Below are 56,214 nucleotides of genomic sequence, written 5' to 3' on the forward strand. Positions count from 1 at the left end.
CTGGCCGAAGCGCACGCACCGCGTGCAGTGGATGCAGCGCGACATCTCTTCCATCGAGATCAGCGGGCCCACGTTCTTGTGGAACACCACGCGCTTTTCTTCCGAGTAGCGCGACGACGACTTGCCGTAGCCGACCGCCAGATCCTGCAGCTGGCATTCGCCGCCCTGATCGCAGATCGGGCAGTCGAGCGGGTGATTGATGAGGAGGAATTCCATCACCGACTGCTGCGCCTTCACGGCCTTGTCGGACTGCGTGCGCACGATCATGCCGGCCGACACGGGCGTCGCGCAGGCGGGCACGGCCTTCGGCATCTTCTCGACTTCGACGAGACACATCCGGCAGTTGGCCGCAACCGACAGTTTCTTGTGATAGCAGAAGTGAGGAATGTACGTATCCGCCTTGTGCGCAGCCTGGATCACCATGCTGCCTTCGGGCACCTCGACCTTCTTGCCGTCTATTTCAAGTTCAACCATGATGGTGAATGGTCCTTAACCTATTTCCGCCCGTTCGCGCCTTCGCCCGACCGTGCGCTCAAATTCCGCAACCGAATGTTTCGCCTCAGGCTGCCGCAGCCGAAGCCACATGCGGCGCGTGACCGCCGACCATGCAGTGCTTGTGCTCGACGTGGTACGCGAATTCGTCCCAGTAATGCTTGAGCATCCCGCGCACCGGCATCGCCGCCGCATCGCCGAGCGCGCAGATCGTGCGGCCCATGATGTTCTCGGCAACCGAGTTCAGCAGGTCCAGATCTTCCTGGCGCCCTTCGCCGTGCTCGATACGATTCACGACGCGATACAGCCAGCCGGTGCCCTCACGGCACGGCGTGCACTGGCCGCACGATTCCTCGTAGTAGAAGTACGACAGGCGCAGCAGCGAACGCACCATGCAGCGCGTCTCGTCCATCACGATCACCGCGCCGGAGCCGAGCATCGAGCCCGCCTTCGCGATCGAGTCGTAATCGAGATCGGTCTGCATCATGATGTCGCCCGGGATCACCGGCGCCGACGAACCGCCCGGAATCACGGCCTTGATCTTGCGACCGCCGCGCATCCCGCCGGCGAGCTCCATCAGCGTCGCGAACGGCGTGCCGAGCGGCACTTCGTAGTTGCCCGGACGCTCGACGTCGCCCGATACCGAGAAGATCTTCGTGCCGCCGTTGTTCGGCTTGCCGATCTCGAGGTAATTCTGCGGCCCGATGGACAGCAGGAACGGCACCGCGGCGAACGTCTCGGTGTTGTTGATCGTGGTCGGCTTGCCGTACACGCCGAAGCTCGCCGGGAACGGCGGCTTGAAGCGCGGCTGGCCCTTCTTGCCTTCGAGCGACTCGAGCAGCGCCGTTTCCTCGCCGCAGATGTACGCGCCGTAACCGTGGTGCGCGTGCAGCTGGAACGAGAATTCCGAGCCCATGATGTTGTCGCCGAGGAAACCCGCGGCACGCGCTTCATCGAGCGCGGCCTCGAAGCGTCGATACACTTCGAAGATTTCGCCGTGGATGTAGTTGTAGCCGACGGTGATGCCCATCGCATACGCGCCGATGGCCATGCCTTCGATCAGCGCATGCGGGTTCCAGCGCAGGATGTCGCGATCCTTGAACGTGCCCGGCTCGCCTTCGTCCGAGTTGCAGACGAGGTACTTCTGCCCCGGGAACTGGCGCGGCATGAAGCTCCACTTCAGGCCGGTCGGGAAGCCCGCACCGCCACGGCCACGCAGGCCCGACGCCTTCACGTCGGCGATCACCTGCTCCGGCGGAATCTTTTCTTCGAGAATGCGGCGCAGCTGCTTGTAGCCGCCGCGCGCAACGTAATCTTCGAGATGCCAGTTCTCGCCGTTCAGACCAGCGAGGATCAGCGGTTTGATGTGACGGTCGTGAAGGGACGTCATTTCGAAAGCTCCTCAAGCAGCTGGTCGATCTTCTCGCGGCTCATGAAGCTGCACATTCTGTGATTGTTCACCAGCAGCACCGGCGCATCGCCGCACGAGCCCATGCATTCGCCTTCCTTCAGCGTGAACTTGCCGTCGGGCGTGGTCTCGCCGAAGCCGATGCCCAGCTTCTGTTTCAGGTAGTCGGCCGTCGCCTCGGCGCCGCCGTGCGGACCAAGCTGGCACGGAAGGTTCGTGCAGAGCGTGATCTTGTGCTTGCCGACCGGGTTGAGCTCGTACATCGTGTAGAACGTCGCGACTTCCTGCACGGCGACTGCCGGCATGCCGAGATAGTCCGCGACGAACTGCATCAGTTCGGGCGACAGCCAGCCGTGCTCTTCCTGAGCAACGGCCAACGCCGACATCACGGCGGACTGTTTCTGATCGGCGGGATACTTCGTCAACGCTCGATCGATTTCCTTCAGGCCTTCAGCTGAGATCATTTTCAGACACGACTCTTTCAATTCCTACCGAACGAACAACCTGCCGCACTGCTGTGCATGGACGGCAGACCTGGCGCTCACTGTTGACAGCTTGCGAAGCCGCGCCGGCTCAGCGCGCATCGCGTGTGACTTACTGCTCGCCGCCCGCACGCGCGGGCGGCGCAACCATTAGCGATCGATTTCGCCGAACACGATGTCCTGCGTACCGATGATCGTGACGGCGTCGGCAATCATGTGGCCGCGCGCCATTTCGTCGAGCGACGCGAGATGCGCGAAGCCCGGGGCGCGAATCTTGAGGCGATACGGCTTGTTGGCACCGTCCGACACGAGGTAGATGCCGAATTCGCCCTTCGGATGCTCGACTGCTGCATACGCCTCGCCTTCCGGCACGTGAAAACCTTCGGTGAAGAGCTTGAAGTGGTGAATCAAGTCTTCCATGTTGGTCTTCATGCCGACGCGCGACGGCGGCGCAACCTTGTGATTGTCCGTCATCACCGGGCCCGGATTCTTGCGGAGCCACTCAATACACTGTTTCGCGATGCGGATCGATTGGCGCATTTCTTCGACGCGCACCAGATAGCGGTCGTAGCAATCGCCGTTCACGCCGACCGGCACGTCGAAATCCATGCGGTCGTACACTTCGTACGGCTGCTTCTTGCGCAGATCCCACGCGATACCCGAACCGCGCAGCATCGGGCCCGTCAGGCCCATCTGCAACGCGCGCTCCGGGCTGACGACACCGATCCCGACCAGACGCTGTTTCCAGATCCGGTTGTCGGTCAGCAGCGTTTCGTATTCGTCGACGCACTTCGGGAAGCGCGTGAAGAAGTCGTCGATGAAGTCGAGCACCGAGCCGCTGCGCGCTTCGTTCATCTTCGCGAGCGCCTTCTCGTTGCGAATCTTCGACGCCTTGTATTGCGGCATTGCGTCAGGCAGGTCGCGATAGACGCCGCCCGGACGGTAGTACGCCGCGTGCATCCGTGCGCCGGACACCGCTTCGTACACGTCCATCAGGTCTTCGCGCTCGCGGAATGCGTACAGGAACACCGCCATCGCGCCGACGTCGAGTGCGTGTGCGCCGATCCACATCAGGTGGTTCAGCACGCGCGTGATTTCGTCGAACAGCACGCGGATGTACTGCGCGCGCTCCGGCACGTCGATGCCGAGCAGACGCTCGATCGCGAGCACGTAGCCGTGCTCGTTGACCATCATCGACACGTAGTCGAGACGGTCCATGTACGGCACGGACTGGATGAAGGTCTTGCTTTCCGCGAGCTTTTCGGTCGCGCGGTGCAGCAGGCCGATGTGCGGATCGGCGCGCTGGATGACTTCGCCGTCGAGCTCGAGCACCAGGCGCAGCACGCCGTGCGCTGCCGGGTGCTGCGGGCCGAAGTTGAGGGTGTAGTTCTTGATTTCTGCCATGACGCCCCCTTAATGTTTCAGACCGCCATAGCGATCCTCGCGGATCACGCGCGGCGTGATTTCGCGCGGCTCGATCGTCACCGGCTGGTACACGACCCGCTTCTCTTCCGGGTCGTAACGCATTTCGACATAGCCCGACACCGGGAAGTCCTTGCGGAACGGATGGCCGATGAAGCCGTAGTCGGTGAGGATGCGGCGCAGGTCGGGGTGTCCCTCGAACACGAGGCCGTACAGGTCGAACGCCTCGCGCTCGTACCAGTTTGCGGAGGTCCAGATGTCGACGAGCGACGCGACGATCGGCAGATCGTCGTCCGGCGCGAACACGCGCAGGCGCAGGCGCCAGTTGTTCGTGACCGACAGCAGCTGCGACACGGCCGCGAAACGCGGGCCGTCGTACGCACCGTCGCCGTAAGTCTGGTAGTCGACGCCGCAGAGGTCGATCAGCTGCTCGAAACGGAGCTTCGGATCGTCGCGCAGCGTCTTTGCGACTTCGAGGTAATCGCTCGCCTTCACGACGAGCGTCAGTTCACCGATCGCTTCGGTGAGGCTCACCACGCGCGCGCCGAGCGCGGCTTCGAGGTTTGCCTTCAGGATCTCGATTTTGCTTGCCATATTGAGGGGACGCTCGGGGCTTTATTGACGGGCGATGGTGTTGGTGCGGCGGATCTTCGCCTGAAGCTGGATCACGCCGTAGACCAGCGCCTCGGCCGTGGGCGGGCAGCCCGGCACGTAGACGTCGACCGGCACGATCCGGTCGCAGCCGCGGACCACCGAGTACGAGTAGTGGTAGTAGCCACCGCCGTTCGCGCACGACCCCATCGAGATCACCCAGCGCGGCTCGGCCATCTGGTCGTACACGCGGCGCAGTGCGGGCGCCATCTTGTTGCACAGCGTGCCGGCGACGATCATCACGTCCGACTGACGCGGGCTCGGACGGAACACGACCCCGAACCGGTCCAGATCGTAACGGGCCGCGCCCGCATGCATCATCTCGACGGCGCAACATGCGAGCCCGAACGTCATCGGCCACAGCGAGCCGGTACGCGTCCAGTTGATCAGCTTGTCAGCCGTCGTGGTGACAAACCCTTCCTTCAAGACCCCTTCGATACTCATTTGCTTTCCACTCCAGACGAGCGACCCAGCGTGGCCGCCCATGCAAACCGGCGATTAACCCCATCACTCCCAGTCGAGACCGCCTTTCTTCCAGATATAGGCAAAGCCCAGCAGGAATTCGAGCAGAAAAATCATCATTGCGATGAAACCGGGCCAGCCGATGTCCCGCAGCGCGACGCCCCACGGAAACAGGAACGCGGTTTCGAGATCGAAGATGATGAACAGGATGGCGACGAGGTAGTACCGGACGTCGAATTTCATCCGGGCGTCTTCAAAGGCTTCGAAGCCGCACTCGTATGGTGCGTTCTTCTCGACGTCCGGCTTGTTGGGACCAAGGAGCTTGCCGATGCTGACCAGCGCTATACCTAAACCAGTGCCCACGAGGAGGAACAACAAGACGGGGTAATAGGCTGCGAGGTTCAAGGCAATCCTCTATCGGTTGGTTCTGAGCGTCCGGAGAATACCACTTCCGGCGGAAGGAATCATTTCGGAGTGCGTGCGATCACAAGACAATCGCAAGACATACCCCACAAATGAAAAATGCCAGCCACTAGAAGCGGCTGGCATTGAGTAACTTTGGTGCCGACGGCGAGACTCGAACTCGCACAGCTTTCGCCACTACCCCCTCAAGATAGCGTGTCTACCAATTTCACCACGTCGGCACTGCATGCAACTCGGGTTGTGCTGCTTGTTCCCGCGAATCGCTTCAAGAATTAAATTCTAACCCGAGTTCCAGATTTGTTCAACGCACAACCGCAAAAAATTTGGCTTTTTATTTCGGGACATCCTGGCCCGGCGCGCTCGCGGCCGAAGCCGCTGCAGCGGACGCGGCGACGGCCGGTGCCGACGCCGCGGGCGCCGATGCCGGTGCGGTCGCGGCCGCGCCGAGCACGCCTGCCGACGGCGTCGACTTGTACGAGCCGAGGTACGTCAGCGCGAGCGTCGCGACAAAGAAGATCGTGGCCAGCACGCCCGTCGTGCGCGACAGAAAGTTCGCCGAGCCCGTCGCACCGAACAGGCTGCCCGACGCGCCGCTACCGAATGCGGCGCCCATGTCGGCACCCTTGCCGTGCTGCAGCAGCACGAGCCCAATCACACCGAGTGCAGACAGCACCTGCACGACAATAATCAGCGTCTTGAATAACAGCATCACACCCACCCGATTGGATCAGGCGACCGGACCAACCGGCCGCCATCATGTTTCAATTCGACCCCGGACCGCTCAACGTGCGGCTCGGCAGATCGCCAGGAAATCTTGCGCCTTCAGCGACGCGCCGCCGATCAGGCCGCCATCGATGTCCGGCTGCGCGAACAGCTCTTCCGCGTTGTCCGGCTTCACGCTGCCGCCGTACAGCACCGACACGTGCGCCGCACCCTTCGCCGCGAGACGCGCACGCAGAAACGCGTGCACATCCTGCGCCTGCGCCGACGTCGCGCTCTTGCCGGTACCGATCGCCCAGACCGGCTCGTACGCGACGACGATGCGAGCCGCCTCGTCAGCCGTCAGCACGGCCAGCACGGCGTCGAGCTGCGCACCGACCACCTGCTCGGTCGCGCCCGCTTCACGCTCGTCGAGCGTTTCGCCGACGCACACGACGGGCGTGAGGCCCGCCGCGAGCGCGCGCTGCGTCTTCGCCGCGACGGTCTCGTTGCGCTCGCCGTGATACGCGCGACGCTCCGAGTGACCGACGATCGCATAATGCGCACCGAACTCCGCCACCATCGCCGCAGCGACTTCGCCGGTGAACGCGCCCTGCTCGTGCGCGGACACGTCCTGCGCGCCGAACACGACACGGCCAGCGCCGAGCTGCGCCTGAACCTGCGCGAGGTACGGGAACGGCACACACACGCCGATCGACGTTTCAGCCGCCACCGCGCCCGCGCCCTGCACCACTTCATTCAGCAACGCCTGGTTGCCGGCCAGCCGGCCGTGCATCTTCCAGTTGCCGATCACTCGCTTTGTTCGTTGTTTCGACATCGTGTCTGTCTCGTCACTATCGTGTCATTAACGTACCGGAAACCGGCCGTCAGGCTGGATCTGGCGAAGCAAACCCGCGATTTTACTGCGCGCGGCTTGAACCGGTCAAACCGCGTATGTCAAGTCCGGCCGCCGAAGGCTTCAGGCGGTCGTACCCCAATCGAGCACGATCTTGCCGATATGCTCACCGCTCTCCATCAGCGCATGCGCCTGCGCGGCCTCGCCGGCCGGCAGCACACGGTAGATAACGGGCTTGATGCGGCCGTCCGCGAGCAGCGGCCAGACACGCGCCTTCAGTTGTGCGGCGATGCGCGCCTTGAACTCGACCGGACGCGGCCGCAGCGTCGAACCCGTCACCGTCAGCCGGCGACGCAGGATCTCGTTCAGGTTGACCTCGGCCTTCGCGCCGCCGAGCAGCGCGATCAGCACGAGGCGACCGCCGTCCGCGAGCGCGGACAGCTCGCGCGGCACGTACGAACCGGCCACCATGTCGAGAATCACGTCGACGCCGCGATCGTGCGTCAGCGACTTCACGACTTCGACGAAGTCTTCGGTCTTGTAGTTGATCGCGCGTTCCGCCCCCAGCGCTTCGCATGCACGACATTTCTCGGCGTTGCCGGCCGTCGCGAACACGCGAAAGCCGAGCGCGTGCGCGATCTGGATCGCCGTCACGCCGATCCCGCTCGAGCCGCCCTGCACGAGCAGCGTTTCCTGCTCGCCGCCCTCGCCCGCGCCCAGCAACGCACGGTCGAACACATTGCTCCACACGGTGAAGAACGTTTCGGGCAACGACGCGGCTTCGATGTCGGTCAGCCCGTCAGGCACCGGCAGGCATTGCGGCAACGGCGCGACCGCATATTCCGCGTAGCCGCCGCCCGCGAGCAGCGCGCAGACGCGATCACCGAGCTTCAGGCCGAACGGGTTCAGCGCGGCATCCGACAGGTCGCCGCCGACGATCTCGCCCGCGACCTCGAGGCCCGGCAGATCGGAGGCGCCCGGCGGCGGCGCGTATGCGCCCTTGCGCTGGAAGACGTCCGGCCGATTCACGCCGGAAGCCGCCACCTTGATCAGCACTTCGCCGCGCTTCGGTTCGGGGCGCGGACGCTCCGCGAGCTTCAGCACGTCGGGGGCGCCGAATTCGGTGATTTCGATGGCTTTCATGGGTGGTCGCTCCAGGATCGGAATCGGGGGCGCATCCGTGCGCGGCACGGGCGCGTCGCCGGCGCTGCTGCGCCGCGCAACGATGCTACAGAAAAAACGGCCGGCGCGCTTTCGCACGGCCGGCCGTTCTCACGCCTTTGCGCTTACTGCTGCGGCGGCGTATCCGACTGCGACGCCGCTGCTTCGTTCAGCAGCGCCTTCGCCGACAGACGCACGCGACCCTTCTCGTCCGTCTGGATCACCTTGACCTTAACCTGTTGGCCTTCCTTCAGGTAGTCATTGATGTCCTTCACGCGCTCGTTGACGATTTCCGAGATGTGCAGCAGGCCATCCTTGCCCGGCAGCAGGTTCACGATCGCGCCGAAATCGAGCAGCTTGAGCACCGTGCCTTCGTACACCTGGCCGACTTCGATCTCGACCGTGATGTTCTCGATGCGCTTCTTCGCTTCGGCCATGCCTTCGCTGCTCGTGCTCGCGATCGTCACGACGCCGTCATCCGAGATGTCGATGGTCGTGCCCGTTTCTTCCGTCAGCGCGCGGATCACCGAGCCACCCTTGCCGATCACGTCGCGGATCTTTTCCGGGTTGATCTTGATCGTGATCATGCGCGGCGCGAATTCCGACAGTTGCGTGTTCGCACCCGAGACCGCCGACGTCATCTTGCCGAGGATGTGCATGCGGCCTTCCTTCGCCTGCGCGAGCGCGACCTGCATGATTTCCTTCGTGATGCCCTGGATCTTGATGTCCATCTGCAGCGCCGTCACGCCTTGCTCCGTGCCGGCCACCTTGAAGTCCATGTCGCCGAGGTGATCTTCGTCGCCGAGGATGTCGGTCAGCACCGCGAACTTGTTGCCTTCGAGGATCAGGCCCATCGCGATGCCCGCGACGTGCGCCTTCATCGGCACGCCGGCGTCCATCAGCGCGAGGCAGCCGCCGCACACCGACGCCATCGACGACGAGCCGTTCGACTCGGTGATTTCCGACACGACGCGGATCGAGTAGCCGAATTCGTCGGCGCTCGGCAGGCACTTGACCAGCGCGCGCTTCGCGAGACGGCCGTGGCCGATTTCGCGGCGCTTCGGCGAGCCGACGCGGCCCGTTTCGCCGGTCGCGAACGGGGGCATGTTGTAGTGAAGCATGAAGCGCTCGCGGTATTCGCCTTCGAGCGCGTCGATGATCTGCTCGTCACCCTTCGTGCCGAGCGTCGCGACGACGAGCGCCTGCGTTTCGCCACGCGTGAACAGCGCCGAACCGTGGGTGCGCGGCAGCACGCCGGTGCGGATCTCGATCGGACGCACGGTGCGCGTGTCGCGACCGTCGATGCGCGGCTCGCCGTTCAGGATCTGCGAACGGACGATCTTCGCTTCGATGTCGAACAGGACGTTGCCGACGGTGGCCTTGTCGGCCGCGACCGTACCGGCCGCCAGTGCGTCTTCCTCGAGCTTCGCCGAGGTCGCCGCGTAGACTTCCTTCAGCTTCGTCGAACGCGCTTGCTTGTCGCGCAGTTGGTAAGCGGCGAGCAGGTCGCCGTGCGCCAGCTCCGTCACGCGCGCGATCAGCGCCTCGTTCTTCGGTGCCGGCTGCCAGTCCCACTCGGGCTTGCCGCCTTCGCGCACGAGTTCGTGGATAGCGTCGATCGCCGTCTGCATCTGCTCGTGGCCGAACACGACCGCGCCCAGCATCACGTCTTCCGGCAGTTGGTCGGCTTCCGATTCGACCATCAGCACCGCGCGCTCCGTACCGGCGACGACGAGGTCGAGGCTCGAGGCCTTGAGCTGGTCACGCGTCGGGTTCAGCACGTATGCGTTGTCGATGTACGCAACGCGCGCGGCACCGACCGGACCGTTGAACGGCAGGCCCGACACCGCGAGCGCGGCCGACGCGCCGATCAGCGCGGGGATGTCCGCCGGGATTTCCGGGTTCACGGACAGCACGTGGATCACGACCTGCACTTCGTTGTAGAAGCCTTCCGGGAACAGCGGACGCAGCGGACGGTCGATCAGGCGCGACGTCAGCGTCTCGTGTTCCGACGGACGGCCTTCGCGACGGAAGAAGCCGCCCGGGATCTTGCCGGCCGAGTAGGTCTTTTCGAGGTAGTCGACGGTCAGCGGGAAGAAATCCTGGCCCGGCTTCGCCGACTTCGCGCCGACGACGGTTGCCAGCACGACGGTGTCTTCCACGTCGACGATCACGGCACCGCTCGCCTGGCGGGCGACTTCACCGGTTTCGAGGCGCACCTTGTGCTGGCCCCACTGGAATTCCTTCACGACCTTGTTGAACATGGACATGGTTGCTCCTTTGAACTCGTTCATTTCATTCGCCGTGCGGGCCATCCCGCGCGGCGGCGTCCCGACCGAATCACCCGGAGCAAGGTGTGTTTTTTATGCCATTCCAGCGCGACGCTCACCGAGCGACGCGCTGGAATGACACAAATCCCGACCCCGGTATCAGCCGTTCCGGCAGTCCGGCAAGCGCGTGCCGGACAACCTGCGGTGCGCGTGACGCTACGCACCGTGCAAAAACAAAATGCCTGCATCAGCGGACTGACACAGGCATCTTGCTGGCGGCAATCGCCTCGATTACTTACGCAGACCCAGCTTCTCGATCAGCGCGCGGTAACGGTCGGCATCCTTGCCCTTGAGGTAGTCGAGCAGCTTGCGGCGGCGGCTCACCATGCGCAGCAGGCCGCGACGGCTGTGGTGATCCTTCGCGTGGGTCTTGAAGTGACCCGTCAGTTCGACGATACGTGCGGTCAGCAGCGCGACCTGGACTTCGGGCGAACCCGTGTCGTTGGTACCGCGGGCGAACTGAGCAACGACTTCCGACTTCTTGATATCTGCAACAGACATGTGATTTCCTTTTTCCTACTTGCTAACTGAACAGGCGGACACGGAAGAATGGCCGTGCCGTGACTTACAACCGGCGGGCATTGTAACACAACTGCACGCCGTTCCATCGCCTCCTGTCACGGGCGCGTCATCGAGCAGGTCGACGGTATCGGCGTACGCTGGGCGGGCACCGCGAGGACTGTCCGGAAGCCGTAGCCCGAGCCCTCGTTGTCGAAGCGCACGCCCGGCGTGCCGGCCTTGTCCATTTCCATCACGTAAAGGGGCTGGATCAACTGGTGATCCTGCGCGCGCATCGTCGACGCATGGAAGCCGTCGTCGAACGACAGCCCCTCCAGCGCGCGCGCCACCGCGACCGGGTCGGCCGAGCCGGCCCGATTCATCGCCGCCGCGAGCATTTCGATCATCAGGCTCATGCGCCGCACCGGATAGTCGTCCTGCGCCGCGGGGAAACGGGCCCGGAACGCGCGGTAGAACGCGTCCGACTTCGCGCCGCCGGCGTTCGGATGCCAGTCCGCGACGGCGATCACCCGGCCGACGCCGGCGTCGCCGAGCGCGGCCGGCGCGCCGAGGCTGTTGCCGTAGAACGTATAGAACTTCGCGTTCAGCCCCTGCTCGCGCGCCGCCTTCACGAGCAGCGTGAGATCGTTGCCCCAGTTCCCGGTCACGACGGCGTCCGCGCCGCTCGCGCGGATCTTCGCGATGTACGGCGAGAAATCCTTGATGCGACCGATCGGGTGGAATTCGTCGCCGGCGATCGTCACATCCGGGCGCCGTTCGGCCAGCGCCTGCCGCGCGAGCGTGCTGACGTCGTGGCCGAAGCTGTAGTCCTGGTTCAGCAGGTAGACCTTGCGCAGCGCGCGGTCGCGCGCCATCACGTCCGCCAGCGCAGCCATGCGCATCCCCGCGTGCGCATCGAAACGGAAATGCCAGAAGCTGCAGCGCGCGCCGGTCAACGCCGGATCGTCGGCCGAATAGTTGACGAACAGCATCCGGCTGTCCGGATTGCGCGCGTTCAGCTTGTCGAGCGCCGCGACGAGCGCGGCCGCGACCGCCGAGCTGTTGCCCTGCGCGACGAAGCCGATGTGCCGGTCCGCCGCCGCGCGCAACTGCACGAGCGCCTCTTCCGGGCTGCCCTTGCTGTCGAGCACGACGAGCTCGAGCGGATGCGCGCCATCGCGCAGCTTCACGCCGCCTGCCGCGTTGACCTGCTCGACGCCGAAGCGCAGGTTGCGCTCGACCGCCGCGCCCGCGTTCGCGAACGGGCCCGACATTCCTTCGATCAGCGCGATCCGCACCGGCTCGCCTGCCGCGAACGCGGACGACGCCAGCATCCACCCCGCGCTCAATGCGAGCGCGCACCGTTTCCACTGCCGCATCGGCTACCTGCCCTTCAATCTGTCCGAGAAGCGCGGATCATAGGCCGCGGGCGCTGCCGGCCGCAAGCGCGGTGCGACACCGAGCCCCCGACGGCACACCGCCCCCGATCCGCACCGATTTTTTCGGCACGATGCGCCGGCGCGCGCCGTCCGTGATACAACTGAACGGTCAGAGAGCTCTGGAGAATCCGATGCGCATTCGCATTCCCGTACGCCTGCCGGTACTGGTCGCCTGCGCGGCGGCACTGCTCGCCGGCTGCGCGCAACCGTGGCAGCAATACCAGGCCGGCCAGGACGAGTCGGCGATCGTGGCGCGCATGGGCCCGCCGCGCGAAATCTACGACCTGCCGGGCGGCGGCAAGCGCCTGATGTGGCCGACCCAGCCGATGGGCGAGATCACCGTCGCGGCCGATGTCGATGCGGCCCACCGCATCGTCAACGTGCGCCAGGTGTTGCAGCCGAGCGAGTTCTATCGCGCGGAAATCGGCAAGTGGACCAAGACCGACGTGCTCGTGAATTTCGGCCGTCCGGTCGAGACGTCCTACTTCCCGCTGATGAAACGCGAGGTGTGGACCTACCGCTATCTCGAAGACAACGTCTGGTACATGATGTACAGCTTCTACTTCGATCCGCAGGGCATCCTGCGCACGACGCAGAAAACACCGGATCCGCTTCACGATCCCGATCGCCGCAATCTGTTCTGACCGATTACGCATTTACCTGCAAATTTCGCAATGGCCATTCACGCATTATTGCGTGAATGGCCATTTCCTTTTTTCCGCCGTATTCGATTAACTCCCAAATCGCGCGGCAATCCTTTCCGATTGACGGCGTTCGGCAAGCAATCCCGCGCAACGCCGCTCCACGCGGCCGCCAGCGGCAAACAGGCATATGCGATGCATCTCATGCGTCGCAGTGGTGCATTCAATGCACCTTGCCCGATCCAGTTGAAACAATTTGTATCAATGGCACCCGGCGTTAGGGCATACCCCTAATATCAGTCGAAATTGAACCTTTCAGTTCAGAAAGGATCCTATTGCTCCACTTCGTCCCGTATTTGTTTGCCATTTGTTTTCCTTTATCGGAAAGGAGTCCTTATGAACCGCCCCAAGAGCATGCTGGTTGCCAACATCGCCTGGGCCCGCGAGACGCGCGAACACACGCCGGGCTTCTTCGACGCGCTTGCGCGCGGCCAGAACCCGCGCGTGCTGTGGATCGGCTGCGCCGACAGCCGGGTGCCGGCCGAAACCATCACGCACAGCGTGCCCGGCGAGCTGTTCGTCCATCGCAACATCGCCAACCTGTTCCATCCCGACGATGACAATTCCGCCAGCGTGCTCGAGTACGCCGTGCGCGTGCTCGAAGTCGACCACGTGATCGTGTGCGGCCACTACGGGTGCGGCGGCGTGCGCGCGTCGCTGCTGCCGCCGCCCGCCGACCTGCCGCACGTCGCGCGCCGCATCGCGCCGCTTTGCGCGCTCGCGCGACGCCATCGCGACGCGCTCGACGGACTCAACGACACGGCCGCCGCCGACCGCCTGGCCGAGTTGAACGTGCTCGAACAGGTGCGGCTGCTGCGCGCGTCGCCGATCGTGCAAGGTCGGAAGCGGCCGCCGCTCGTGCACGGCTGGATCTTCTCGCTCGCCGATGGCCTCCTGAAGGAACTCGACTCCGGCTATGCGGCACCACCGGCCGAAGCCGAACCGGAGCATGCCGCCACGGCCGCCGCAGCCGCCTGACCCGTGCCCTTCCCCAACGCTACGAAATCGCCCCAACCATGAAACTGAACGAGCGCCTGTCCACCCTGCCGCGCGACATCGTCGCCGGCATCGTCGTTTTCCTCGTCGCGCTGCCGCTATGTCTCGGCATCGCCAATGCGTCCGGTGTCGAACCGTTCGCCGGGCTCGTGTCCGGCATCGTCGGCGGCATCGTCGTCGCGCTGCTGAGCGGCTCGTCGCTGTCGGTCAGCGGGCCTGCCGCCGGCCTCGTCGTGATCGTCGTCGAAGGGATCGCGCAACTCGGCAGCTTCTCCGCGTTCCTGCTCGCGGTGTTGCTGTCCGGCGTGCTGCAGTTCGGCTTCGGCATGCTGCGCGCCGGCCGCTTCGCCGCCTATGTGCCGTCGCCGGTCATCAAGGGCATGCTCGCGGCGATCGGCCTGCTGCTGATCCTGAAGCAGATTCCGTTCGCATTCGGCCTTGGCGGCTCGGCCGCGCAATCGTTTGCATCATGGGCGGGCCTGCCGACTGCCTGGGCCGCCACCGCCATCGCGCTCGCGTCGCTCGGGTTGCTGATCGCGTGGGATACGCCGGCGCTCAAGCGCTTTGCCTGGGTGCGCTCGGTGCCCGCGCCGCTGGCGGTCGTCGTGTTCGGCATCGGCGCCACGCTGCTGCTCGGCGCGTTCGTGCCGTCGGTCGCGCTGGGTGCCGCGCATCGCGTCACGTTGCCCGAGCTCGAATCGTTCGCGGCACTCGCGGCATCGCTGAAGCACGCCGAGCTCGGCCCGAACTTCGCGCAGCTCGTCAATCCGGACGTATGGCGCGTCGCGATCACGCTCGCGGTCGTCGCGAGCCTCGAAACACTGCTGAGCCTGGAGGCGGTCGAACAGATCGATCCGAAGCGCCGTCCGACCCAGCCGGACCGCGAACTGAAGGCACAGGGCGTCGGCAATCTCGTTGCGGGCGCGGTCGGCGGGCTGCCGATCACGTCGGTGATCGTGCGCAGCTCGGTCAACGTGAACGCGGGCGCGCAGAGCCGGATGTCGGCGATCGTGCACGGGATCCTGCTGCTCGCCAGCGTGTTCGCGCTCACCGGGCTGATCAACCTGATCCCGCTCGCGAGCCTCGCGGCCATCCTGATCCACACCGGCTTCAAGCTCGCGAAACCGGCGCTGTTCCGCTCGGTGCTGAAACAGGGTCCGGCCGCGTTCGTGCCGTTCGCCGCGACGATCGCGGGTGTGCTGGCGGTCGACCTGCTGTTCGGCATCGCGCTCGGCCTCGCGTGCAGCGTGCTGGCGGTCGCGGTGGCGAACCTGAAGAGCCCCGTCACGCTCGCGCAGCACGACGATCACTTCCTGCTGTCGTTCCGCAAGGACGTGTCGTTCCTCGGCAAGGTACAGGTCAAGCATCACCTGCGGCACATCCCGGACCGCGCGGCCGTGATCATCGACGCGACGCGCGCCGACTACATCGATCACGACGTGCTCGAACTGCTCGATGCGTTCGTCGCCGATGCGCCGCGGCGCGGGATCACGGTGGAATTCCGCCGCCGCAACCCGGCGCCCCGCCCGGCCGCGCGCCGCTGGCTGTTCCGCGCACCGGCCGCCGAATGAGCGGCGCATGAAAAAACGCCCCGGGCGGCGCAGGGCCGCACGGGGCGTGTCGGGCGCTCGACGCGCAGCGCTTACGAGCGCTGCGGGTTGAGCTTGTCGTCCTTCGAGTGCAGCTTGTTCAGCGCGGCGATGTACGCCTTCGCGGAAGCCGCGACGATATCGGGGTCGGTGCCGACGCCGTTGACGATCCGCCCGCTCTTCGACAGCCGCACCGTCACTTCGCCCTGCGCCTGCGTACCGGTCGTGATCGCGTTCACCGAGTACAGCAGCAGTTCCGACCCGCTGCCGACTTCGCCCTCGATCGCGTTGAACGTCGCGTCGACCGGGCCGTTGCCACGTGCCTCGCCGGTCACTTCCTTGCCATCGAGTGCGAACACGACCTTGGCCTGCGGCTGCTCGCCGGTTTCCGAGCGCTGCGACAGCGACACGAACTTGTAGTGCTCCTGCTCCTGCGCGAGCGCCGACTCCTCGGAGACGATCGCGATGATGTCTTCGTCGAAAATCTCGGACTTGCGGTCGGCCAGATCCTTGAAGCGCATGAACGCGGCGTTCAGTTCGGTTTCGCTGTCGAGCGACACGCCGAGTTCCTGCAGGCGCTGCTTGAACGCGTTGCGGCCCGACAGCTTGCCGAGCACGATCTTGTTCGCGGTCCAGCCCACGTCTTCCGCGCGCATGATCTCGTACGTGTCGCGCGCCTTCAGCACGCCATCCTGATGGATGCCCGACGCGTGCGCGAATGCGTTCGCGCCGACCACGGCCTTGTTCGGCTGCACGACGAAACCGGTGATCTGCGACACGAGCTTCGACGTCGGGACGATCTGCGTGGTGTCGAGGCCGACGTCGAGGCCGAAATAGTCCTTGCGGGTCTTCACGGCCATCACGATTTCCTCGAGCGACGTGTTGCCCGCGCGCTCGCCGAGACCGTTGATCGTGCACTCCACCTGCCGCGCACCGCCGATCTTCACGCCGGCGAGCGAGTTCGCCACCGCCATGCCGAGGTCGTTGTGGCAATGCACGGAGAAGATCGCCTTGTCCGAGTTCGGAATGCGTTCGCGCAGCGTCTTCACGAGGTTGCCGTAGAGTTCCGGCACGCCGTAGCCGACCGTGTCGGCGATGTTGATCGTCGTCGCCCCTTCGGCGATCACGGCTTCCAGCACGCGGCACAGGAAGTCGAGATCCGAACGGCTGCCGTCTTCCGGCGAGAATTCGACGTTGTCGGTGAACTTGCGCGCGAAGCGCACGGCGAGGCGCGCCTGCTCGAACACCTGGTCCGGCGTCATCCGCAGCTTCTTCTCCATGTGCAGCGGCGACGTCGCGATGAACGTGTGGATCCGCGCGCTATTGGCCGGCTTCAACGCGTCGGCCGCGCGCTGGATGTCCTTGTCGTTGGCGCGCGCCAGCGAGCAGATCGTGCTGTCCTTCACGAGACCGGCGATCGTGTGGATCGCATCGAAGTCGCCGTTCGAGCTGGCCGCGAAGCCGGCCTCGATCACGTCGACCTTCATCCGCTCGAGATGCTTCGCGATGCGGATTTTCTCTTCCTTCGTCATCGACGCGCCGGGCGATTGTTCACCGTCACGCAACGTCGTATCGAAAATGATCAGCTTGTCTGTCATGGGGGGGCTCCAGGGCTCTTTATACGGGAATCAAACGTAATGAGATCGCGCCACCGCTGGCGACGCTCAACAACAGACGAGGCTTGACGGGGGGCGAGAACGGTCAGCGCGGCAGGCGCGCCAAAGCTAGCGCGCGTAGCGGCGCACCGGCTAGAAGGAGGGAGAGGCGGGAAAATGCAGTCATGCCAAAGACTATAGCGGCATTCCGCAAGGCGCGCAATCGGACGGCACCCGTGAAGCCCGGCGGCGCAACGCGAAAGGGGGCACATGAAAACGGCGGCCGCGAGGCCGCCGTTTCCGTTTTCGCGCAGGTTGCGCGTCAGTGATCGCGCTGCGACGAGCGTGCGGGATTCGCCCGCCCACGGATGGCCATGTAGGCCCAGAACACGTAGCCGGACAGCCCGTACAGCACGAATAGGCAGAACAGCATCAGCGGCGGATCGGACGACACGAGCACGAACGCGACGACCACCAGCAGGATCGCCGCGAACGGCACGCGGTGCCGCACGTCGAGCGCCTTGCCGCTGTAGAACGGCGCGTTCGATACCATCGTCACGCCCGCGTAGATCGTCAGCACGAACGCGACCCACGGCAGCCAGCCGAGCTTCATCGGCACGCGGTTGTCGGTCGCGAGCCACACGAAGCCGGCGATCAGCGCGGCGGCGGCGGGGCTCGGCAGCCCCTGGAAGAAGCGCTTGTCGACGACGCCGATGTTGGTGTTGAAGCGCGCGAGGCGCAGCGCGGCGCCCGAGCAGTAGACGAACGCGGCGAGCCAGCCCCAGCGGCCGAGATCCTTCAGCACCCACTCGTACATCACGAGCGCGGGCGCGACGCCGAACGACACCATGTCCGACAGGCTGTCGAACTGTTCGCCGAACGCGCTTTGCGTATGCGTCATCCGCGCGACGCGCCCGTCCATCCCGTCGAGCACCATCGCGACGAAGATCGCGATCGCGGCGATCTCGAAGCGCACGTTCATCGCCTGCACGACCGCGAAGAAACCGCAGAACAGCGCGGCGGTCGTGAACGCGTTCGGCAGCAGGTAGATGCCGCGCGTCTTCAGGAACCGCTGGCGCGCGGCACGGCGGCTTTCGGGCACAGGATCGGGCGCCATTATCTTGTTGCGGCGGAACGGGCGTGGCGTCTGGCTGGACCCGCTGCGCGGCCGGCGCGGTTTGAATGCGGCCATCGTGGGCTCCGCCGGTTACTGTTCGAGCTCGGCGAGGATCGTCGACGACGCGTAGACCTTCTCGCCGATCGAGACCTTCGCGCGGCTGCCGAGCGGCAGGTACACGTCGACGCGCGAACCGAAGCGGATGAAACCGTAGCGCTGGCCGCGCGACAGCGGCTCGCCGGCGCGCACGTAGCAGAGGATCCGGCGGGCGACGAGGCCGGCGATCTGCACGGCGGTGACGGTCTTGCCGCTTGCCGTCTGGATCACGAGCGCATTGCGCTCGTTCTCGGTCGATGCCTTGTCGATTGCCGCGTTCAGGAACGCGCCCGGGAAATACTCGACCTTGGTGACCGCGCCATCGACCGGCGAACGCTGCGAATGAACATTGAAGACATTCATGAACACGCTGATCTTCAGCGCTTCGCGGTTCGCGTACGGATCCTGCGTGGTCTCGACCGCGACGATGCGGCCGTCCGCCGGACACAGCACCGCGTTCGGCTGCGCCGGAATCGGGCGCTGCGGATCGCGGAAGAACTGGACGACGAAGACCAGCAGCAGCCAGAACGGCCACGCGAAGCCGAAGCCCCCGACGGCGTGGATCAACAGCGCGATGACGGCAGCAATCGCGATGAACGGCCAGCCTTCGCGCGCGATGATCGGATGAGGATAGTTCATGGATTCGTTCTGTGTTCGGTGAATTGCAAAGCCCGTAGGATAGCAAAAGCCGCCCGGGGCACTACTGCCTTCGGGCGGCTTTTTGATGCCGACCCTCCACTCGAAGGGCCGGAACGGCGTGCAATGCTCAGTTCTTCGTCTGGTCGACGAGCTTGTTCTTCGCGATCCAAGGCATCATCGCACGCAGCTTCGCGCCGACCTGCTCGATCTGGTGCTCGGCCGTCAGGCGGCGACGCGACTGCAGCGTCGGGGCACCTGCCTTGTTCTCGAGGATGAAGCTCTTCGCGTATTCGCCCGTCTGGATGTCGGTCAGGCACTGCTTCATCGCCTTCTTCGTCTCTTCCGTGACGACGCGCGGGCCCGTCACGTACTCGCCGTACTCGGCGTTGTTCGAGATCGAGTAGTTCATGTTCGCGATGCCGCCTTCGTAGATCAGGTCGACGATCAGCTTCAGCTCGTGCAGGCACTCGAAGTACGCCATTTCCGGAGCATAGCCGGCTTCGACCAGCGTCTCGAAACCTGCCTTGATCAGCTCGACGGTACCGCCGCACAGCACGGCCTGCTCGCCGAACAGGTCGGTTTCGGTCTCTTCACGGAAGTTCGTCTCGATGATGCCGGCACGGCCGCCGCCGTTCGCTGCCGCGTACGACAGCGCGATGTCGCGTGCCGCGCCCGACTTGTTCTGCGCAACCGCGATCAGGTGCGGCACGCCGCCACCTTGCGAGTACGTGCCGCGCACGGTGTGGCCCGGTGCCTTCGGCGCGATCATGATCACGTCGAGGTCGGCACGCGGGATCACCTGGCCGTAGTGGACGTTGAAGCCGTGCGCGAATGCCAGCGCCGCGCCCTGCTTGATGTTCGCGTGCACTTCCTTCGCGTACACGTCGGCGATCTGCTCGTCCGGCAGCAGCATCATGACGACGTCCGCGCCCTTCACCGCTTCAGCGACTTCCTTGACCGACAGGCCTGCGTTTTCGGCCTTGCTCCACGACGCGCCGTCCTTGCGCAGGCCGACCGTCACGTTTACGCCGCTGTCCTTCAGGTTCAGTGCGTGCGCATGGCCTTGCGAGCCGTAGCCGATGATCGTGACTTGCTTGCCCTTGATGAGGGAGAGGTCGGCGTCTTTGTCGTAGAAAACGTTCATGATGGGTTCCTTCGCTAATTCAAAAATTCAACAATTCGTTCGGATTGGGTACTGCGGGCCGGGACATGACGGCGCACCCGGCGTGCCTCTTCGGCATTACACCTTCAGGATGCGCTCGCCGCGTCCGATGCCGGAGCTGCCGGTACGCACGGTCTCTAGGATCGCGCTGGCGTCCAGCCCCTGGATGAATGCGTCGAGCTTGTCGCTCGCGCCCGTCAATTCGATCGTGTAGGTCTTTTCGGTCACGTCGATGATGCGGCCGCGGAAAATGTCCGACATCCGCTTCATTTCTTCGCGCTCCTTGCCCACTGCACGTACCTTGATCAGCATCAGCTCGCGTTCGATGTGTGCACCGTCGGTCAGGTCCACCACTTTCACCACCTCGATCAGGCGGTTCAGATGCTTCGTGATCTGTTCGATCACGTCGTCCGAGCCAATGGAAACGATGGTCAGCCGCGACAGCGATTGGTCTTCGGTCGGCGCCACCGTCAAGGTTTCGATGTTGTAGCCGCGTGCGGAAAACAGACCGACCACGCGCGACAGCGCGCCCGGTTCGTTCTCCAGCAGGACGGAAATGATGTGTCTCATGTTCGCTTCTTCCAGAATGTGTCCGTGTCGATTCACTCGCGCCGCGCGCCGCCCGGTGCCGCACCGCCCTTCGTGAAGGCGGCCGCTCCGGCGCCAAGCGCGCGTCGCGCCGTTACAGATCTTCCGATCCGAGCAGCATCTCGGTGATGCCCTTGCCGGCCTGTACCATCGGCCAGACGTTTTCGGTCGGATCGGTCTGGAAATCGAGAAACACGGTGCGGTCCTTCAGGCGTAGCGCTTCCTTCAGCGCCGGCTCCACATCCGAGGTCTTTTCGATCCGCATGCCGACATGGCCGTACGCTTCGGCGAGCTTCACGAAATCGGGCAGCGCATCCATGTACGAATGCGAATAGCGCTTGCTGTATTCGATCTGCTGCCACTGGCGGACCATGCCGAGATAGCGGTTGTTCAGCGAAATGATCTTCACGGGCGTGTCGTATTGCAGGCAGGTCGACAGTTCCTGGATGCACATCTGGATCGAGCCTTCGCCCGTGATGCACAGCACGTCGTCGTCCGGGTGCGCCATCTTGACGCCCATCGCTGCCGGCAGGCCGAAGCCCATCGTGCCGAGGCCGCCGGAGTTGATCCAGCGACGCGGCTTGTTGAAACGGTAGAACTGCGCGGCCCACATCTGGTGCTGGCCGACGTCCGAGCACACGAACGCGTTGCCGTCCGTCAGCTCCCACGCCTTCTCGACCACGTACTGCGGCTTGATGATCTCGCTTTCGCGGTCGAACTTCAGGCAGTCCTTCGAGCGCCAGCCCTCGATGTCCTTCCACCATTGCGCGAGCGCGTCGGTATCGGGGCCATGCTCGGCCGTCTGCAGCTGCTCGATCAGCTCCTTCAGCACTTCCTTCACGTCGCCGACGATCGGGATGTCGACCTTCACGCGCTTCGAGATCGACGACGGGTCGATGTCGATGTGGATGATCTTGCGCGGACGCGACGCGAAGTGCGCCGGGTCGCCGATCACGCGGTCGTCGAAGCGCGCGCCGATCGCGATCAGCACGTCACAGTGCTGCATCGCCATGTTCGCTTCGTAGGTGCCGTGCATGCCGAGCATGCCGAGGAATTTCCTGTCCGACGCGCGATAGCCGCCGAGGCCCATCAGCGTGTTCGTGACCGGGTAGCCGAGCAGGTCGGCGAACTGGTTCAGTTCGCGCGCCGCGTCGGCGAGGATGATGCCGCCGCCCGTGTAGATGTACGGACGCTTCGCCGACAGCAGCAACGACACGGCCTTGCGGATCTGGCCCGAATGACCTTTCGTGACGGGGTTGTACGAACGCAGCGACACGCTCTTGACCGGCTCGTACTGGCACGGGGTCTTGGAGATGTCTTTCGGGATGTCGATCAGCACCGGGCCCGGACGGCCGGTGCGGGCGATGTAGAACGCCTTCTTGACGGTTTCCGCGAGGTCGCGCACGTCCTTCACGAGGAAGTTGTGCTTCACGCACGGACGCGTGATGCCGACGGTGTCGCATTCCTGGAATGCGTCCTGGCCGATCGCGGCAGTCGGCACCTGGCCGCTGATCACGACCATCGGGATCGAATCCATGTAGGCCGTCGCGATGCCGGTCACCGCATTGGTGACACCGGGGCCGGACGTCACGAGACAGACGCCGACGTTGCCGGTGGAACGCGCATACGCATCGGCTGCGTGCACGGCCGCCTGTTCGTGGCGCACCAGCACGTGCTGAATCTTGTCCTGCTTGTAAAGCTCGTCGTAGATGTAGAGTACCGAGCCGCCGGGGTAGCCCCAGATGAATTCGACGTTCTCGTCGGCCAGTGCCTTCATGAGCACGGTGGCGCCGATGGAGTCGCTATCGGGAGGGGAAAGGGGTTCCGACGTGGAGAATTCCGCGCTGGGCATGTTCATTTTGACCTTTCGAATTTTCGGCAAAAAATTGATCGGGTGCTCTCTGCCGGGCTTGTGGCTCGGGTTCAAGCGGCGCGTCCAGTTTGAAGGGCGGGCTTCTTGGGCCAGCCTCAAATGAGACCATCACTTCATGTTGCGAATCGCTGACGATAGCCGGTCACGATTGGGCCGTCAAGCAAAATATCCCGCAGCGCATCATGGCCGCCGCCCGGCGGCCCGCGGACGCGGCTCGCGCACAACGTGGCGCGCCGCAACCGGTGCCAAGTCGCGCGAAAATTTGTTAGCATCCGCGGGTTTTACGAAATTTTTCGACCTTTTCACACGCCGCGGTCCGCAGCGCATACCTTTACGGAATGGCATCAGACAAGGAACTCGCCGACTTTCTGGCGGGCGTCGAAAGGCGCGCGTTCAAGCAGGCTGCCTACGCCGTGCGTGACGACGATGCGTCGCTCGACATCGTGCAGGACGCGATGATCAAGCTGGCGGAGAAATACGGGGACCGGCCGGCGGCCGAGCTGCCGCTGCTGTTCCAGCGGATCCTGCAGAACGCCATCCACGACTGGTTCCGCCGGCAGAAGGTCCGCAATACGTGGGTCACGCTCTTCTCGTCGCTCAACAATACGGACGACGACGACTTCGATCCGCTGGAAACGCTCGAATCCGCGGACGACAATGCGGGTGTCGAGAGCACGGAGCACCGCCTCGAGCGGGAACAGGTTCTGGCCCTGATCGACGAAGAAATCCAGAAACTTCCGGCGCGTCAACGGGAAGCGTTCCTGATGCGTTATTGGGAAGATATGGATGTCGCCGAGACTGCCGCCGCAATGGGGTGCTCCGAAGGCAGCGTCAAGACGCACTGCTCGCGAGCCACTCATACCCTGGCACACGCGCTCAAGGCCAAAGGAATCACGCTATGAGCTCCGCTCCCGTAAATCGAGAATACGAATTCGCGCTGAAGGTCCGCCGCGCGCTGGACGAACGTGCCGCGGCGCTGCCTGCCGCGACCACCGACCGTCTGGCCGTCGCGCGCCGGGCCGCGCTCGCGCGCAAGAAGCCGGAACCCGCGACCGCGCCGGTGTTCGTGCCCGCCTTCGCCGGTGCGGCCGGCGCATACGGCATGCCGCCCGCGAGTAACCCGCAAGCCGGCCGCCCGTCCGCGTCGCTCGCGCGCCGCCTGCTGCGCGCGTGGCCGCTCGCACTGCTGCTGGCGGGGCTCGTCGGCATCGCCTACTGGGAAGACATGCAGCGCACCGCCGAGCTCGCCGACATCGACGCGGCAATGCTCAGCGACGACCTGCCGCTCAACGCGTATCTCGATCACGGGTTCAACGCGTATCTTTCGCACGCACGCTAACAGACAATAACGAGGGGATCGCACGGGTGAATCAGAAACGCGGCCTGGCCGTATTTTTCGGATGCGTGATCGCGATCGCCGTTTCCTACGTCGCCACCTACTCCCGATTCAACCCGCCCCCCGCGACGGTCTCCGCCGCGGCCAGCAGCGCACCTGCGGCGACCTCGGCCGCCGCCGCGCTGTCCACGGAACTCGCCCCGCTGCCCCTGCCGCTGCCGGCCGCCAACGGCCCGCTGTCGTGGGCGCGGCTGACCCCCGCACAACGTGCGGCGCTCGCGCCGTTCGCCGATCAGTGGGACGGCTTCAGCGATGCGCGCAAGCGTAAATGGCTGAAGATCGCGTCGCGTTTCGCGAAGTTGACGCCGGATGAACAAAAACACCTGCAGGACAGAATGTCCGAATGGGCGCGGATGACGCCCGAGCAGCGGCGCGTCGCACGCGAGAATTACCAGAGCGCGAAGGAGCTGTCCGCGCAGGCGCGCGAGCGCGCGTGGAAGGCCTACCAGCAATTGCCTGAAGAACAGAAGCAACGGCTCGCGGCGACCGAGCGTCGCCGCCGGCCGAGCGTGGTCAGCGCGCCGCCGACCGTCGCCGACCGCGATGTGCGCCGCCTCGTCAATTCGCACGAGCATCCGGCGAGCAACGTCGCCGCCGTGCCGGTGCCCGCATCGGCCAGTGCCGGCTTGCCGCCCGCCGCGTCCTCCACGTCCGGTACCGCGCCTGCCACCTCACCGGCCGTCGTCACGCCCGTGTCGCCGGCCGACGCGCCGTCGATGTTCAAGGGTTCCTGATCGGCCGTGGCGAGCGCCCCCGCACCCCAGGCCCCGGCCGTCGCCGCGCCGTCCGTGCGGCGGCGCCTCGCAGCGATGCTGTACGAGGCCGTGCTGCTGTTCGGCGTCGTGTTCTTCGCCGGCCTCGCATTCAGTCTCGCGATGCAGCAGCGCAACGGACTCGTCCATCACGACCTCCTCGCCGCGTGGATCGCGCTCATCGTGGGCGCGTATTTCGTCTGGTTCTGGACTCACGGCGGCCAGACACTGCCGATGAAGACCTGGCGGCTGCGGCTCGAATCGTCGAGCGGCCGGCCGCTGAGCGCCGCGCATGCGCTCGTCCGCTATGCGCTCGGCTGGCTGTGGTTCCTGCCGCCGCTCGCGCTGCACCCGCTGCTCGGCCTGTCGGTGCCCGTCACGCTCGCGCTCGCCGCCGGATGGATCGTCGCGTGGGCCGGCGCCGCCCGCCTGCACGCCGATCGCCAGTTCCCGCACGACCGCCTCGCGCGCACGCGCGTCGTCGCAATCCCGCGCTGACGCGCCGCGCGGTTCGCGCATCCGTCAGACGAAACCCGTCGAAACCGCCCGCAGCACCGCCCCGCGCGGCTTGCCCGATAGCGACAGGCCCGTCGGTTCGGCAGGTTGCACAACCCCGCCCCATTCACTGCTAAACACGCCGCGACGACAGTAATAAGAACGTCTCGTGACTGTCATGGCATGGTCACGCCCACATGGCGCAATGCCGGTAATGTCAATCGGCGCGAGTCATGCATGGGCCAGAAAACGTCCGCGACCTCCCTGTTCCGTCAACCGCTCGGCGCCCGCGCCGTCACCGCCTTCCTGTCCGGCTCGGCCGCAACCGACGCCCTTTCGGCGCACGAGCCGCCGGCCGCGCACGCGACGCAGCACGACGACCCCGAACCGTCCGCGCATCGTTACCGCACGATCTGGCTGTCCGACATCCATCTCGGCTCCAGCGGCTGCCAGGCGCCGTACCTGCTCGACTTCCTGCGCCACAACGATTCGGAGTACCTGTACCTCGTCGGCGACATCATCGACGGCTGGCAGCTGAAGAAGGGCTGGTACTGGCCGCAGGCGCACAACGACGTGGTGCAGAAGGTCCTGCGCAAGGCGCGCAAGGGCACGCAGGTGGTGTACATCCCGGGCAACCACGACGAAGGCGCGCGGCAGTTCTGCGACCTCGCGTTCGGCGACATCCAGGTGCGCGGCGAGGCGTTCCACACGACGCTCGCGGGCAAGCGTCTGTGGATCGTGCACGGCGACCTGTTCGACGGCGTGATCCAGCACGCGAAATGGCTCGCGTATCTCGGCGACACGCTCTACACGCTGATCCTCGTGCTGAACCGCTGGTTCAACCGGATCCGCAGCCGGCTCGGCTTCCAGTACTGGTCGCTGTCGCAGTACCTGAAGCACCAGGTGAAGAACGCGGTGAACTTCATCTCGCAGTTCGAGACCGTGATGACCGACGAAGCGCGCCGCCGCGGCTGCGACGGCGTCGTGTGCGGGCACATCCACAAGGCCGAGATCCGCGACATCGACGGCGTGCTGTACTGCAACGACGGCGATTGGGTCGAAAGCCTGTCCGCCCTCGTCGAAACGATGGAAGGCGAACTGAAGATCGTCTACTGGACGGCGATGCGCACCGCGCCGTCCGCAGCCCCGTCGCGCAAGGCCAAGGCCACCGCCTGACACAACTCCACTTACAGGACACAGCCGCGATGAAGATCATGATCGTCACCGACGCATGGGAACCGCAGGTCAACGGCGTCGTGCGCACGCTGAAGAGCACCTCCCGCGAACTCACCGCGCTCGGCCACCGGGTCGAAATGCTGACGCCGCTGGAATTCCGCACGGTGCCCTGCCCGACCTACCCCGAGATCCGCCTGTCGATCCTGCCGTACCGCAAGCTGCGCGCGCGCATCGATGCGTTCGCACCGGACGCGCTGCACATCGCGACCGAAGGCCCGCTCGGCCTCGCCGCGCGACGCTACGCACGCTCGCGCAAGCTGCCGTACACGACCGCGTATCACACGCGCTTTCCGGAATACGTGCAGGCGCGCTTCGGCATTCCGCTGTCGGCGACCTACAAGTTCCTGCACTGGTTCCACGGGCCGTCGCTCGCGGTGATGGCGCCGACCCCGGTCGTGAAGCAGGATCTCGAGAAGTTCGGATTCACGAACGTCGTGCTGTGGACGCGCGGCGTCGATCTCGACATCTTCCGGCCGATGGAGTCGAAGGTGCTCAACACCGCGCGGCCGATCTTCCTGTACGTGGGCCGCGTCGCGATCGAGAAGAACGTCGAGGCGTTCCTGCGTCTCGACCTGCCCGGCTCGAAGTGGGTCGCGGGCGAAGGCCCGGCGCTCGCCGAGCTGAAATCGCGCTATCCGGAAGCGAACTATCTCGGCGTACTGTCGCAAGCCGAGCTCGCCAAGGTGTATGCTGCGGCCGACGTGTTCGTGTTCCCGAGTCGCACCGACACGTTCGGCCTCGTGCTGCTGGAGGCGCTCGCGTGCGGCACGCCGGTCGCCGCTTACCCCGTGACGGGCCCGATCGACGTGCTCGGCGGGGGCGCTGCCGGCGCGATGCACGAAGACCTGCAGGAAGCCTGCCTCGAGGCGCTGAAGATCGAACGCGAGACTGCCCGCGCATGGGCCGAGCGCTTCTCGTGGCGCGCGGCGTCCGAGCAGTTCGCGTCGCATCTGAAGCCGCTGCCGAAGACCGCGTACTCGCCCGCCGAAGGTGCCGCCGTTTGAAACGAGACCTGAACGACAAGACCCCCGACGCTGCCGCGACAGCGCAACTGCATCATCCGTTCGACGAAGAAGAGCCGCACGCCGATGCGGACGTGCACACGCACGAACCGCTCGGCCCCGACGATCGTCTGGCGCCGCTGCCGCCGAACCCGTACAAGCGCCACCGCGGCATCACGCGCGCGTGGTACGCGCTCAAGCATTCGCTGAACGGGTTTCGCGTCGCGATCCGTGAGGAGAGCGCATTTCGCCAGGAGTTGACGCTCGCCGCGCTGATGCTGCCGATCGGTGCATTCTCACCGGTCCCGGCCGCATCGCGCGCGCTGCTGATCGCGTCGGTGCTGCTCGTGCTGATCGTCGAGCTGCTGAACTCGAGCGTCGAGGCCGCGATCGATCGCATCTCGCTCGAGCGCCACGAACTGTCGAAGCGCGCGAAGGACCTCGGCAGCGCGGCGGTCACGGTCGCGCTGTTCGCGTGCGTGACGACGTGGGGCTTCGTGCTGGGCCCCGTCGTCGCGCGCTGGCTCGGCTTCTAGCGGCATCCGCGGCGGCACCGCCGTGCGGCGGTGCACCATGCGGCGGGAACGCGCGGCGATGACGAAATGCGCCGTTGGCAGGAAACAGCGGTTTATAATCGTCCGCTAGACTTAGAACAGCAACCCGCGCCGGACGAATCTCGCAGCATCGATTGCAGCGCCCGCCAGTCCGGCACACACAGGGCCGGACGACATGGAAGCGAAACCTCCCCGCCGCACCCGCGAACGGATTCTCGAGTTGTCGTTGAAACTCTTCAACGAGATCGGCGAGCCGAACGTCACGACCACGACGATCGCCGAGGAAATGGAAATCAGTCCAGGCAACCTGTACTACCATTTCCGCAACAAGGACGACATCATCAACAGCATCTTCGCGCAGTTCGAGCAGCAGATCGAACGGCGGCTGCGCTTCCCCGAAGATCACCGTCCGACGATCGACGAGACCTGGTCGTACCTGCAGTACATGGCCGACTTCATGTGGACCTACCGGTTCCTGTATCGCGACCTCAACGACCTGCTCGCGCGCAACCGCACGCTCGAGACACACTTCAAGCAGATCATCAGTCACAAGGTGCGCTTCGCGCACGACATGTGCGAACTGCTCGTGTCGGACGCCGAAATGGTCGCGACGCCGGCCGAGATCGAAGTCATCGCCACCAACATGGCCGTGATCTCGACGTACTGGCTGTCGTATCAGTACGTGATGCACCCGCGCAAGTACAACGATCAGGACGCGATCCGCGAAGAGCTGCACCAGGTGAGCATGCACGTGATCTCGGTGATGGCCCCGTACCTGCGCGGCCGTTCGCGCCAGCTGTTCGACGATCTCGTCTCCGGCAAGCTGCCCAAGCGCCAGTTCACCGACTACCTGCCGCCGCGCGACGGTTCGCCGCGCCCCGCCGGCAGCCCGGTCACCGCCAGACCCGCCGCGAAGGATACGAAACAATGAAGGCAGTGTGCGTTTACTGCGGCTCGTCGTCCGGCGTGCGGCCCGTCTATGCGGACGCCGCGCGCGCGTTCGGCCGCGCACTCGTCGATGCGGACCTGACGCTCGTCTACGGCGGCGGCCGGGTCGGCCTGATGGGTGTGATCGCCGATGAAGTGATGGCGGCCGGCGGCCGTGCGGTCGGCGTGATCCCCGAGCTGCTCGTCGACAAGGAAGTCGGTCATACCGGGCTGTCGGAGCTGCACGTCGTGCCCGACATGCACCACCGCAAGAAGATGATGGCCGATCTCGCGGACGCGTTCGTCGCGATGCCCGGCGGCGCCGGCACGCTCGAAGAGCTGTTCGAGGTCTATACGTGGGCGCAGCTCGGCTATCACCGCAAGCCCGTCGCGCTGTACAACATCGATTCGTTCTACGATCCGCTGATCGCGCTGCTGCGCCATACGGTCGACGAAGGCTTCATGCGTCCGACCTACTTCGACGCGCTGTGCATCGACGCCGAACCCATCGCGCTGATCGAGCAGCTGCGCCGCTACCAGCCGCCCGTCCGCGACAAGTGGGCGTCGGACGACGCGGCCAAGTAGCGCTTCCCGGGAACCACGCGCGATGCCCACACTGTCCGATCGCAAGGCCGTCCTGATCACCGGCGCGAGCCGCGGCATCGGCCGCGCGACCGCCGTGCTCGCGGCCAAGCGCGGCTGGGACGTCGGCATCAACTATGCGCGCGACGCGGCGGCCGCCGAACTCACCGCGCAAGCCGTTCGCGACGCCGGCGCACGCGCGTGCGTCGTCGCCGGCGACGTCGCGAACGAAGCGGACGTCATCGCGATGTTCGACGCCGTCACGGCGGCGTTCGGCCGCCTCGACGCGCTCGTCAACAATGCGGGGATCGTCGCGCCGTCGATGCCGCTCGCCGACATGCCGGCCGACCGGCTGCGGCGGATGTTCGACACCAACGTGCTCGGCGCTTATCTGTGCGCGCGCGAAGCCGCGCGCCGGCTGTCCACCGACCGCGGCGGACGCGGCGGCGCGATCGTCAACGTGTCGTCGATCGCGTCCCGGCTCGGTTCACCGAACGAATACGTCGACTACGCGGGCTCGAAAGGCGCGGTCGATTCGCTGACGATCGGCCTGGCTAAGGAACTCGGCCCGCACGGCGTGCGCGTCAACGCGGTGCGCCCGGGGCTGATCGAGACCGAAATCCATGCCAGCGGCGGCCAGCCGGGCCGCGCCGCGCGCCTCGGCGCGCAGACACCGCTCGGCCGTGCGGGCGAAGCGCAGGAGATCGCCGAGGCGATCGTCTGGCTGCTCGGCGACGCGGCGTCATACACGACAGGCGCCCTGCTCGACGTCGGCGGCGGACGATAATCGCCCCGCAGGCGCCGAACGCGCCGACTGAAACATTCTTCTGGTCACGACACCACAAATCTCCACAATATCGTGACCATTTCAGTAAACATTCGTAACACTTCCATGCTCTACTAGCGCCAAGCCTGAAAACGGTCGGTCATCCGGCTGTCTTTCTCGCCTTGATGCGCCCCTTATTGGGTCCGGCCCATGTCGCCGGACCGGCTTGACCCGACCGAGATCTTTTCCATGCCCGGAACCGCAGCACCCGGCCGGCGACGCACGTCCTCCGTGCCCGCTTCGGCCACGCACGCCCGATCAGCCGCCGATCGCGCTCCCAATGCGACACTCAATGCCGCCGGCACGCCCGCCGTGGCCGGCGCCACCGCGACGAACGGCGTCGGCGATCGCGTGCTGCGGCTCGGCTGGCGCGTGTGGCTGCTGGTCGCCGCGCTGGTCTGCGCGTATACGCTGCCGGGCGTGCTCGGGCACGATCCGTGGAAGCAGGACGAAACCTATACGTTCGGCATCATCCAGCACATGCTCGAGACGGGCGACTTCGTCGTGCCGACCAACGCCGGCCTGCCCTTCATGGAAAAGCCGCCGCTCTACGCGTGGGTCGCGACGAGCCTCGCGTGGCTGCTGCAGCGGGTGATGCCGCTGCACGACGCGGCACGGCTCGCGAGCGCGCTGTTCGCCGCGCTTGCGTTCGGCTTCATCGCACGCGCGGCACGCAGTGCCAGTCGCGCCGACGGCTGGCTCGACCTGCGCGTGATCGGCCCTGTCGTGCTGAGCGCGGGCACGCTCGTCGTCATCAAGCACGTGCACGACATGATGACGGACGTCGCGCTGTTCGCCGGCACCGCGATGGCCTTCTGCGGGCTGCTCGAGCTCGTGATGCAGCACGTCGCGCGCGCGCAGCAGATGCGGCATGCGCTGCCGATGCAGCCGTCGGGCCGCTGGGCCGCGCCGATGTTCGGCGCGGGCGTCGGCATCGCGCTGATGTCGAAGGGGCTGTTCGTGCCGCTCGTGTTCGCCGCCACGCTCATGGGCGCGCTGGTGCTCTACCCGGCCTGCCGCACGCGCGCGTTCGCGCGCTCGCTCGCGGTCGCCGCGCTCGTGTTCGCACCGTTCGCGCTGATCTGGCCGATCGCGCTGTTCCTGCGCTCCGAAACGCTGTTCATGACCTGGTTCTGGGAAAACAACGTCGGCCGCTTCTTCGGCTTCTCGGTACCGGAACTCGGCGCGGAAAACGACAAGCCGTTCTTCATCCTGCGTGCGTTCCTGCTCGTCGGCTTCCCGGTCGCGCCGCTCGCGATCGTCGCGCTGGCGCGCGGCGCATGGCGTGACTGGCACGCGCCGCGCGTCGCGCTGCCCGTGCTGTTCGCCGGCATCGGCCTCGCGGTGCTGCAAGTGTCCGCGACCTCGCGCCAGCTCTACATCCTGCCGTTCTTCGCGCCGCTCGCGCTGATCGCCGCGCAGGCGATCGAACGCCTGCCGCGCGGGCTGCATCTCGCGTGGGATTACCTGAGCCGCCTGCTGTTCGGTAGCGCCGTCGCGCTCGCGTGGGTGATCTGGGCGGTGATGGCCGATCCGCGCGCATCGCGGGCGAGCCTCGCGCCGCTCGGCCGCTGGCTGCCGCTCGACTGGACGATGCCGATCGTGCCCGGGTTCGTGATCGGCGCGCTGGTGCTGACCGTCGGCTGGCTGTCGCTGCTGCCGAAGCTGCGCACGACCGGCCCGTGGCGCGGTGCGCTGTCGTGGGGCGCGGGCGCGCTGGTGGCGTGGGGCCTCGTGTATACGCTGCTGCTGCCGTGGCTCGACGTCGCGAAGAGCTACCGGTCCGTATTCGACGACCTGGACGCGCATCTCGCGCTCGAATGGCGCGACGACGACTGCATGGCAAGCCTGCACGGGCTCGGCGAGTCGGAAGCGCCGATGCTGTACTACTTCTCCGGGATCCAGCACACGCCGATCGACGACGCGAAGACGACGCGCTGCACGTGGATGATCGTCCAGGGCGTGCGGGCCGTCGATCCGGCGCCCGGCAGTGAATGGAAACTGTTCTGGAGCGGCGCGCGCCCGGGCGACAACGCGGAACTGCTGCGCGTCTACGTGCGCACGCCTGAAGCACACGACACGCCGTGATGGTAACGCGGCGCCGCGCGACGGCGCCGTCGTAGTGATCCCCGGCCCGGCGTCACGCCCCGCGCGCCACCGCTGCGCACGTCAAAACGACGAACCGGGCTCGCGCAGGAATGCTGCCTCTTCGTCGGTCGACGCGCGACCGAGAATCGCGTTCCGGTGCGGGAACCGCCCGAAGCGCTCGACCACGGCCGCATGGCGCAGCGCGAAGTCGTGATAGCTCTCGCACCCGGCCTCGTCGCGAATGCCCGCGCACAGCCGCACGGCCTCGCGCTGGCTCTCATGCGACTCGTCATGTTCGAACGGCAGGTAAGCAAACGCGCGGTGATGGCCGCTCGGCAGTTGCGCGTCCCATCCGGCCGCGACGACGCGCCGGGCGAGCGCCAGCGCCTTCGAATCGGCGGCGAATGCGCGCGGCGTGCCACGGTGAATGTTGCGCGAGAACTGGTCGAGGACCACGATCAGCGCGAGCGCGCCAAGCGGCGTGGCGGCCCAGTGATCGCACGCGCCGTCGCACGCGGCGTCGAGCAACGCGCCGTAGCGCGTGCGCAGCACGTCGTCGAACGCCGCGCCGCCGTTGAACCACACCTTGCGCGCATGGCCGAACTCGGCCGAACCCGGCTCGCCGAACCAGAAATCGAGAATCTCGCGCGCTTGCGGATCGAGCGCCGCGACGGTGTCAGTCAGGTTGTCGATCGTCATGCAAACTCCAGTACGACGCGGCGTGTGCGCGCGCTCTTCTTTTCAAGTTTGGCGATCCGCAGATCGCCGATTTCCGACGTGTTGCGCACGTGCGTGCCGCCGCACGGCTGCAGGTCGACGCCGGCGATGCGCAGCAGCCGCACGCGGCCCAGCCCCATCGGCGGCTTCACGCTCATCGTGCGCACGAGCTCGGGCCGCTCGGTCATCTCCGCGTCGGTGATCCATTCGGTCGTGACCGCATGCGCGCCGCGGACCAGCTCCGCGAGACGGCGCTCGACGTCGGCGCGGTCGATCGCGTCGGACGTCGCGAAATCGAGCCGCACGTAGTCGGCCGTCACGCTGCAGCCGTCGACCGGATACGGCAGCACCGCGCACATCAGGTGCGCGGCCGTATGCAGCCGCATGTGCCGGTAGCGGCGCTGCCAGTCGATGCCGGCGACCACGCGAGCGCCCGGCGCGAGCGCCGCGACGCGCGCTTCCTGGCCCGGCGCGGGCACGTGCACGGCGTCGTCGGGGGTTGCGCCGTCGAACTTCGCCTTGCGCGTGTCGGCGATCGCGATCGTGTCGCCGTCGGGCAGCGTCAGCATGCCGCTGTCGCCGGCCTGCCCGCCGCCGAGCGGATAGAACACAGTGCGATCGAGCCGGATGCCGTCATCGCCGACGGCCGCGACGACGGCGTCGCATTGCGTCAGATAGGCATCCTCGCGAAACAGGGCCTGGGTCGTCATCGGGGGGAACCTCGTATCGAGCGGGGAAACGGTCAGTGTCGCGCCGCACCGCAGCGGCGCCCAGACGCAGATCGTCCGGTGTCCGGACAGCGGCGTACCGGTCGATCAACCGGGCCGGTTGCGCATCCAGTCGGCCGTGTCGTAGAACGAATGCATGAGCCGCTCGCGCAGCGGCTCGGGCAAGCCGGTGTCCTCCATCGCCCACGCCATGCAGCGCAGCCACTGGTCGCGCTCGACCGACGCGATCGGGAACGGCAGGTGCCGTGCGCGCAACCGCGGGTGGCCGAACCGGCTGATGTAGTGGTCGGGGCCGCCGAGCCAGCCGCACAGGAACCAGAACAGCTTGTCGCGCGAACCGTCGAGCGACGCCGGATGCAACGCGCGAATCTCGGCGAATTCGGGCTCGAGGTCCATCAGGTCGTAGAAACGGTCCACCATCTCGCGCACGCGGGCTTCGCCGCCCACGAGCTCGAACGCCGTCGGCTGCGACGGCGCATCATCATTCACATCGGTCATTACGGATAATCGGAAACGGGATATTCGGGGCCGCCGGCGACGCTCACGCGTCGCGCAGCGACTGCAGCGCGGGGCGCCGCAACACATTATGCAGGCTCAGCCAGCCGGCCGCACCGGCGCATGCGACGCCGGCCGCGATGCCGGCCGGCACGAGCCACGGATCGACGGCGAGCTGGAAGTCGAACACGCGCGATGCGAGCACCCAGCCGACCGCGATCGCGCCCGCCGACGCCAGCGCGCCGGCGAGCGCGCCGACGACGATGAATTCCGCGCGCTGCACCGCGTTGACCTGCGCGCGCGACGCGCCGAGCGCGCGCAGCAGCGCGGCCTCGTGCACACGCTCGTCGCGCGAGCCGGCGAGCGCCGTGTACAGCACGAGCACGCCGGCCGCGAGCGTAAACCCGAACAGGAACTGCACCGCGCCGACCACCTGCAGCATCATCCGCTGCAGCTGCGCGAGGATTGGCGCGACGTCGATCGCTGTGAGGTTCGGGTAGCGCGCGATCAGCGGATCGAGCAATGCCGCCTGCTCGGCCGGCAGGTGGAAGCTCGTCAGGTAGACGGCCGGGAAATCCTTCAGCACGGGCGGCGGCATCAGCACGAAGAAGTTGACGCGGAACGAGCCCCAGTCGAGCTTGCGCACGCTGGTGATCGGCGCATCGACCGTCAGCCCCGTCACGTCGAAGCGCAGCGTGTCGCCCGGCTTCACGTTCAGGATCTTCGCGAGCCCGTCCTCGATCGAGATCTCGGGCCTCGCCGAGTGGCCGAACCAGTGGCCCGCGACGATCCGGTTGTCGGACGGAAGCTCGGTCGTATACGACAGGTTGAATTCGCGGTCGACGAGCCGGCGCGCGTCGTCCGACGGATACGCGTCCGGGTTCACCGGCTTGCCGTTGATCGCGACGAGCCGGCCGCGCACCATCGGCGCGGGCACCGCGTCGCGCACGCCGTGCGCGGCCAGCCACGCCGCGACGTCGTCGCGCTGGTCGGGCTGGATGTCGATCAGGAACTGGTTCGGCGCATCGGGCGGCGTCGACTGCCGCCAGCCGGCGACGAGGTCGTTGCGCGTGATCGCGATCAGCAGCAGGCACATCAGGCCGAGCGCGAGCGCGGTGATCTGCAGTGCGCTCGCCGTGCCGCGCCGGTGCAGCGACGCGAGCGCGTAACGCCAGCCGATGCCCGCGGCCACGCGCGCATTGCGCACCGCGCGCGCCGCCGCGTACAGCACAAGCCGCGCGATCAGCGAGAAACCGACCAGCGCGCCGGCGAACCCGCCCGCGACGATCAGCCCGAGCTTCAGGTTGCCCGCCGCGACGATCAGCAGCCCCGCGAACAGCACGACGCCGATCGCATACGCGGCCCACGCGATACGCGACGCGTCGCCCCAGTCGCGCCGCAGCACGCGCACCGGCGGCACGCGCGTGAGCGGCGCGAGCGGCGGCAGCGCGAAGCCGAGCAGCAGCACGAGCGCGGCGCCGACCCCGACGAGCGCGGGCCAGAGGGTCGGCGCCGGCAGCGCGACCTCGATCAGGCCGCCGAGCGCAGCCAGCAGCGCCCAGTGCCCGCCGTAGCCGAGCACCGCGCCCGCGATGCCCGAGACGATGCCGATGCCGGCGAATTCGAGCGCGAACAGCGCGCCGAGCGTGCGGCGGCTCACGCCGAGGCAGCGCATCGTCGCGCAGCCGTCCAGATGGCGCCGCATGTAGCGCTGCGCGGCCATCGCGATCGCGACCGCGGCCAGCAGCGCGGTCAGCAGCGCGACGAGCGTCAGGAAATGGCGCGCGCGATCGAGCGTCTGGCGCACCTGCGGTTGACCTTCCTGCAGCGATTCGAGGCCGACGCCACGCAGCTTGCCGCCGTCGACGCGCCCGTGCGCGTAGGCCTCGAAGCGCGCGACGGCCGGCGTGTCGCCGGCAATCAGCAGTCGGTACGTGACGCGGCTGCCGTAGCCCGTGAGCCCGGTCGCGGCGAGTTCGTCCGCGCGCATCATCAGCCGCGGCGAGAAATTGACGAACGAGAAACCGCGATCGAGCTCGCGGGAGATCGACGCGGCGACCGTGAACGTGCGCAGCCCCACGCGCACGGTGTCGCCCGCCTTCAGATGCAACGCATCGAGCAGCGCGGGATCGGCCCATACGGTGCCGGGTGCGGGAATCGTGGTCGCCTTGTGCGCGGCGCTCGCGCCGGCCGGCACGATCTCGACCGCGCCGCGCAGCGGATAGCCGGGCGACACGGCCTTCACGGCCGCGAGGCGCGCGGGTGCCGCGCCGCTCGCGTGACCGCCGGCGGCCGACGCGATCATGCTCGGGAAGATGGCGGTCGTCGCGGTGCGCAGCCCGAGCGAGCGCGCCTCGCGATCGAACGACGGATCGACGGGATGATCGGCACGCACGACGAAATCGGCTCCGAGCATCTGGCGCGCGTCGCGCTCGAGCCCCTGGCGCAGCCGGTCGGCGAGAAACCCGACGCTCGTGAGCGCCGCGACTGCCAGCACCAGCGCGAGCACGAGCAGCGTCAGCTCGCCGGCACGCCAGTCGCGTGCGGTCATCCGCGCGGCCTGATGGATCAGGTCGTGCCAGCCGAAGCGGCCGGCATGGCCGGGCCGCCCGGCCGGCGAAGGGTCAGCGTGCTGCCGCCCGGCGGGTGACGGCGCCTTCAATCGCGCTTGCCCCCGATCGAGTTGAGCCGCGTCACCATGTGGTTGGCCATCCCGCGGAACCCGCCGGACACGCCGCGCCACAGACGCGGCAGCGCCCACGCCGACGCGGCGATGAACGCGGTGAGCAGCACGAGGAACGCAAGCGGAACGAAGAACGCGAGCGCGAGGCCGCCGAACACGAGCCCGTCCTCGGTAGACGACGCGACCCAGTTGGAGATCGGCTCCGGAGAGAGATTGATCAGCGCGCGCGTGCCGGCCTTCGCGACGTGCGCGGCGCCGGCGAGCGAACCGCCGGCCAGCCCGGCGACCGCGAGCACGGTCGGGTCGGCATGGCCGAGCGCACCGGCGGCCAGCACCGCGCCGGCCGGAATGCGGATGAACGTGTGCACGGCGTCCCACAGCGAATCGAACGCGGGAATCTTGTCGGCCAGGAATTCGGTGACGGCGAGCACGGCGGCGGCGCCGATGACCCACGGCGACGTGAGAACCGCGAGCGTATCGGGCAGATGAAGCCAGCCGACCCGCGCGAGCACGCCGGCGATCAGAACCGTCAGGTAAAGGCGCAGCCCGCTCGCCCACGCGAGCCCCGCGCCGAGCGAAATGGCTTCGATCATGGCCCTCTCCTTGCACGTGCCGTGCGATTTGCCGATTGATCGGATCGAGTCGGTATGACCGGCCGCGCGGCGCGTGGCGACCGGCCCCGCCTGCCGCGAACGGCGCAACGGCATTCAGGCCCGAATGCGTTCCATTATAGACAGGCTGTCAGGAGGGCCGACGCAATTCCGCGCTGCGTCACGGCCGGGCGCGGGCGCCAGCCGGCGCCCGGCAGGTCGGCATCAGGCGGACGACGACAGTTTGAGGCCGACCAGCCCGAGCACGATCAGCGACGCGCTCGCGACGCGGGCGACGGTCAGCGCCTCGCCCATCATGACAATCCCGAATATGAACGCGCCGACCGCGCCGATCCCCGTCCACACCGCATACGCGGTGCCGAGCGGCAGCTGGCGCATCGCGACCGCGAGCAGCCCGAAGCTCGCGAGCGACGTGACGATCGTAAACACCGACGGCCAGAGTTTCGTGAAACCCTCTGACGATTTCATGCCGGCCGCCCAGGCCACTTCCAGCAAACCGGCGATCAACAACAATACCCACGCCATCTCGACCTGCTCCGTCTCGGATGGGGCCGTCCCCGTTGAAGCGAATGACCCGGGGTCGTCCCCGGGCGGCGCCGAGTATAACAAGAGGCTTACAGGTATGCAGGATGCCCACATTGCGAATCGGGCCGGAGCATGGTCCGGCCGCGGCGGCCGCGCCGCGCTCAGTTCGCCGCGCGCTTGGCGCCGCCGCCGACGCAGCTGTCGTCGCGGTACAGCGCCCATTCGTCGCACACGCGGCCGTCCTTGAACACGCACATCCCGACCTGACCGCTCGGCAGGTTGCGGATCATGTGGCGGCCGCCGAGCTTCACGCAGTTGACCGACGCGGGATTGGCAAGCGCCGCTTGCGGCGCCGAAGGCTGCTGCCCCGGGGGCAGCGGCTGCGCGAACGCGCCGGATGCGGCAAGCGCCAGCGTACACATGACGACCAGACGGACGGACATTGCACCCTCCTCGGTTTCATTCGCGTAACGGCCAGCATAGCGGGGAATGCGTGGCCGGTGGGCGCGGCCGGCGCATGTGGCGGCGATGTCGCGCCGATGCAACTTCACCGGCGGGCGGCCTTGCATTCCGGCCGCATCGCGCGGCGGACATCGCGCGGCACGCATCGCGCCGCGATCATGCAGCGCCGACGAGCCGGTAGCCGACGCCCGTCTCGGTGACGATGTGCTCGGGCTGCGCGGGATCGCGCTCGAGTTTCTGGCGCAGGTGCGCCATGTAGATGCGCAGATAGTGGTGGCTCTCGACATGCGACGGGCCCCACACGTCGCGCAGCAGCTGCCGATGCGTGAGCACGCGTCCCGCATGCCGCACGAGCGTCGCGAGCAGCCGGTACTCGAGCGGCGTCAGATGCACGATCTCGCCGTCGCGCCACACCTGGCGCATCGCGAGATCGACGCTCACGCCGCCGAAGCTGACCTTCGGCGATTCGTTCGCGCCGCCCTGGTTGCGCCGGCGCAGTTGCGCGCGGATCCGCGCGCGCAGTTCGGACACGCCGAACGGCTTGGTCAGGTAGTCGTCGGCGCCCGCGTCGAGCGCGGCGACCTTCTCGTCTTCCTGCGTGCGCGCGGACAGCACGATCACCGGCACTTCCGACCAGCCGCGCAGTTCGCGGATCACGTCGAGGCCATCGGTATCGGGCAGGCCGAGGTCGACGATCACGAGATCGGGCTTGCGGGTCGCCGCGTCGATCAGCCCCTGCTTGCCCGTCTCCGCCTCGAACACGGCGATGTCCTCCTCTTCGAGCGCGGCGCGCACGAAACGGCGGATCTGTTTTTCGTCCTCGATCAGGACGACGGTCAGGCTCGGTTCACTCATGGTCTGGCAAGGGCTCGGAGGGTGACGATGCGCCGGGCACGTCGAGGTCGTCGTCGGGTACGGCAGGCACGGCCGGCGGCGTGTCGACCGGCAGCGTGAACCAGAAGCGCGCGCCCGTCACGCGGCCGTCGGGCCCGGTCCGGTTGAGCGCGCCGATTCTACCGCCGTGCGCCTCGACGATCGCGCGGCAGATCGCCAAGCCGAGCCCGATGCCCGGCGTCGCCGATTCCTTCTCGCCGCGCGTGAACTTGTCGAAGATGCGCGTTTCCATCCCGCTCGGCAAGCCCGGGCCGTGATCGTCGACGTGCACGCGCACGAACGGGTGGCCATCGTCGGTCACGCGCTCCGCGCCGATGTCGATCGGCGTGTCGGCCGGCGTGTACTTCGCCGCGTTCTCGAACAGGTTGGTGAACAGCCGCTCCATCAGCACCGCGTCCATCTGCAGGAGCGGCAGGTCGGCCGGCAGCGACACGCGTGCGGGATGCTGCGCGAGCACGCGCTTGCACGCGGCGAGCGCGGCGCCGACGGTTTCCTCGAGCAGCGACCACTCGCGCTTGAGCTGCACGCTCCCGGCCTGCAGCCGCGCCATGTCGAGCAGGTTCGTGACGATGCCCGTCATCCGCAGCGCCTCGTCGTGGATCGCGTCGACGAGTTCGCCTTCGCGCTGCGCGGAGCGGTCGGCCGCCGGCGTGTGCGGCGCGGCCCCGCGCGCGTTCGCGAGCATCGACGAAAAACCGACGATCGTCGTGAGCGGCGTGCGCAGGTCGTGCGAGATCGCCGACAGCAGCGAGTTGCGCAGGCGCTCGGACTCCATGTTGACGAGCGCATCGCGCGCGATCTCGACGTAGTGCACGCGTTCGAGCGCAAGCGCGATCTGCGCGGCGAACGCATCGAGCATGCGCAGCTGCTCGGGCACCTCGAGCTCGCGCGGATCGCGCGACGCCACCGCGAGCACGCCGCGCGTGCGCATCGGCGCTTTCAGCGGCAGATACAGCGCGGTGGTCGCGGGCAGCGTGTCGGTGCCGCGCCCGGCCGGCTTCTGCTGGTCGTACACCCACTGGCCGACGTCGCAGTCGAGATCCGCGCCCGTCAGCGTGACGACCGCGTCGGGTTCCTCGATCTTCTGCCGCACCTGGTCCGCGCTGTCGGGCAGCAGGAACGCGACGCGCGCGCGGAACACCTCGCCCACGTGGCGGCTGCCGATCTCGACGATCTGTTCGGTCGTCAGCGCCGCGCCGAGTTCGCGCGCCATCGCGTAGATCGCGCCGGTCCGGCGCTCGCGGCGCTGCGCGATGCTCGCCTGGCGCGTCAGCGTCGACGTCAGGTGGCTGATCACGAGCGACGTGAGCAGCATCCCGAAGAAGGTCAGCAGGTATTGCGTGTCGCTGACCGAGAACGACATGCGCGGCGGCACGAAGAAGAAGTCGAACGCCGCGACCGACAGGAACGACTGCAGCACGCCGGGGCCGCGCCCGAGCCGCACGGCCGAGAACACGACGCCGAGCAGATACAGCATCACGAGGTTCGTGAGGTCGAGCCGTGCGGACACGACGCTCGCGACACCGGTGATCGCCGCGCAGATCGCGGCGGCGTACAGGTAGTGTTGCAGCGGCGAACGCCGCGTGCCGAGGTGCGCAAACGCATCGCGCCAGTCGCGTGCGCCCGCGTCGAGCGGCACCGCGCGCACTTCGTCGCTCGCCGACGCACGGATCAGCATCAGGTCGACGTCGCCCGCGCGTTCGGCGAGCTTTTCGCCGAACGGCCGCGCGAAGCGGCGCGCGAGCCCGACTTTCGACGAGCCGCCCGCGACGATCTTCGACACGTTGCGCACCTTCGCATAGCCGATCAGCGCGGCGACCGCGTCGTCGCCGGCGAGCGTGGCCGTCTCCGCGCCGAGCTCGGCCGCGAGCTTCAGCGCATCGAGCGTGCGCTGCCGCCGCGCGTCGGGCAGCCGCTGCAGCCGCGGCGTCTCGACGTACACGGCGATCCAGTCGGCCTTCACGCTCGCGGCGAGCCGCGCGGCCGCGCGCACCAGCGTGGGCGCCTCGGGACCGGGGCCGACGCACACGAGCAACCGCTCGCGCGCCTGCCAGATGCGCTGGATCGAACGGTCGGCGCGGTACTCGCGCATCTGCGCGTCGACGCGGTCGGCCGTGCGCCGCAGCGCCAGTTCGCGCAGCGCGATCAGGTTGCCCTTGCGGAAGAAGTTGCGCACCGCGCGCTCGGCCTGCTGCGCGAGATACACCTTGCCGTCGCGCATCCGCTCGAGCAGCTCCTCGGCCGGCAGGTCGACCAGCGTGACCTCGTCGGCCGCGTCGAACACGCGGTCGGGCACGGTCTCCCACACGCGAATGCCGGTGATCGCGCCGACCACGTCGTTCAGGCTTTCGAGGTGCTGGACGTTGACGGTGGTGTACACGTCGATGCCCGCATCGAGCAGTTCGTAGACGTCCTGCCAGCGCTTCAGGTGACGCGCGCCCTGCACGTTCGAATGCGCGAGCTCGTCGACGAGGATCAGCTGCGGCGCGCGCGCGAGCGCGCCGTCGAGATCGAATTCGGCAAGCGTGCGGCCGCGATACTCGATGCGCGCGAGCGGCAGCACGTCGAGGCCGTCGAGCAGCGCGGCGGTCTCGCCGCGGCCGTGGGTCTCGACGATGCCGACGACGACGTCGACGCCGTCCTGCAGTCGCTGGCGCGCGGCCTGCAGCATCGCGTAGGTCTTGCCGACGCCCGCGGACGCGCCGAAGAAGATCTTCAGCTGGCCGCGCCGCTGCTTTTCTTCGTCGCGCTGCAGCTTGTCGAGGAGATGGTCGGGATCGGGGCGGTTCATGCGTGACGAAGGCGAAGCGCCGGATGGCGCGCGAGTATCGGCATTGTTGTTCCAAATCGCCGCAAAAGGCAAAGACGGCGCAAGCGCCGTCGGAAAAATCGGACCCGGCGCGCCGCACGCCGCGCCGGGAAGCCCGCGTCCACTTTCAGTGCACGGCCTGCGCCGCGTCGAGCGCGAGATTCAGCTTCAGCACGTTCACGCGCGGCTCGCCGAGCACGCCGAACTGGCGGCCCGCCGTGTTCGCGGCGACGAGCTGCGCGACCGTGTCGGCGGTCAGATTGCGCGCCTTCGCGACGCGCTCGACCTGGTATGCGGCGGCGGCCGGCGTGATCTCCGGATCGAGGCCGCTCGCCGAGGCCGTCACGAGATCGACCGGCACGGGCTTCGACAGGTCGGTGCCCGCGTCGCGCAGCGCGGCGATGCGCGCCTTCACCTGCTCGGCGAGCGACGGATTGAGCGGGCCGAGGTTCGAGCCGCCGGAGCCGCTCGCGTTGTACGGCATCGGCGAGGTAGCCGACAGCCGGCCCCAGAAGTACTTCGGCGCGTCGAACGGCTGGCCGATCAGCGCGGAGCCGACTGCACGGCCGTCCTTCTCGATCAGGCTGCCGTTCGCCTGCGACGGGAACACGGCCTGCCCGAACACGGTCATCACGGCCGGGTAAGCGAGCCCCGTCACGACGGTCAGTACGACAAAGATCACGACGAGCGGGCGAATCAACGTTTTCATGATGGTTCCTTCAGGTACGGCGCATCAGGCCCAGCCGAGCGCGGCGAGCGTCATGTCGATCAGCTTGATGAACGGGAACGGCAGCAGCAGGCCGCCGAGGCCGTACACCAGCAGGTTGCGGCGCAGCAGCGACGCGGCGCCGAGCGGCCGGTAGGGGACGCCCTTCAGCGCGAGCGGGATCAGCGCGACGATGATCAGCGCGTTGAAGATCACCGCCGACAGGATCGCGGATGCCGGCGAGCTCAAGTGCATGATGTCGAGCACGCGCAGCTGCGGGTACGTCGTCACGAACGCGGCCGGGATGATCGCGAAGTACTTCGCGATGTCGTTCGCGATCGAGAAGGTCGTCAGCGAGCCGCGCGTCATCAGCATCTGCTTGCCGATCTCGACGATCTCGATCAGCTTCGTCGGGTTCGAATCGAGGTCGACCATGTTGCCGGCTTCCTTCGCCGCCTGCGTGCCGGTGTTCATCGCCACGGCCACGTCGGCCTGCGCGAGCGCCGGCGCGTCGTTGGTGCCGTCGCCCGTCATCGCGACGAGCCGGCCGGCCGTCTGGTGCTCGCGGATCGTCGCGAGCTTGGTTTCCGGCGTCGCTTCCGCGAGGAAATCGTCGACGCCCGCCTCCGCCGCGATCGCCGCGGCGGTCAACCGGTTGTCGCCCGTCACCATCACGGTCTTGATGCCCATCTTGCGCAGTTCCGCGAAGCGCTCCTTGATGCCGCCCTTCACGATGTCCTTCAGCTCGATCACGCCGAGCACGCGCGCCACGCCGTCATGCAGGTCGGCCACGACGAGCGGCGTGCTGCCGCGGCGCGCGACGTCGTCGACCGCGCGGCGCACTTCTTCCGGGAAGCGGCCGCCGTGTGTCTCGACGTAGCGGCGAATCGCGTCGGCCGCGCCCTTGCGGATCTCGCGACCGGGCGCGCCGGCGGGGGTCCCCTCGGGGAACAGATCGACGCCGCTCATGCGCGTCTGCGCGGAAAAGCCGAGGAACGTCGCGTGCAGTTGCGCCATGTCGCGCTGGCGGATGTTGAAGCGCTCCTTGGCCAGCACGACGATGCTGCGCCCTTCCGGCGTTTCGTCGGCGAGCGACGACAGCTGCGCGGCGTCGGCCAGCGCTTCCTCGGTCACGCCCGGCGCCGGCACGAACATCGACGCCTGGCGGTTGCCGAGGGTAATCGTGCCGGTCTTGTCGAGCAGCAGCACGTCGACGTCGCCGGCCGCTTCCACCGCGCGGCCCGACGTCGCGATCACGTTCGCCTGCATCATCCGGCTCATCCCCGCCACGCCGATCGCGGACAGCAGGCCGCCGATCGTCGTCGGAATCAGGCACACCAGCAGCGCGACGAGCGCGGTGATCGTCACCACGTGACCGGCCTTCATCGCTTCGACCGAGAACATCGAGAACGGCAGCAGCGTCGCAGTCGCGAGCAGCATCACGATCGTCAGCGCGACGAGCAGGATCGTCAGCGCGACCTCGTTCGGCGTCTTCTTGCGCTTTGCGCCTTCGACCATCGCGATCATCCGGTCGAGGAACGCCTCGCCCGGGTTCGCGGTGACTTTCACGACGATCCAGTCGGACAGCACGCGCGTGCCGCCCGTCACCGACGAGAAGTCGCCGCCCGACTCGCGGATCACCGGTGCGGATTCGCCGGTGATCGCCGATTCGTCGACCGACGCGACGCCGTCGATCACCTCGCCGTCGGCCGGGATCACGTCGCCGGCCTCGACCAGCACGACGTCGCCGCGGCGCAGGTCGGACGCGGTCGTGATGCGGATCGGCGACTTCGGATGCGGCTCGTTCAGCTTCTTCGCCAGCACATCCTTCTTCGCGCTGCGCAGCGATGCGGCCTGCGCCTTCGAACGCCCTTCGGCGAGCGCTTCGGCGAAGTTCGCGAACAGCACGGTGAACCACAGCCACAGCGCGATCGCGAGGATGAAGCCGGCCGGCGCCTCGGCCTGGCCGGCGAGCGCCGCGATCCACAGGATCGTGGTCAGGATGCTGCCGACGTACACGCAGAACATCACCGGGTTGCGGAACTGCGTGCGCGGCGTGAGTTTCTTGAACGAGTCCACGATCGCCGGACGCAGCAGCGCCGGATCGAACATGGACCGTGTTGCGGAATGTTGAGTCATTGCGATCTCTTCAATCTCTTCAGTCGTTTCAACGTGTCGCGATGCGCTCGCGCGTTACGCGCCCAGCCACATCATCAGATGCTCGACGCCCGGGCCGAGCGCGAGCGCCGGCACGTAGGTCAGCGCGCCCACCAGCAGCACGGTGCCCAGCAGCAGCACGACGAACAGCGGACCGTGCGTCGGCAGCGTGCCGCTCGTCACCGCGATGCGCTTCTTCGCGGCGAGCGAGCCGGCGATCGCCAGCACCGGCACGATCGTGCCGAAACGGCCGAACCACATCGCGATCGCGGTCATCCAGTTGTAGAACGGCGTGCCGACCGTCAGTCCCGCGAACGCGCTGCCGTTGTTGTTCGCGGCCGAGCTGAACGCGTACAGGATTTCCGAGAAGCCGTGCGGGCCCGGGTTCGCGATGCCGGCCTTGCCTGCGTCGGCCAGCACCGCGATCGACGTGCCGACCAGCACGAGCAGCGGCGTCAGCAGCACGACGATCGACACCATCTTCATCTCGTACGACTCGATCTTCTTGCCGACGTATTCGGGCGTGCGACCGATCATCAGGCCGGCGACGAACACCGCGAGCAGCGCGAACACGAGCATTCCGTAGAGGCCCGAACCGACACCGCCGTAGACCACCTCGCCGAGCTGCATCAGCAGCATTGGGACGAGGCCGCCGAGCGGCGTCAGCGAATCGTGCATCGTGTCGACCGCGCCGCACGACGCGGCCGTCGTCGCGACCGTGAAGATGCCGGTCTGCGCGATCCCGAAGCGCGTTTCCTTGCCTTCCATGTTGCCGCCCGGCTGCAGCGCGCCGGCCGACTGGTCGACGTGAAGCGCGGCGAACGTCGGGGTGCCGCCCTGCTCGGCGCTCACCTCGACGCCGACCGCGACCGCGAACGCGACCGTCATCGCCGCGAGCACCGCGATGCCCTGCCGGCGGTCGCCGATCATGCGGCCGAACACCAGGCACAGCGCGGCCGGGATGATCAGGATCGAGAAGATCTGCAGGAAGTTCGCGAACGGCGTCGGGTTCTCGTACGGGTGCGACGAATTCGCATTGAAGAAGCCGCCGCCATTGGTGCCGAGCATCTTGATCGCTTCCTGCGACGCGACCGGGCCCATCGCGAGCGTCTGCTTGACGAGCGGGGTCGGCACCGTCACCGGGTTGCCCTTGTCGTCCTTCACCGGGCTGCCCTGCGCGTCGAGCTTCGGCGCCGCGTACGTGCTCGCCTGCAGCACCGGTACGTCCTGGTACGCCTTCATGTTCTGGATCACGCCCTGGCTCATCAGCAGCGCCGCGACGAGCGCGGCCATCGGCACGAGCACGTACAGCGTCACGCGCGTGAGGTCGACCCAGAAGTTGCCGATCGTCTGCGCGGTGTGGCGCGCGAAGCCGCGGATCAGCGCGATCACGACGACGATGCCGGTCGCCGCCGACAGGAAGTTCTGCACGGTCAGGCCGAGCATCTGCGTCAGGTAGCCGACCGTCTGCTCGGGCGTGTAGTCCTGCCAGTTCGTGTTGGTGACGAAGCTGACGGCCGTGTTGAACGCACCGTCGGGCGTCATCGCGCCGAACTGCTGCGGGTTGCCGGGCAGCAAGCCCTGCAGGCGCAGCAGCCCGTAAAGGAACAGCACGCCGAGCGCGTTGAACGCGATCGTCGCGATCGCGTATTGCTTCCAGTTCATTTCGGTGCCGGCGTCGACGCCGGCGATGCGGTACAGCACCCGCTCGAGCGGCCCGAACACGCGCACGACGCGCGAGCTGCCGTCCATCACGCGGCTCAGGTAGCGCGCGACGGGTACGGCCGCCGCGAGCAGCACGACGATGAACAGCAGTATCTGCAACAGGTTGTTCGCGTTCATTCGATGTCCTCCGCGCGCAGCAGCGCAAAGACGAGATACGCGAACAGCAGGGCCGTCGACGCGCCCGCCAGCCAAAGCATCCAGGTCATGCCCGCCCCCCGCGACCGTATTGCACGAGCTTCTCGCAACCGGCAAGCAAACCGAGGATCAGCGCGGTGAACAGCACCAGTGCACCGATGAAAACCCCATCCATTTTTGTGTTCTCCGTCGTCGAAATCTGACGACTCGAACCTTATGGGAACGCGCGTAAAGGACGGGTCAAAGGTGATCGGGCGGGTGTAAAAAACGCGTAAACGCGTGCGGCGGAGGACGGCGGGCGGTTGCGGCGGGCGGGAGAGCAGACAGGACGGGCGGTGGCCGGCGCCGCCCGCAAGGGCGCGTGCCGGCGGGGTGCCGGCACGACGGACGGGTCAGGGAATGAGGATCGTCGAGCCGGTCGTCTTGCGCGACTCGAGGTCGGCATGCGCGCGGCCGACTTCCGCGAGCGGATAGCGCTGGTTGATACTCGTCTTCACCTTGCCCGTCAGGATCACGTCGAACAGCTCGGCGGCCGCGGCTTCGAGATCGGCGCGCTTCGCGATGTACGAGAACAGCGTCGGCCGCGTGAAGAACAGCGAGCCGCGCGACGAGAACTCCTTCGAGTCGATCGCCGGCAGCGGGCCGGATGCATTGCCGAAGCTGACGAAGTAGCCGAGCGGCGCGAGGCAGTCGAGCGAACCGATGTAGGTGTCCTTGCCGATCGAATCGTAGACGACCGGCACGCCCGCGCCGTTCGTGATCTCCTTCACGCGCTGCGTGAAGTTCTCGCGCGTGTAGACGATCGGATGATCGCAGCCGTGCGCCTTCGCGAGCGCGGCCTTCTCGTCGGAGCCGACCGTCCCGATCACGGTCGCGCCGAGCGCCTTCGCCCACTGGCACACGAGCAGGCCGACGCCGCCGGCCGCCGCATGGATCAGGATCGTGTCGCCGGCCTTCACCGGGTATGTGCGGCGCAGCAGGTAGTGCGCGGTCAACCCCTGCAGCATCACCGAGGCCGCGTCGTCATCGCTGATGCCGTCCGGCAGCTTCACGAGCCGCTCCGCCGGCATCACGCGCTCCTGCGCATACGCGCCCGGCGGCTGCCCGACGTATGCGACGCGATCGCCCGCCTTGAAGGCGGTCACGCCGTCGCCGACGGCCGTCACCTCGCCCGCCGCCTCCATCCCGAGACCGCCGGGCAGCGGCTGCGGATAGAGGCCCGTGCGGAAATACACGTCGATGTAATTGAGCCCGACCGCCTGCTGCCGGATGCGGACTTCGCCCGCCTTCGGCGCGCCGACCTCGACATCGACCCACTTCATCACGTCCGGGCCGCCGGGCTGGTCGTATCGGATTGCTTTCGGCATCGTTTCGCTCCTTGTTTGTCTGGAAATCGGGTCTGGCGACCACATCGACGCCGACCGAACGGCGATGACTGCGGACGCGGGTCGCAATGCGCGATTCTCGCGCGTTGCACGTGGCCATGCAGCACGTCATCGCAATCCCTTCACGGGGACAGGGTTTTCGCGGGAAACGGACCGGCATCGACCGCGGATGCCGACGGATGGCACGGCGTCAAATGAATCGTCGTCGTTTTTTCCTCACGCGGTGCAACATGAATGGCATCGGCAACACTTCGTCACATTCGAATTCATGGCCTGCAGAGTGGATGAATTGCCGTCCTGTTCACGATGGCGGAACCCGGCCGGTGAGGTTTCCCGTTCCGCCCGGCACGCGACGACTCACCGGTGCCGCATCGCCCCTGTGTCGGGGCGGGACAATTCTTCACTTTATGTACTATTGAAACATGCTAACCATTGATACAGATGACTTTCGGCTTCAAATCGAGCCGGTGGCTGCGCGACGCGAGGAACCGGGAGGCCCGTATCTCGAATGGATCGATGTGCAAATAAAAGTGACGGCGCCAGGTATTCAGGCGGAAGGGCAATGGAGTGTCATGCCCGGCGAGCTGCGACAATTTCAGCAACAGGTTCAATCCATGCAAACGCAGCTTCAATCCGGACAACGTGCGGAGTTGACAGGCGTTGAGCCGGGGTTTGGACTGATACTACACACACTTGATCGAGGCGCAATCACTGGAGACTGGCGTTTTCAGCCGATACCACCCGATGGAGCATGCGTTACGGGGCATTGCGGGCTGGATCAGTCTTTCCTGTGCGGACTGCTACAAGGAATTAAATCCCTTCTGTCGTTCGCAGGAACGAGCAATTCACCGTAGGCAAACCCCTCGCGCGCGGAACCGCGCGCTTGCGCGAGTCGACCAGCACCTCGAGCTGAAGATGCCGGCGAGCAACCAGACTCGAATGGCCCGAATACCGGCTGCGGGGCCGCCAGGAGTGGCGCGATGAAGCGCCCGCACCTGGCCGTTGTGGGCAGCGCACCGGCCGGCCCGCTCGACGGCGGGGCACTCGGCACGATCCGTCCGGAACTCCCCGAGCAATCGCATACGAGCCCATTCAAACAAAACCTCGACCGTCAAAGCGAGGCGTTTTTCAACAATCTGCTAGCAGACGTCCTGCATGTTCCGCGCGAGATCGTCGAGCAGCATCCGCGCGGTCGCGACGTTGGTCGCGACCGGCACGTCGTGCACGTCGCACGCGCGCACCAGCGCGGTGATGTCCGGATCGTGCGGCTGCGCGGTCATCGGGTCGCGCAGGAACACGACGATGTCGACGCGGCCGTCGGCCAGCTCCGCACCGATCTGCAGGTCGCCGCCGAGCGGCCCCGACAGCTTGCGCTCGACCTCGAGCCCGTGCGCGGCGGCGATGCGGCCGCCCGTCGTGCCCGTCGCGACCAGCCGGCATTGCGCGAGCGTCTCGCGGAACTGGCCCGTGAGCGCGACGATGTCGTCCTTCTTCGCGTCGTGCGCAATCAATGCGATGCGGGGTTTGCTCATCTCCGGTTCCTTCGTGGTTCGATGGTTGTCGTCTTTTGAATGGCGGTGCGCGCGTCAGAACGTGCCCGGATACGCGCCGCCGTCGAGCAGCCAGTTCTGCCCGGTGATATAGCCGGCATGCACGCTGCAGAGGAACGCGCACGCGGCGCCGAATTCGGCGCGCGTGCCGAGGCGCCCGGCCGGGATCTCCTTCGCGCGCCGCGCGCGCAGTTCGTCGACCGTCACGCCCTGCGCCTTCGCCGACGCGGCGAGCGTCGTCGCGATCCGGTCGGTGTCGAACAGCCCCGGCAGCAGGTTGTTGATGGTCACGCCCTGGCCGGCGACCTTGCGCGACAGCCCCGCGACGAAGCCGGTCAGCCCCGAGCGCGCGCCGTTCGACAGCGCGAGCACGTCGATCGGCGCCTTCACCGCCGAACTCGTGATATTGACGATCCGGCCGAAGCCGCGCCCGATCATCCCGTCGACGGTCGCGCGGATCAGCTCGATCGGCGTCAGCATGTTCGCCTCGAGCGCGCGGATCCAGTCGTCGTGCGAGAAATCGCGGAAGTCGCCAGGCGGCGGGCCGCCCGCATTGTTCACGAGAATGTCCGGCTGCGGGCAGGCGGCGAGCGCAGCCGCGCGCCCGTCGGGCGTCGTGATGTCGCACGCGACGGCGGTGACCGACACGTTCGACGCGGCGCGGATCTCCTCGGCGGTTTCCTCCAGCGTGTCGCGCGTGCGCGCGACGATCACGAGATTCACGCCCTCGGCGGCCAGCGCTTCCGCGCAGCCGCGCCCGAGGCCCTTGCTCGCCGCGCACACGAGGGCGGTCTTTCCTGCGATACCGAGATCCATCGTCGATTCCTTTATGGCGACGCGCGCCGGCGCGGCCCGGCCCCGGCCGCATCGCCGGACGGGCGAACGGTCGCGAACGGGCTGGCATGACGCGCGGATTGTCGTGAGACGTCGATAATATCCGGATTGCGCGGCGCGCCTTGGTAAAATTGCGGCCATGAGCGGCAGCCGGCTTGCGCCCGCCGCCGCCCCCGATCCCCTTTTGCCGTCAAGGCGCCCCCGTCATGAAACAGGACAGCCGTTTCCCGAATCTCTTCATCACCGATCACCCGCTGATCCAGCACAAGCTCACGCACATGCGCGACAAGGACACGTCGACGCGCACGTTCCGCGAGCTGCTGCGCGAAATCACGCTGCTGATGGGCTACGAGATCACCCGCAACCTGCCAATCACGACCAAGCGGGTCGAAACCCCGCTCGTCGCGGTCGACGCACCGGTGATCGCGGGCAAGAAGCTGGCGATCGTGCCCGTGCTGCGCGCGGGCATCGGGATGTCGGACGGCCTGCTCGACCTGGTCCCGTCCGCGCGGGTCGGCCACATCGGCGTGTACCGCGCGGAAGATCACCGCCCGGTCGAATACCTGGTGCGCCTGCCGGACCTCGAAGACCGCATCTTCATCCTGTGCGACCCAATGGTCGCGACCGGCTACTCGGCCGTGCACGCGGTCGACGTGCTCAAGCGCCGCAACGTGCCGGCCGCGAACATCATGTTCGTCGCGCTGGTCGCCGCGCCCGAAGGCGTGCAGGTGTTCCAGGACGCGCACCCGGACGTGAAACTGTTCGTCGCGTCGCTCGACTCGCACCTGAACGAGCACGCGTACATCGTGCCGGGCCTGGGCGACGCGGGCGACCGCCTGTTCGGCACCAAGAACTGACGCGCCGCGGCCGGGCTGAGCGGCCGGTGCGCGGCGACGGCCCGCACCGGCCGTTCGGCCATGCGCGGCGGCCCCGAAGCGACGGTCGCCGCGTGATAAAATCACGTTCTACTCGACACGCGCGGCCCCGCGGCATCACGCCCGCCGACACGGCCGCCGATTCAACGACACATTGGCACAATCGCCCGCGCAGCGCGCCCGGGCACGGAGAAAGGTATGGCTGGTCATTCGAAATGGGCCAACATCAAGCACAAGAAGGCAGCGGCCGACGCGAAGCGCGGCAAGATCTGGACCCGCCTGATCAAGGAAATCCAGGTCGCGGCGCGCCTCGGCGGCGGTGACGCGAACTCGAACCCGCGTCTGCGTCTCGCGGTCGACAAGGCGGCCGACGCGAACATGCCGAAGGACAACGTCAAGCGCGCGATCGACCGCGGCGTCGGCGGCGCGGACGGCGCGAACTACGAAGAAATCCGTTACGAAGGCTACGGCATCAGCGGCGCGGCCATCATCGTCGACACGCTGACCGACAACCGCACCCGCACGGTCGCGGAAGTGCGCCACGCGTTCTCGAAGTTCGGCGGCAACATGGGCACCGACGGTTCGGTCGCGTTCATGTTCGATCACGTCGGCCAGTTCCTGTTCGCGCCCGGCACGTCGGAAGACGCGCTGATGGAAGCGGCGCTCGAAGCCGGCGCGGACGACGTCAGCACGAACGACGACGGCTCGATCGAGGTGCTGTGCGACTGGCAGGCGTTCTCGGCGGTGAAGGACGCGCTCGAAGCCGCGGGCTTCAAGGCCGAACTCGCCGAAGTGACGATGAAGCCGCAGAACGAAGTCGAATTCACCGGCGACGATGCGGCGAAGATGCAGAAGCTCCTGGACGCGCTCGAGAACCTCGACGACGTGCAGGAGGTGTATACGAACGCCGTCATCGTCGAGGAATGAGATGCCGGCCGCCGTGCACACTGTCACGGCGGCGGCCCGACCGATTTCGCGGCCGGCGCGCCTGAGCGTGCCGGCCGCCCTGTTTTCTAGTCTGCGGGGAATCCCATGAAACTACTCGTCGTCGGTTCAGGCGGCCGCGAACATGCGCTCGCGTGGAAGCTCGCGCAATCGCCGCGCGTCCAGATGGTCTACGTCGCGCCCGGCAATGGCGGCACGGCGCAAGACGAGCGTCTGAAAAACGTCGACATCACGTCGCTCGACGCGCTGGCCGATTTCGCGGAGAGCGAAGGCGTCGCGTTCACGCTCGTCGGGCCGGAAGCGCCGCTCGCGGCCGGCATCGTCAACCTGTTCCGCGCCCGCGGCCTGAAGGTGTTCGGCCCGACCCGCGAAGCCGCGCAGCTCGAAAGCTCGAAGGATTTCGCGAAGGCGTTCATGAAGCGTCACGGCATCCCGACCGCCGACTACGAAACCTTCTCCGACGCCGCCGCCGCGCACGCGTACATCGACACGAAGGGTGCGCCGATCGTCGTGAAGGCCGACGGCCTCGCGGCCGGCAAGGGTGTCGTCGTCGCGATGACGCTGGAAGAAGCGCACGCCGCGGTCGACATGATGCTGTCGGGCAACAAGCTGGGCGACGCCGGCGCGCGCGTCGTGATCGAGGAATTCCTCGACGGCGAGGAAGCGAGCTTCATCGTGATGGTCGACGGCAAGCACGCGCTGGCACTGGCATCGAGCCAGGACCACAAGCGCCTGCTGGACGAGGATCGCGGCCCGAACACGGGCGGCATGGGCGCCTATTCGCCTGCGCCGATCGTCACGCCGCAGATGCACGCCCGCGTGATGCGCGAAATCATCATGCCGACGGTACGCGGGATGGAGAAGGACGGCATCCGCTTCACGGGCTTCCTGTATGCGGGCCTGATGATCGACAAGGAAGGCAATCCGCGCACGCTCGAGTTCAACTGCCGGATGGGCGACCCCGAGACGCAGCCGATCATGGCGCGCCTGAAGAGCGATTTCTCGAAGGTCGTCGAACAGGCGATCGCGGGCACGCTCGATTCGGTCGAGCTCGACTGGGATCGCCGCACCGCGCTCGGCGTCGTGCTGGCCGCGCACGGCTATCCGGACGCGCCGCGCAAGGGCGACCGCATCAACGGGATCCCGGCCGAGACAGCCCAGGCCGTGACGTTCCATGCAGGCACGACGCTCGCCGAAGGCGACAAGCTCGTCACGTCGGGCGGCCGCGTGCTGTGCGTGGTCGGCCTCGCCGATTCGGTGCGCGAAGCGCAGCAGCATGCATACGACACGATCAACCAGATCAATTTCGAAGGCATGCAGTACCGGCGCGACATCGGCTTTCGTGCACTGAACCGCAAGAGCGCGTGACGCACTGACGGCCTGCCCGCGCAGGCCCCTCTGCCGGGGTTCGATAGAATGCCCGGCAGTGGCCTTTTTTACGGCCCCCGCTTCGCGCGAGGGCATCCAGTCCAGACATGACCGATTCCACCTACGACGTGCCACGCGTGCGCACGTACCTCCAGGGCCTGCAGACTCGCATCGCCGACGCGCTCGGCGCGCTCGACGGCACGCCGCTTGCGACCGACGCATGGCAGCGCGGCCCTGAAGAGCGGCTGCGCGGCGGCGGCTGTACGCGGATTCTCGAAGGCGGCCGCGTGTTCGAGCGCGCGGGGATCGGTTTTTCCGACGTCGCGGGCGACGCGCTGCCGCCGTCGGCGAGCGCCGCGCGCCCGCAGCTGGCCGGCCGCGGCTTCGAGGCGCTCGGTGTGTCGCTCGTGCTGCACCCGCGCAACCCATACTGCCCGACCGTGCACATGAACGTGCGGATGCTGATCGCGACGAAGCCGGGCGAGGCGCCGATCTTCTGGTTCGGCGGCGGCATGGATCTGACACCGGTTTATCCGTTCGAGGACGACGCGCGGCATTTCCACCAGGTCTGCAAGGACGCGCTCGATCCGTTCGGCGCCGAGCTCTACCCGCGCTTCAAGACCTGGTGCGACGAGTATTTCTTCCTGAAGCACCGCAACGAGACGCGCGGCATCGGCGGGATCTTCTTCGACGATTTCTCCGAGCCCGGATTCGAACGCTCGTTTGAGATGATGCAAAGTGTCGGCGACGCGTTCCTGAACGCGTACCTGCCGATCGTCGAACGCCGCGCCACGCTGCCGTACGGCGAGCGCGAGCGCGACTTCCAGGCTTACCGGCGCGGCCGCTACGTCGAATTCAACCTCGTGTTCGACCGCGGCACGCTGTTCGGCCTGCAAAGCGGCGGCCGGACCGAATCGATCCTGATGTCGATGCCGCCGGTCGCGAACTGGCGCTACAACTGGCAGCCCGAGCCGGGCTCGCCGGAAGCGCGCCTGAGCGAGTTTCTCGTGCCGCGCGACTGGGTGTGAGCCCGCCGCGCCCCGCCGCCCCAAGAACAGGACACGTTTTTCTGGACACCACCGCCCGCCCCGCCCCGCAGCCGCACCCGCCGTTACGTCGCATCGGCCTGCTGGGCGGCACGTTCGACCCGATCCACGACGGCCACCTCGCGCTCGCGCGCCGGTTCGCCGACGTGCTCGGCCTGACCGAGCTCGCGCTGCTGCCGGCCGGGCAGCCGTACCAGAAGCGCGACGTGTCGGCCGCCGAGCATCGGCTCGCGATGACGCGCGCCGCTGCCGGCTCGCTGCACCTGCCCGGCGTGACGGTCACCGTCGCGACCGACGAGATCGAGCATGCCGGGCCAACCTATACGGTCGAGACGCTCGCGCGCTGGCGCGAGCGGATCGGCCCCGATGCATCGCTGTCGCTGCTGATCGGCGCCGACCAGCTGGTTCGGCTCGACACCTGGCGCGACTGGCGCAAGCTGTTCGACTACGCGCACGTGTGCGCGTCGACGCGCCCGGGTTTCGACCTCGGCGCGGCGTCACCGGCCGTCACGCAGGAAATCGCGCGGCGGCAGGCCGGCGCCGACGTGCTGAAAGCGACGCCGGCCGGCCACCTGCTGATCGACACGACGCTGGCGTTCGATATCGCCGCAACCGACATCCGCGCGCATCTGCGCGAATGCATCGCGCGTCACGCGCAAATGCCCGATGCGTCGGCCGAGCATGTGCCGGCCGCCGTCTGGGCCTATATTCTTCAACATCGTCTCTACCATTCCTGATTCCATGGATATCCGCAAACTGCAGCGCGTGATCGTCGACGCTCTCGAAGACATCAAGGCGCAAGACATCAAGGTGTTCAACACCAGCCACCTGACCGAACTGTTCGACCGCGTGATCGTCGCGTCGGGCACGTCGAACCGCCAGACCAAGGCACTCGCGTCGAGCGTGCGCGACAAGGTCAAGGAAGCCGGCGGCGACATCGTCAGCTCCGAGGGCGAAGACACTGGCGAATGGGTGCTGGTCGACTGTGGCGACGCCGTCGTGCACATCCTGCAACCGGCGCTGCGCCA

General features: G+C 67.0%; 56 protein-coding genes and 1 tRNA gene (2 of these 57 only partly in view). 21 read left to right on the plus strand and 36 right to left on the minus strand.

The genetic code is table 11. The features are described from left to right. The 14 genes from nuoG to FFI87_RS11695 form a co-directional block, all read right to left on the minus strand. Positions 1 to 474 carry the beginning of an NADH-quinone oxidoreductase subunit NuoG gene (nuoG, locus tag FFI87_RS11625; RefSeq protein WP_138847413.1) on the minus strand. It extends 1,857 nt beyond the left edge of the window, so the window shows 474 of its 2,331 coding nt (coding positions 1-474); the start codon lies at positions 472 to 474; its stop codon lies off the left edge, out of view. Between the two features lie 85 nt (positions 475 to 559). Beyond that, positions 560 to 1,882 carry an NADH-quinone oxidoreductase subunit NuoF gene (gene nuoF, locus FFI87_RS11630; protein WP_006750461.1) on the minus strand — a complete coding sequence of 441 codons (1,323 nt, stop codon included), beginning with the start codon at positions 1,880 to 1,882 and terminating at the stop codon, positions 560 to 562. After that, a complete protein-coding gene (gene nuoE / locus FFI87_RS11635) occupies positions 1,879 to 2,364 on the minus strand; it encodes an NADH-quinone oxidoreductase subunit NuoE (RefSeq protein WP_006756903.1) in 486 nt (161 codons plus the stop codon). Before nuoE ends, nuoF begins: the two co-directional genes overlap by 4 nt. 168 nt (positions 2,365 to 2,532) lie before the next feature. Next, positions 2,533 to 3,786 carry an NADH-quinone oxidoreductase subunit D gene (locus FFI87_RS11640; protein WP_006750459.1) on the minus strand — a complete coding sequence of 418 codons (1,254 nt, stop codon included), beginning with the start codon at positions 3,784 to 3,786 and terminating at the stop codon, positions 2,533 to 2,535. Between the two features lie 9 nt (positions 3,787 to 3,795). Continuing rightward, entirely contained in the window at positions 3,796 to 4,398 is a 603-nt protein-coding gene (locus FFI87_RS11645; protein WP_006750458.1) for an NADH-quinone oxidoreductase subunit C, read from the minus strand. A 21-nt stretch (positions 4,399 to 4,419) separates the two neighbouring features. Continuing rightward, entirely contained in the window at positions 4,420 to 4,899 is a 480-nt protein-coding gene (locus tag FFI87_RS11650) for a NuoB/complex I 20 kDa subunit family protein (protein WP_006398799.1), read from the minus strand. 63 nt (positions 4,900 to 4,962) lie between these two features. Then, positions 4,963 to 5,322, minus strand: a complete 360-nt coding sequence (locus FFI87_RS11655; protein ID WP_006398798.1) for an NADH-quinone oxidoreductase subunit A — start codon at positions 5,320 to 5,322, stop codon at positions 4,963 to 4,965. 154 nt (positions 5,323 to 5,476) lie between these two features. Next, a tRNA-Leu gene (locus FFI87_RS11660) sits at positions 5,477 to 5,561 on the minus strand. A gap of 110 nt (positions 5,562 to 5,671) precedes the next feature. Beyond that, on the minus strand, positions 5,672 to 6,049 hold the full coding sequence (gene secG, locus FFI87_RS11665; protein ID WP_006750457.1) for a preprotein translocase subunit SecG: 378 nt from the start codon (positions 6,047 to 6,049) through the stop codon (positions 5,672 to 5,674). A 72-nt stretch (positions 6,050 to 6,121) separates the two neighbouring features. Further along, entirely contained in the window at positions 6,122 to 6,877 is a 756-nt protein-coding gene (gene tpiA, locus FFI87_RS11670; protein WP_011657484.1) for a triose-phosphate isomerase, read from the minus strand. Positions 6,878 to 7,018: 141 nt separating this feature from the next. Then, complete coding sequence (locus FFI87_RS11675) at positions 7,019 to 8,038, minus strand: NAD(P)H-quinone oxidoreductase (protein ID WP_138847412.1); 1,020 nt, start codon at positions 8,036 to 8,038, stop codon at positions 7,019 to 7,021. A 143-nt stretch (positions 8,039 to 8,181) separates the two neighbouring features. After that, positions 8,182 to 10,326 carry a polyribonucleotide nucleotidyltransferase gene (pnp, locus tag FFI87_RS11680; protein WP_138847411.1) on the minus strand — a complete coding sequence of 715 codons (2,145 nt, stop codon included), beginning with the start codon at positions 10,324 to 10,326 and terminating at the stop codon, positions 8,182 to 8,184. 291 nt (positions 10,327 to 10,617) lie between these two features. Beyond that, positions 10,618 to 10,887, minus strand: a complete 270-nt coding sequence (gene rpsO, locus FFI87_RS11690) for a 30S ribosomal protein S15 (protein WP_006398792.1) — start codon at positions 10,885 to 10,887, stop codon at positions 10,618 to 10,620. 116 nt (positions 10,888 to 11,003) lie between these two features. Then, positions 11,004 to 12,263: a branched-chain amino acid ABC transporter substrate-binding protein gene (locus FFI87_RS11695; protein ID WP_138847410.1), complete on the minus strand. Its 1,260-nt coding sequence runs from the start codon at positions 12,261 to 12,263 to the stop codon at positions 11,004 to 11,006. Positions 12,264 to 12,454: 191 nt separating this feature from the next. On the opposite strand from FFI87_RS11695, the gene FFI87_RS11700 reads away from it, so the two are divergent. The 4 genes from FFI87_RS11700 (at position 12,455) to FFI87_RS11715 (ending at position 15,591) form a co-directional block, all read left to right on the plus strand. Continuing rightward, positions 12,455 to 12,967: a hypothetical protein gene (locus FFI87_RS11700; protein ID WP_012364322.1), complete on the plus strand. Its 513-nt coding sequence runs from the start codon at positions 12,455 to 12,457 to the stop codon at positions 12,965 to 12,967. A 30-nt stretch (positions 12,968 to 12,997) separates the two neighbouring features. Continuing rightward, entirely contained in the window at positions 12,998 to 13,258 is a 261-nt protein-coding gene (locus FFI87_RS11705) for a hypothetical protein (RefSeq protein WP_138847409.1), read from the plus strand. A gap of 102 nt (positions 13,259 to 13,360) precedes the next feature. Then, the gene (locus tag FFI87_RS11710; protein WP_138847408.1) at positions 13,361 to 14,002 is read left to right on the plus strand and encodes a carbonic anhydrase; all 642 of its coding nucleotides are present in this window, start codon (positions 13,361 to 13,363) and stop codon (positions 14,000 to 14,002) included. Positions 14,003 to 14,040: 38 nt separating this feature from the next. Continuing rightward, positions 14,041 to 15,591 carry a SulP family inorganic anion transporter gene (locus tag FFI87_RS11715; protein ID WP_012364324.1) on the plus strand — a complete coding sequence of 517 codons (1,551 nt, stop codon included), beginning with the start codon at positions 14,041 to 14,043 and terminating at the stop codon, positions 15,589 to 15,591. A gap of 71 nt (positions 15,592 to 15,662) precedes the next feature. Here the strand turns inward: FFI87_RS11715 and FFI87_RS11720 are convergent, their stop codons facing one another. The 6 genes from FFI87_RS11720 to FFI87_RS11750 form a co-directional block, all read right to left on the minus strand. Then, positions 15,663 to 17,207, minus strand: coding sequence for a 2-isopropylmalate synthase (locus tag FFI87_RS11720; RefSeq protein ID WP_012364325.1), 1,545 nt, complete (start codon positions 17,205 to 17,207; stop codon positions 15,663 to 15,665). Between the two features lie 319 nt (positions 17,208 to 17,526). Continuing rightward, the gene (gene pssA / locus FFI87_RS11730; RefSeq protein ID WP_138847407.1) at positions 17,527 to 18,396 is read right to left on the minus strand and encodes a CDP-diacylglycerol--serine O-phosphatidyltransferase; all 870 of its coding nucleotides are present in this window, start codon (positions 18,394 to 18,396) and stop codon (positions 17,527 to 17,529) included. A 15-nt stretch (positions 18,397 to 18,411) separates the two neighbouring features. After that, positions 18,412 to 19,056, minus strand: coding sequence for a phosphatidylserine decarboxylase (locus FFI87_RS11735; protein WP_006750447.1), 645 nt, complete (start codon positions 19,054 to 19,056; stop codon positions 18,412 to 18,414). A 127-nt stretch (positions 19,057 to 19,183) separates the two neighbouring features. Next, positions 19,184 to 20,200, minus strand: a complete 1,017-nt coding sequence (gene ilvC / locus FFI87_RS11740) for a ketol-acid reductoisomerase (protein ID WP_006750446.1) — start codon at positions 20,198 to 20,200, stop codon at positions 19,184 to 19,186. Between the two features lie 96 nt (positions 20,201 to 20,296). After that, positions 20,297 to 20,788, minus strand: a complete 492-nt coding sequence (ilvN, locus tag FFI87_RS11745) for an acetolactate synthase small subunit (RefSeq protein ID WP_006750445.1) — start codon at positions 20,786 to 20,788, stop codon at positions 20,297 to 20,299. A 112-nt stretch (positions 20,789 to 20,900) separates the two neighbouring features. Then, entirely contained in the window at positions 20,901 to 22,664 is a 1,764-nt protein-coding gene (locus FFI87_RS11750) for an acetolactate synthase 3 catalytic subunit (protein ID WP_138847406.1), read from the minus strand. 353 nt (positions 22,665 to 23,017) lie between these two features. On the opposite strand from FFI87_RS11750, the gene FFI87_RS11755 reads away from it, so the two are divergent. The 11 genes from FFI87_RS11755 to FFI87_RS11805 all read left to right on the plus strand — a co-directional run bounded on the left by FFI87_RS11755 (position 23,018) and on the right by FFI87_RS11805 (position 32,536). After that, positions 23,018 to 23,581 carry an RNA polymerase sigma factor gene (locus tag FFI87_RS11755; RefSeq protein ID WP_011657493.1) on the plus strand — a complete coding sequence of 188 codons (564 nt, stop codon included), beginning with the start codon at positions 23,018 to 23,020 and terminating at the stop codon, positions 23,579 to 23,581. After that, entirely contained in the window at positions 23,578 to 24,018 is a 441-nt protein-coding gene (locus FFI87_RS11760) for a DUF3619 family protein (protein ID WP_012364327.1), read from the plus strand. The genes FFI87_RS11755 and FFI87_RS11760 overlap by 4 nt, the downstream gene beginning before the upstream one ends. 26 nt (positions 24,019 to 24,044) lie before the next feature. Then, positions 24,045 to 24,809 carry a DUF3106 domain-containing protein gene (locus tag FFI87_RS11765; protein WP_012364328.1) on the plus strand — a complete coding sequence of 255 codons (765 nt, stop codon included), beginning with the start codon at positions 24,045 to 24,047 and terminating at the stop codon, positions 24,807 to 24,809. Positions 24,810 to 24,884: 75 nt separating this feature from the next. After that, on the plus strand, positions 24,885 to 25,325 hold the full coding sequence (locus FFI87_RS11770; protein WP_249180468.1) for an RDD family protein: 441 nt from the start codon (positions 24,885 to 24,887) through the stop codon (positions 25,323 to 25,325). A gap of 234 nt (positions 25,326 to 25,559) precedes the next feature. Next, positions 25,560 to 26,498, plus strand: coding sequence for a UDP-2,3-diacylglucosamine diphosphatase (locus FFI87_RS11775; protein ID WP_138847404.1), 939 nt, complete (start codon positions 25,560 to 25,562; stop codon positions 26,496 to 26,498). 29 nt (positions 26,499 to 26,527) lie between these two features. Continuing rightward, positions 26,528 to 27,562, plus strand: a complete 1,035-nt coding sequence (locus tag FFI87_RS11780) for a glycosyltransferase family 4 protein (protein ID WP_006754245.1) — start codon at positions 26,528 to 26,530, stop codon at positions 27,560 to 27,562. Further along, the gene (locus FFI87_RS11785; RefSeq protein ID WP_011657499.1) at positions 27,559 to 28,095 is read left to right on the plus strand and encodes a diacylglycerol kinase; all 537 of its coding nucleotides are present in this window, start codon (positions 27,559 to 27,561) and stop codon (positions 28,093 to 28,095) included. The genes FFI87_RS11780 and FFI87_RS11785 overlap by 4 nt, the downstream gene beginning before the upstream one ends. Positions 28,096 to 28,288: 193 nt before the next feature. Further along, a complete protein-coding gene (locus FFI87_RS11790) occupies positions 28,289 to 29,044 on the plus strand; it encodes a TetR/AcrR family transcriptional regulator (RefSeq protein WP_011657500.1) in 756 nt (251 codons plus the stop codon). Next, complete coding sequence (locus FFI87_RS11795; RefSeq protein WP_138847403.1) at positions 29,041 to 29,625, plus strand: TIGR00730 family Rossman fold protein; 585 nt, start codon at positions 29,041 to 29,043, stop codon at positions 29,623 to 29,625. The genes FFI87_RS11790 and FFI87_RS11795 overlap by 4 nt, the downstream gene beginning before the upstream one ends. Before the next feature lie 22 nt (positions 29,626 to 29,647). Beyond that, positions 29,648 to 30,409 carry an SDR family oxidoreductase gene (locus FFI87_RS11800; protein WP_012364332.1) on the plus strand — a complete coding sequence of 254 codons (762 nt, stop codon included), beginning with the start codon at positions 29,648 to 29,650 and terminating at the stop codon, positions 30,407 to 30,409. Between the two features lie 228 nt (positions 30,410 to 30,637). After that, positions 30,638 to 32,536, plus strand: a complete 1,899-nt coding sequence (locus FFI87_RS11805; protein WP_138847402.1) for an ArnT family glycosyltransferase — start codon at positions 30,638 to 30,640, stop codon at positions 32,534 to 32,536. A gap of 81 nt (positions 32,537 to 32,617) precedes the next feature. Here the strand turns inward: FFI87_RS11805 and FFI87_RS11810 are convergent, their stop codons facing one another. From FFI87_RS11810 to FFI87_RS11885, 16 genes are all read right to left on the minus strand, one after another. Next, positions 32,618 to 33,235, minus strand: a complete 618-nt coding sequence (locus tag FFI87_RS11810; RefSeq protein WP_138847401.1) for a DUF924 family protein — start codon at positions 33,233 to 33,235, stop codon at positions 32,618 to 32,620. Beyond that, on the minus strand, positions 33,232 to 33,963 hold the full coding sequence (locus FFI87_RS11815) for an alanyl-tRNA editing protein (protein ID WP_138847400.1): 732 nt from the start codon (positions 33,961 to 33,963) through the stop codon (positions 33,232 to 33,234). The genes FFI87_RS11810 and FFI87_RS11815 overlap by 4 nt, the downstream gene beginning before the upstream one ends. Positions 33,964 to 34,068: 105 nt before the next feature. Further along, positions 34,069 to 34,479 carry a group II truncated hemoglobin gene (locus tag FFI87_RS11820; protein WP_006754237.1) on the minus strand — a complete coding sequence of 137 codons (411 nt, stop codon included), beginning with the start codon at positions 34,477 to 34,479 and terminating at the stop codon, positions 34,069 to 34,071. A 43-nt stretch (positions 34,480 to 34,522) separates the two neighbouring features. Beyond that, a complete protein-coding gene (locus FFI87_RS11825) occupies positions 34,523 to 37,027 on the minus strand; it encodes an ABC transporter permease (RefSeq protein ID WP_138848472.1) in 2,505 nt (834 codons plus the stop codon). 107 nt (positions 37,028 to 37,134) lie between these two features. Further along, the gene (locus FFI87_RS11830) at positions 37,135 to 37,752 is read right to left on the minus strand and encodes a DUF4126 domain-containing protein (RefSeq protein ID WP_138847399.1); all 618 of its coding nucleotides are present in this window, start codon (positions 37,750 to 37,752) and stop codon (positions 37,135 to 37,137) included. Between the two features lie 222 nt (positions 37,753 to 37,974). Next, entirely contained in the window at positions 37,975 to 38,295 is a 321-nt protein-coding gene (gene sugE / locus FFI87_RS11835) for a quaternary ammonium compound efflux SMR transporter SugE (RefSeq protein ID WP_011657508.1), read from the minus strand. Positions 38,296 to 38,456: 161 nt separating this feature from the next. Next, complete coding sequence (locus FFI87_RS11840; protein ID WP_138847398.1) at positions 38,457 to 38,738, minus strand: DUF333 domain-containing protein; 282 nt, start codon at positions 38,736 to 38,738, stop codon at positions 38,457 to 38,459. Positions 38,739 to 38,913: 175 nt separating this feature from the next. Then, entirely contained in the window at positions 38,914 to 39,612 is a 699-nt protein-coding gene (gene kdpE / locus FFI87_RS11845) for a two-component system response regulator KdpE (protein WP_012364338.1), read from the minus strand. Beyond that, entirely contained in the window at positions 39,605 to 42,442 is a 2,838-nt protein-coding gene (locus tag FFI87_RS11850; RefSeq protein WP_138847397.1) for a DUF4118 domain-containing protein, read from the minus strand. The genes kdpE and FFI87_RS11850 overlap by 8 nt, the downstream gene beginning before the upstream one ends. A 145-nt stretch (positions 42,443 to 42,587) precedes the next feature. Next, on the minus strand, positions 42,588 to 43,169 hold the full coding sequence (gene kdpC / locus FFI87_RS11855; RefSeq protein ID WP_138847396.1) for a potassium-transporting ATPase subunit KdpC: 582 nt from the start codon (positions 43,167 to 43,169) through the stop codon (positions 42,588 to 42,590). 24 nt (positions 43,170 to 43,193) lie between these two features. Then, entirely contained in the window at positions 43,194 to 45,305 is a 2,112-nt protein-coding gene (kdpB, locus tag FFI87_RS11860; RefSeq protein ID WP_138847395.1) for a potassium-transporting ATPase subunit KdpB, read from the minus strand. 54 nt (positions 45,306 to 45,359) lie between these two features. After that, the gene (kdpA, locus tag FFI87_RS11865; RefSeq protein WP_138847394.1) at positions 45,360 to 47,165 is read right to left on the minus strand and encodes a potassium-transporting ATPase subunit KdpA; all 1,806 of its coding nucleotides are present in this window, start codon (positions 47,163 to 47,165) and stop codon (positions 45,360 to 45,362) included. Next, a complete protein-coding gene (kdpF, locus tag FFI87_RS11870; protein WP_006752209.1) occupies positions 47,162 to 47,254 on the minus strand; it encodes a K(+)-transporting ATPase subunit F in 93 nt (30 codons plus the stop codon). The genes kdpA and kdpF overlap by 4 nt, the downstream gene beginning before the upstream one ends. Positions 47,255 to 47,575: 321 nt before the next feature. Then, positions 47,576 to 48,550 (minus strand): quinone oxidoreductase family protein, encoded by a 975-nt coding sequence (locus tag FFI87_RS11875; protein WP_011657515.1) that lies wholly within the window; start codon positions 48,548 to 48,550, stop codon positions 47,576 to 47,578. Positions 48,551 to 49,707: 1,157 nt separating this feature from the next. Then, a complete protein-coding gene (locus FFI87_RS11880) occupies positions 49,708 to 50,100 on the minus strand; it encodes a methylglyoxal synthase (protein ID WP_006752212.1) in 393 nt (130 codons plus the stop codon). A 54-nt stretch (positions 50,101 to 50,154) separates the two neighbouring features. After that, complete coding sequence (locus FFI87_RS11885; protein ID WP_011657516.1) at positions 50,155 to 50,934, minus strand: SDR family oxidoreductase; 780 nt, start codon at positions 50,932 to 50,934, stop codon at positions 50,155 to 50,157. A 224-nt stretch (positions 50,935 to 51,158) separates the two neighbouring features. Here FFI87_RS11885 and upp point away from each other — a divergent pair, with 224 nt between their 5' ends. The 6 genes from upp to rsfS all read left to right on the plus strand — a co-directional run. After that, complete coding sequence (gene upp, locus FFI87_RS11890) at positions 51,159 to 51,809, plus strand: uracil phosphoribosyltransferase (RefSeq protein WP_006478229.1); 651 nt, start codon at positions 51,159 to 51,161, stop codon at positions 51,807 to 51,809. Positions 51,810 to 52,025: 216 nt separating this feature from the next. After that, complete coding sequence (locus FFI87_RS11895) at positions 52,026 to 52,754, plus strand: YebC/PmpR family DNA-binding transcriptional regulator (RefSeq protein ID WP_006752214.1); 729 nt, start codon at positions 52,026 to 52,028, stop codon at positions 52,752 to 52,754. A 105-nt stretch (positions 52,755 to 52,859) separates the two neighbouring features. Then, positions 52,860 to 54,140 (plus strand): phosphoribosylamine--glycine ligase, encoded by a 1,281-nt coding sequence (gene purD, locus FFI87_RS11900; protein WP_012364345.1) that lies wholly within the window; start codon positions 52,860 to 52,862, stop codon positions 54,138 to 54,140. Positions 54,141 to 54,247: 107 nt separating this feature from the next. After that, complete coding sequence (gene hemF, locus FFI87_RS11905; RefSeq protein WP_138847393.1) at positions 54,248 to 55,168, plus strand: oxygen-dependent coproporphyrinogen oxidase; 921 nt, start codon at positions 54,248 to 54,250, stop codon at positions 55,166 to 55,168. Continuing rightward, positions 55,165 to 55,923, plus strand: a complete 759-nt coding sequence (locus FFI87_RS11910) for a nicotinate-nucleotide adenylyltransferase (RefSeq protein ID WP_012364347.1) — start codon at positions 55,165 to 55,167, stop codon at positions 55,921 to 55,923. Before hemF ends, FFI87_RS11910 begins: the two co-directional genes overlap by 4 nt. Positions 55,924 to 55,927: 4 nt before the next feature. Continuing rightward, a protein-coding gene (gene rsfS, locus FFI87_RS11915) for a ribosome silencing factor (RefSeq protein ID WP_105786950.1) crosses the window boundary here: on the plus strand, positions 55,928 to 56,214 show its 5' portion. Its footprint extends 154 nt past the window's final position; only the first 287 of its 441 coding nucleotides appear in the window; its start codon is at positions 55,928 to 55,930; its stop codon lies off the right edge, out of view.

It is taken from the genome of Burkholderia sp. KBS0801, assembly GCF_005937855.2.
GTDB classification, from domain to species: Bacteria; Pseudomonadota; Gammaproteobacteria; order Burkholderiales; family Burkholderiaceae; genus Burkholderia; species Burkholderia ambifaria.

Bases quoted from the DNA above. Each gene is read 5' to 3' on its own strand.
- FFI87_RS11885 (WP_011657516.1), bottom strand. From the start codon at position 50,934: ATGGATCTCGGTATCGCAGGAAAGACCGCCCTCGTGTGCGCGGCGAGC.
- FFI87_RS11775 (WP_138847404.1), top strand. From the start codon at position 25,560: ATGGGCCAGAAAACGTCCGCGACCTCCCTGTTCCGTCAACCGCTCGGC.
- FFI87_RS11640 (WP_006750459.1), bottom strand. From the start codon at position 3,786: ATGGCAGAAATCAAGAACTACACCCTCAACTTCGGCCCGCAGCACCCG.
- purD (WP_012364345.1), top strand. From the start codon at position 52,860: ATGAAACTACTCGTCGTCGGTTCAGGCGGCCGCGAACATGCGCTCGCG.
- pssA (WP_138847407.1), bottom strand. From the start codon at position 18,396: ATGGCCGCATTCAAACCGCGCCGGCCGCGCAGCGGGTCCAGCCAGACG.
- FFI87_RS11710 (WP_138847408.1), top strand. From the start codon at position 13,361: ATGAACCGCCCCAAGAGCATGCTGGTTGCCAACATCGCCTGGGCCCGC.
- FFI87_RS11810 (WP_138847401.1), bottom strand. From the start codon at position 33,235: ATGACGATCGACAACCTGACTGACACCGTCGCGGCGCTCGATCCGCAA.
- kdpB (WP_138847395.1), bottom strand. From the start codon at position 45,305: ATGACTCAACATTCCGCAACACGGTCCATGTTCGATCCGGCGCTGCTG.
- nuoE (WP_006756903.1), bottom strand. From the start codon at position 2,364: ATGATCTCAGCTGAAGGCCTGAAGGAAATCGATCGAGCGTTGACGAAG.
- FFI87_RS11795 (WP_138847403.1), top strand. From the start codon at position 29,041: ATGAAGGCAGTGTGCGTTTACTGCGGCTCGTCGTCCGGCGTGCGGCCC.
- kdpE (WP_012364338.1), bottom strand. From the start codon at position 39,612: ATGAGTGAACCGAGCCTGACCGTCGTCCTGATCGAGGACGAAAAACAG.
- FFI87_RS11735 (WP_006750447.1), bottom strand. From the start codon at position 19,056: ATGAACTATCCTCATCCGATCATCGCGCGCGAAGGCTGGCCGTTCATC.
- kdpC (WP_138847396.1), bottom strand. From the start codon at position 43,169: ATGAAAACGTTGATTCGCCCGCTCGTCGTGATCTTTGTCGTACTGACC.
- hemF (WP_138847393.1), top strand. From the start codon at position 54,248: ATGACCGATTCCACCTACGACGTGCCACGCGTGCGCACGTACCTCCAG.
- FFI87_RS11790 (WP_011657500.1), top strand. From the start codon at position 28,289: ATGGAAGCGAAACCTCCCCGCCGCACCCGCGAACGGATTCTCGAGTTG.
- FFI87_RS11760 (WP_012364327.1), top strand. From the start codon at position 23,578: ATGAGCTCCGCTCCCGTAAATCGAGAATACGAATTCGCGCTGAAGGTC.
- FFI87_RS11840 (WP_138847398.1), bottom strand. From the start codon at position 38,738: ATGTCCGTCCGTCTGGTCGTCATGTGTACGCTGGCGCTTGCCGCATCC.
- rpsO (WP_006398792.1), bottom strand. From the start codon at position 10,887: ATGTCTGTTGCAGATATCAAGAAGTCGGAAGTCGTTGCTCAGTTCGCC.
- FFI87_RS11830 (WP_138847399.1), bottom strand. From the start codon at position 37,752: ATGATCGAAGCCATTTCGCTCGGCGCGGGGCTCGCGTGGGCGAGCGGG.
- FFI87_RS11715 (WP_012364324.1), top strand. From the start codon at position 14,041: ATGAAACTGAACGAGCGCCTGTCCACCCTGCCGCGCGACATCGTCGCC.
- FFI87_RS11780 (WP_006754245.1), top strand. From the start codon at position 26,528: ATGAAGATCATGATCGTCACCGACGCATGGGAACCGCAGGTCAACGGC.
- FFI87_RS11875 (WP_011657515.1), bottom strand. From the start codon at position 48,550: ATGCCGAAAGCAATCCGATACGACCAGCCCGGCGGCCCGGACGTGATG.
- pnp (WP_138847411.1), bottom strand. From the start codon at position 10,326: ATGTCCATGTTCAACAAGGTCGTGAAGGAATTCCAGTGGGGCCAGCAC.
- FFI87_RS11755 (WP_011657493.1), top strand. From the start codon at position 23,018: ATGGCATCAGACAAGGAACTCGCCGACTTTCTGGCGGGCGTCGAAAGG.
- nuoF (WP_006750461.1), bottom strand. From the start codon at position 1,882: ATGACGTCCCTTCACGACCGTCACATCAAACCGCTGATCCTCGCTGGT.
- kdpF (WP_006752209.1), bottom strand. From the start codon at position 47,254: ATGACCTGGATGCTTTGGCTGGCGGGCGCGTCGACGGCCCTGCTGTTC.
- FFI87_RS11805 (WP_138847402.1), top strand. From the start codon at position 30,638: ATGCCCGGAACCGCAGCACCCGGCCGGCGACGCACGTCCTCCGTGCCC.
- FFI87_RS11850 (WP_138847397.1), bottom strand. From the start codon at position 42,442: ATGAACCGCCCCGATCCCGACCATCTCCTCGACAAGCTGCAGCGCGAC.
- ilvC (WP_006750446.1), bottom strand. From the start codon at position 20,200: ATGAACGTTTTCTACGACAAAGACGCCGACCTCTCCCTCATCAAGGGC.
- upp (WP_006478229.1), top strand. From the start codon at position 51,159: ATGAAACAGGACAGCCGTTTCCCGAATCTCTTCATCACCGATCACCCG.
- FFI87_RS11895 (WP_006752214.1), top strand. From the start codon at position 52,026: ATGGCTGGTCATTCGAAATGGGCCAACATCAAGCACAAGAAGGCAGCG.
- FFI87_RS11705 (WP_138847409.1), top strand. From the start codon at position 12,998: ATGGCCATTCACGCATTATTGCGTGAATGGCCATTTCCTTTTTTCCGC.
- FFI87_RS11800 (WP_012364332.1), top strand. From the start codon at position 29,648: ATGCCCACACTGTCCGATCGCAAGGCCGTCCTGATCACCGGCGCGAGC.
- ilvN (WP_006750445.1), bottom strand. From the start codon at position 20,788: ATGAGACACATCATTTCCGTCCTGCTGGAGAACGAACCGGGCGCGCTG.
- FFI87_RS11695 (WP_138847410.1), bottom strand. From the start codon at position 12,263: ATGCGGCAGTGGAAACGGTGCGCGCTCGCATTGAGCGCGGGGTGGATG.
- tpiA (WP_011657484.1), bottom strand. From the start codon at position 6,877: ATGTCGAAACAACGAACAAAGCGAGTGATCGGCAACTGGAAGATGCAC.
- secG (WP_006750457.1), bottom strand. From the start codon at position 6,049: ATGCTGTTATTCAAGACGCTGATTATTGTCGTGCAGGTGCTGTCTGCA.
- FFI87_RS11825 (WP_138848472.1), bottom strand. From the start codon at position 37,027: ATGACCGCACGCGACTGGCGTGCCGGCGAGCTGACGCTGCTCGTGCTC.
- FFI87_RS11880 (WP_006752212.1), bottom strand. From the start codon at position 50,100: ATGAGCAAACCCCGCATCGCATTGATTGCGCACGACGCGAAGAAGGAC.
- FFI87_RS11645 (WP_006750458.1), bottom strand. From the start codon at position 4,398: ATGGCAAGCAAAATCGAGATCCTGAAGGCAAACCTCGAAGCCGCGCTC.
- sugE (WP_011657508.1), bottom strand. From the start codon at position 38,295: ATGGCGTGGGTATTGTTGTTGATCGCCGGTTTGCTGGAAGTGGCCTGG.
- kdpA (WP_138847394.1), bottom strand. From the start codon at position 47,165: ATGAACGCGAACAACCTGTTGCAGATACTGCTGTTCATCGTCGTGCTG.
- FFI87_RS11815 (WP_138847400.1), bottom strand. From the start codon at position 33,963: ATGACGACCCAGGCCCTGTTTCGCGAGGATGCCTATCTGACGCAATGC.
- FFI87_RS11720 (WP_012364325.1), bottom strand. From the start codon at position 17,207: ATGACAGACAAGCTGATCATTTTCGATACGACGTTGCGTGACGGTGAA.
- FFI87_RS11675 (WP_138847412.1), bottom strand. From the start codon at position 8,038: ATGAAAGCCATCGAAATCACCGAATTCGGCGCCCCCGACGTGCTGAAG.
- FFI87_RS11750 (WP_138847406.1), bottom strand. From the start codon at position 22,664: ATGAACATGCCCAGCGCGGAATTCTCCACGTCGGAACCCCTTTCCCCT.
- FFI87_RS11820 (WP_006754237.1), bottom strand. From the start codon at position 34,479: ATGACCGATGTGAATGATGATGCGCCGTCGCAGCCGACGGCGTTCGAG.
- FFI87_RS11700 (WP_012364322.1), top strand. From the start codon at position 12,455: ATGCGCATTCGCATTCCCGTACGCCTGCCGGTACTGGTCGCCTGCGCG.
- FFI87_RS11770 (WP_249180468.1), top strand. From the start codon at position 24,885: ATGCTGTACGAGGCCGTGCTGCTGTTCGGCGTCGTGTTCTTCGCCGGC.
- FFI87_RS11650 (WP_006398799.1), bottom strand. From the start codon at position 4,899: ATGAGTATCGAAGGGGTCTTGAAGGAAGGGTTTGTCACCACGACGGCT.